This window comes from Flavobacterium sp., assembly GCF_027482425.1.
GTDB lineage: Bacteria > Bacteroidota > Bacteroidia > Flavobacteriales > Flavobacteriaceae > Flavobacterium.
This window is the reverse complement of record NZ_JAIXWA010000022.1, coordinates 1-57,671: the sequence shown is the minus strand read 5'-3', so window position 1 is coordinate 57,671 and position 57,671 is coordinate 1. Positions and strand designations below refer to the sequence as shown.

General features: G+C 42.1%; 52 protein-coding genes (1 of these 52 running past the window's edge). 22 read left to right on the top strand and 30 right to left on the bottom strand.

Annotation, left to right across the window (positions count from 1 at the left end):
• The 5 genes from glyA to Q0037_RS01990 form a co-directional block, all read left to right on the top strand.
• A protein-coding gene (gene glyA / locus Q0037_RS02010) for a serine hydroxymethyltransferase (RefSeq protein ID WP_297514660.1) crosses the window boundary here: on the top strand, nucleotides 1-20 show its 3' portion. It extends 1,255 nt beyond the left edge of the window; 20 of the gene's 1,275 nt are visible here — the last part of the coding sequence; its start codon lies off the left edge, out of view; its stop codon occupies nucleotides 18-20.
• A gap of 134 nt (nucleotides 21-154) precedes the next feature.
• Nucleotides 155-2,593 carry a LysM peptidoglycan-binding domain-containing protein gene (locus Q0037_RS02005; RefSeq protein ID WP_297514657.1) on the top strand — a complete coding sequence of 813 codons (2,439 nt, stop codon included), beginning with the start codon at nucleotides 155-157 and terminating at the stop codon, nucleotides 2,591-2,593.
• 89 nt (nucleotides 2,594-2,682) lie between these two features.
• Nucleotides 2,683-7,320 carry a gliding motility-associated C-terminal domain-containing protein gene (locus tag Q0037_RS02000; RefSeq protein ID WP_297514654.1) on the top strand — a complete coding sequence of 1,546 codons (4,638 nt, stop codon included), beginning with the start codon at nucleotides 2,683-2,685 and terminating at the stop codon, nucleotides 7,318-7,320.
• Nucleotides 7,321-7,329: 9 nt separating this feature from the next.
• Nucleotides 7,330-8,283 carry a type IX secretion system membrane protein PorP/SprF gene (locus Q0037_RS01995; protein WP_297514651.1) on the top strand — a complete coding sequence of 318 codons (954 nt, stop codon included), beginning with the start codon at nucleotides 7,330-7,332 and terminating at the stop codon, nucleotides 8,281-8,283.
• A gap of 10 nt (nucleotides 8,284-8,293) precedes the next feature.
• Nucleotides 8,294-10,162 carry an OmpA family protein gene (locus Q0037_RS01990; RefSeq protein WP_297514648.1) on the top strand — a complete coding sequence of 623 codons (1,869 nt, stop codon included), beginning with the start codon at nucleotides 8,294-8,296 and terminating at the stop codon, nucleotides 10,160-10,162.
• A gap of 42 nt (nucleotides 10,163-10,204) precedes the next feature.
• On the opposite strand, the gene Q0037_RS01985 is transcribed toward Q0037_RS01990, so the two are convergent.
• The 4 genes from Q0037_RS01985 to Q0037_RS01970 form a co-directional block, all read right to left on the bottom strand.
• On the bottom strand, nucleotides 10,205-12,607 hold the full coding sequence (locus Q0037_RS01985) for a thiamine pyrophosphate-dependent enzyme (RefSeq protein WP_297514645.1): 2,403 nt from the start codon (nucleotides 12,605-12,607) through the stop codon (nucleotides 10,205-10,207).
• A gap of 175 nt (nucleotides 12,608-12,782) precedes the next feature.
• Complete coding sequence (locus tag Q0037_RS01980) at nucleotides 12,783-15,596, bottom strand: aminopeptidase (RefSeq protein ID WP_297514642.1); 2,814 nt, start codon at nucleotides 15,594-15,596, stop codon at nucleotides 12,783-12,785.
• A 199-nt stretch (nucleotides 15,597-15,795) separates the two neighbouring features.
• On the bottom strand, nucleotides 15,796-16,521 hold the full coding sequence (locus tag Q0037_RS01975; RefSeq protein WP_297514640.1) for a TIGR00730 family Rossman fold protein: 726 nt from the start codon (nucleotides 16,519-16,521) through the stop codon (nucleotides 15,796-15,798).
• Between the two features lie 186 nt (nucleotides 16,522-16,707).
• Nucleotides 16,708-17,205 (bottom strand): hypothetical protein, encoded by a 498-nt coding sequence (locus tag Q0037_RS01970; protein ID WP_297514637.1) that lies wholly within the window; start codon nucleotides 17,203-17,205, stop codon nucleotides 16,708-16,710.
• Nucleotides 17,206-17,503: 298 nt separating this feature from the next.
• On the opposite strand from Q0037_RS01970, the gene Q0037_RS01965 reads away from it, so the two are divergent.
• Nucleotides 17,504-17,884, top strand: coding sequence for a YegP family protein (locus Q0037_RS01965; RefSeq protein ID WP_297514634.1), 381 nt, complete (start codon nucleotides 17,504-17,506; stop codon nucleotides 17,882-17,884).
• A 4-nt stretch (nucleotides 17,885-17,888) separates the two neighbouring features.
• On the opposite strand, the gene Q0037_RS01960 is transcribed toward Q0037_RS01965, so the two are convergent.
• From Q0037_RS01960 to uvrA, 6 genes are all read right to left on the bottom strand, one after another.
• Nucleotides 17,889-19,109 (bottom strand): chloride channel protein, encoded by a 1,221-nt coding sequence (locus Q0037_RS01960; protein ID WP_297514631.1) that lies wholly within the window; start codon nucleotides 19,107-19,109, stop codon nucleotides 17,889-17,891.
• Between the two features lie 109 nt (nucleotides 19,110-19,218).
• Complete coding sequence (locus tag Q0037_RS01955; protein WP_297514628.1) at nucleotides 19,219-19,575, bottom strand: ABC transporter substrate-binding protein; 357 nt, start codon at nucleotides 19,573-19,575, stop codon at nucleotides 19,219-19,221.
• A 145-nt stretch (nucleotides 19,576-19,720) separates the two neighbouring features.
• A complete protein-coding gene (locus tag Q0037_RS01950) occupies nucleotides 19,721-20,092 on the bottom strand; it encodes a hypothetical protein (RefSeq protein ID WP_297514625.1) in 372 nt (123 codons plus the stop codon).
• A 137-nt stretch (nucleotides 20,093-20,229) separates the two neighbouring features.
• Nucleotides 20,230-21,153, bottom strand: coding sequence for an alpha/beta hydrolase (locus Q0037_RS01945; protein WP_297514623.1), 924 nt, complete (start codon nucleotides 21,151-21,153; stop codon nucleotides 20,230-20,232).
• Nucleotides 21,154-21,177: 24 nt separating this feature from the next.
• The gene (locus Q0037_RS01940) at nucleotides 21,178-21,900 is read right to left on the bottom strand and encodes an alpha/beta hydrolase (protein ID WP_297514731.1); all 723 of its coding nucleotides are present in this window, start codon (nucleotides 21,898-21,900) and stop codon (nucleotides 21,178-21,180) included.
• A 178-nt stretch (nucleotides 21,901-22,078) separates the two neighbouring features.
• Nucleotides 22,079-24,910, bottom strand: a complete 2,832-nt coding sequence (uvrA, locus tag Q0037_RS01935) for an excinuclease ABC subunit UvrA (protein ID WP_297514619.1) — start codon at nucleotides 24,908-24,910, stop codon at nucleotides 22,079-22,081.
• A 371-nt stretch (nucleotides 24,911-25,281) separates the two neighbouring features.
• Here uvrA and Q0037_RS01930 point away from each other — a divergent pair, with 371 nt between their 5' ends.
• The gene (locus tag Q0037_RS01930) at nucleotides 25,282-25,866 is read left to right on the top strand and encodes a hypothetical protein (protein WP_297514616.1); all 585 of its coding nucleotides are present in this window, start codon (nucleotides 25,282-25,284) and stop codon (nucleotides 25,864-25,866) included.
• A 295-nt stretch (nucleotides 25,867-26,161) separates the two neighbouring features.
• Nucleotides 26,162-26,683 carry a hypothetical protein gene (locus tag Q0037_RS01925; RefSeq protein ID WP_297514613.1) on the top strand — a complete coding sequence of 174 codons (522 nt, stop codon included), beginning with the start codon at nucleotides 26,162-26,164 and terminating at the stop codon, nucleotides 26,681-26,683.
• A gap of 162 nt (nucleotides 26,684-26,845) precedes the next feature.
• Here Q0037_RS01925 and Q0037_RS01920 read toward each other — a convergent pair whose 3' ends face one another.
• From Q0037_RS01920 to Q0037_RS01910, 3 genes are all read right to left on the bottom strand, one after another.
• Nucleotides 26,846-28,666, bottom strand: coding sequence for a chloride channel protein (locus Q0037_RS01920; RefSeq protein WP_297514610.1), 1,821 nt, complete (start codon nucleotides 28,664-28,666; stop codon nucleotides 26,846-26,848).
• Between the two features lie 73 nt (nucleotides 28,667-28,739).
• Nucleotides 28,740-29,246, bottom strand: a complete 507-nt coding sequence (locus tag Q0037_RS01915) for a hypothetical protein (protein WP_297514606.1) — start codon at nucleotides 29,244-29,246, stop codon at nucleotides 28,740-28,742.
• 6 nt (nucleotides 29,247-29,252) lie between these two features.
• Nucleotides 29,253-30,272 (bottom strand): SIMPL domain-containing protein, encoded by a 1,020-nt coding sequence (locus tag Q0037_RS01910; protein ID WP_297514603.1) that lies wholly within the window; start codon nucleotides 30,270-30,272, stop codon nucleotides 29,253-29,255.
• A 167-nt stretch (nucleotides 30,273-30,439) separates the two neighbouring features.
• Between Q0037_RS01910 and Q0037_RS01905 the strand changes: the two genes are divergently transcribed.
• Both Q0037_RS01905 and Q0037_RS01900 read left to right on the top strand, forming a co-directional pair.
• On the top strand, nucleotides 30,440-31,363 hold the full coding sequence (locus Q0037_RS01905; RefSeq protein ID WP_297514601.1) for a hypothetical protein: 924 nt from the start codon (nucleotides 30,440-30,442) through the stop codon (nucleotides 31,361-31,363).
• 2 nt (nucleotides 31,364-31,365) lie between these two features.
• The gene (locus Q0037_RS01900) at nucleotides 31,366-31,923 is read left to right on the top strand and encodes a hypothetical protein (protein WP_297514598.1); all 558 of its coding nucleotides are present in this window, start codon (nucleotides 31,366-31,368) and stop codon (nucleotides 31,921-31,923) included.
• On the opposite strand, the gene Q0037_RS01895 is transcribed toward Q0037_RS01900, so the two are convergent.
• From Q0037_RS01895 to Q0037_RS01875, 5 genes are all read right to left on the bottom strand, one after another.
• Nucleotides 31,915-32,583, bottom strand: coding sequence for a DNA alkylation repair protein (locus tag Q0037_RS01895; protein WP_297514595.1), 669 nt, complete (start codon nucleotides 32,581-32,583; stop codon nucleotides 31,915-31,917). The two genes, Q0037_RS01900 and Q0037_RS01895, sit on opposite strands and share 9 nt — an antisense overlap.
• Nucleotides 32,570-33,181, bottom strand: a complete 612-nt coding sequence (locus tag Q0037_RS01890) for an acyl carrier protein phosphodiesterase (RefSeq protein ID WP_297514592.1) — start codon at nucleotides 33,179-33,181, stop codon at nucleotides 32,570-32,572. The genes Q0037_RS01895 and Q0037_RS01890 overlap by 14 nt, the downstream gene beginning before the upstream one ends.
• 61 nt (nucleotides 33,182-33,242) lie before the next feature.
• Nucleotides 33,243-34,184, bottom strand: a complete 942-nt coding sequence (locus Q0037_RS01885) for a hypothetical protein (RefSeq protein ID WP_297514589.1) — start codon at nucleotides 34,182-34,184, stop codon at nucleotides 33,243-33,245.
• 144 nt (nucleotides 34,185-34,328) lie between these two features.
• Nucleotides 34,329-34,709, bottom strand: coding sequence for a hypothetical protein (locus Q0037_RS01880; protein ID WP_297514586.1), 381 nt, complete (start codon nucleotides 34,707-34,709; stop codon nucleotides 34,329-34,331).
• Nucleotides 34,710-34,711: 2 nt separating this feature from the next.
• Entirely contained in the window at nucleotides 34,712-35,083 is a 372-nt protein-coding gene (locus Q0037_RS01875) for a response regulator transcription factor (protein WP_297514583.1), read from the bottom strand.
• A gap of 269 nt (nucleotides 35,084-35,352) precedes the next feature.
• Between Q0037_RS01875 and glmM the strand changes: the two genes are divergently transcribed.
• Nucleotides 35,353-36,741 carry a phosphoglucosamine mutase gene (gene glmM / locus Q0037_RS01870; RefSeq protein WP_297514581.1) on the top strand — a complete coding sequence of 463 codons (1,389 nt, stop codon included), beginning with the start codon at nucleotides 35,353-35,355 and terminating at the stop codon, nucleotides 36,739-36,741.
• 31 nt (nucleotides 36,742-36,772) lie between these two features.
• Here the strand turns inward: glmM and Q0037_RS01865 are convergent, their stop codons facing one another.
• Complete coding sequence (locus Q0037_RS01865) at nucleotides 36,773-37,153, bottom strand: DUF2809 domain-containing protein (protein WP_297514578.1); 381 nt, start codon at nucleotides 37,151-37,153, stop codon at nucleotides 36,773-36,775.
• Nucleotides 37,154-37,248: 95 nt separating this feature from the next.
• Here Q0037_RS01865 and Q0037_RS01860 point away from each other — a divergent pair, with 95 nt between their 5' ends.
• Both Q0037_RS01860 and Q0037_RS01855 read left to right on the top strand, forming a co-directional pair.
• Nucleotides 37,249-38,868, top strand: coding sequence for a S41 family peptidase (locus Q0037_RS01860; RefSeq protein ID WP_297514576.1), 1,620 nt, complete (start codon nucleotides 37,249-37,251; stop codon nucleotides 38,866-38,868).
• Complete coding sequence (locus Q0037_RS01855; RefSeq protein WP_297514734.1) at nucleotides 38,829-39,059, top strand: hypothetical protein; 231 nt, start codon at nucleotides 38,829-38,831, stop codon at nucleotides 39,057-39,059. The genes Q0037_RS01860 and Q0037_RS01855 overlap by 40 nt, the downstream gene beginning before the upstream one ends.
• Nucleotides 39,060-39,092: 33 nt before the next feature.
• Here the strand turns inward: Q0037_RS01855 and Q0037_RS01850 are convergent, their stop codons facing one another.
• Nucleotides 39,093-40,661 carry a YdiU family protein gene (locus tag Q0037_RS01850; RefSeq protein WP_297514573.1) on the bottom strand — a complete coding sequence of 523 codons (1,569 nt, stop codon included), beginning with the start codon at nucleotides 40,659-40,661 and terminating at the stop codon, nucleotides 39,093-39,095.
• A 153-nt stretch (nucleotides 40,662-40,814) separates the two neighbouring features.
• On the opposite strand from Q0037_RS01850, the gene Q0037_RS01845 reads away from it, so the two are divergent.
• On the top strand, nucleotides 40,815-42,299 hold the full coding sequence (locus Q0037_RS01845) for an aminotransferase class V-fold PLP-dependent enzyme (RefSeq protein ID WP_297514570.1): 1,485 nt from the start codon (nucleotides 40,815-40,817) through the stop codon (nucleotides 42,297-42,299).
• 71 nt (nucleotides 42,300-42,370) lie between these two features.
• Here the strand turns inward: Q0037_RS01845 and Q0037_RS01840 are convergent, their stop codons facing one another.
• The 3 genes from Q0037_RS01840 to Q0037_RS01830 form a co-directional block, all read right to left on the bottom strand.
• On the bottom strand, nucleotides 42,371-42,901 hold the full coding sequence (locus tag Q0037_RS01840) for a hypothetical protein (protein ID WP_297514568.1): 531 nt from the start codon (nucleotides 42,899-42,901) through the stop codon (nucleotides 42,371-42,373).
• A 40-nt stretch (nucleotides 42,902-42,941) separates the two neighbouring features.
• Entirely contained in the window at nucleotides 42,942-43,535 is a 594-nt protein-coding gene (locus tag Q0037_RS01835) for a hypothetical protein (RefSeq protein ID WP_297514564.1), read from the bottom strand.
• A gap of 157 nt (nucleotides 43,536-43,692) precedes the next feature.
• Nucleotides 43,693-44,760: a branched-chain amino acid aminotransferase gene (locus Q0037_RS01830; RefSeq protein ID WP_297514561.1), complete on the bottom strand. Its 1,068-nt coding sequence runs from the start codon at nucleotides 44,758-44,760 to the stop codon at nucleotides 43,693-43,695.
• 225 nt (nucleotides 44,761-44,985) lie between these two features.
• Here Q0037_RS01830 and Q0037_RS01825 point away from each other — a divergent pair, with 225 nt between their 5' ends.
• From Q0037_RS01825 to Q0037_RS01810, 4 genes are all read left to right on the top strand, one after another.
• Nucleotides 44,986-45,501 (top strand): DUF4920 domain-containing protein, encoded by a 516-nt coding sequence (locus Q0037_RS01825; protein WP_297514558.1) that lies wholly within the window; start codon nucleotides 44,986-44,988, stop codon nucleotides 45,499-45,501.
• Between the two features lies 1 nt (nucleotide 45,502).
• Complete coding sequence (locus Q0037_RS01820) at nucleotides 45,503-45,979, top strand: hypothetical protein (RefSeq protein WP_297514555.1); 477 nt, start codon at nucleotides 45,503-45,505, stop codon at nucleotides 45,977-45,979.
• A complete protein-coding gene (gene mnmD, locus Q0037_RS01815) occupies nucleotides 45,979-46,641 on the top strand; it encodes a tRNA (5-methylaminomethyl-2-thiouridine)(34)-methyltransferase MnmD (RefSeq protein ID WP_297514553.1) in 663 nt (220 codons plus the stop codon). Before Q0037_RS01820 ends, mnmD begins: the two co-directional genes overlap by 1 nt.
• Before the next feature lie 112 nt (nucleotides 46,642-46,753).
• The gene (locus tag Q0037_RS01810) at nucleotides 46,754-46,951 is read left to right on the top strand and encodes a hypothetical protein (RefSeq protein ID WP_073362501.1); all 198 of its coding nucleotides are present in this window, start codon (nucleotides 46,754-46,756) and stop codon (nucleotides 46,949-46,951) included.
• A gap of 437 nt (nucleotides 46,952-47,388) precedes the next feature.
• Here the strand turns inward: Q0037_RS01810 and Q0037_RS01800 are convergent, their stop codons facing one another.
• Complete coding sequence (locus Q0037_RS01800) at nucleotides 47,389-48,330, bottom strand: LysR substrate-binding domain-containing protein (protein ID WP_297514544.1); 942 nt, start codon at nucleotides 48,328-48,330, stop codon at nucleotides 47,389-47,391.
• A gap of 279 nt (nucleotides 48,331-48,609) precedes the next feature.
• On the opposite strand from Q0037_RS01800, the gene Q0037_RS11875 reads away from it, so the two are divergent.
• From Q0037_RS11875 to can, 4 genes are all read left to right on the top strand, one after another.
• Entirely contained in the window at nucleotides 48,610-48,831 is a 222-nt protein-coding gene (locus Q0037_RS11875) for a hypothetical protein (protein ID WP_367274070.1), read from the top strand.
• Between the two features lie 39 nt (nucleotides 48,832-48,870).
• Nucleotides 48,871-48,945, top strand: coding sequence for a hypothetical protein (locus Q0037_RS11870; RefSeq protein WP_367274071.1), 75 nt, complete (start codon nucleotides 48,871-48,873; stop codon nucleotides 48,943-48,945).
• Between the two features lie 247 nt (nucleotides 48,946-49,192).
• The gene (locus Q0037_RS01790) at nucleotides 49,193-50,836 is read left to right on the top strand and encodes a SulP family inorganic anion transporter (RefSeq protein WP_297514541.1); all 1,644 of its coding nucleotides are present in this window, start codon (nucleotides 49,193-49,195) and stop codon (nucleotides 50,834-50,836) included.
• Nucleotides 50,837-50,865: 29 nt separating this feature from the next.
• Nucleotides 50,866-51,504 (top strand): carbonate dehydratase, encoded by a 639-nt coding sequence (can, locus tag Q0037_RS01785; protein ID WP_297514537.1) that lies wholly within the window; start codon nucleotides 50,866-50,868, stop codon nucleotides 51,502-51,504.
• Here can and Q0037_RS01780 read toward each other — a convergent pair.
• The 6 genes from Q0037_RS01780 to Q0037_RS01755 all read right to left on the bottom strand — a co-directional run.
• A complete protein-coding gene (locus Q0037_RS01780; RefSeq protein ID WP_297514534.1) occupies nucleotides 51,501-52,697 on the bottom strand; it encodes an LETM1-related biofilm-associated protein in 1,197 nt (398 codons plus the stop codon). The genes can and Q0037_RS01780 overlap by 4 nt on opposite strands.
• A 64-nt stretch (nucleotides 52,698-52,761) precedes the next feature.
• Entirely contained in the window at nucleotides 52,762-53,283 is a 522-nt protein-coding gene (locus Q0037_RS01775) for a superoxide dismutase family protein (protein ID WP_297514531.1), read from the bottom strand.
• 115 nt (nucleotides 53,284-53,398) lie between these two features.
• A complete protein-coding gene (locus Q0037_RS01770; RefSeq protein ID WP_297514528.1) occupies nucleotides 53,399-55,189 on the bottom strand; it encodes an acyl-CoA dehydrogenase family protein in 1,791 nt (596 codons plus the stop codon).
• 32 nt (nucleotides 55,190-55,221) lie between these two features.
• On the bottom strand, nucleotides 55,222-55,578 hold the full coding sequence (locus tag Q0037_RS01765; RefSeq protein WP_297514525.1) for a four helix bundle protein: 357 nt from the start codon (nucleotides 55,576-55,578) through the stop codon (nucleotides 55,222-55,224).
• Between the two features lie 50 nt (nucleotides 55,579-55,628).
• Nucleotides 55,629-56,810, bottom strand: a complete 1,182-nt coding sequence (locus Q0037_RS01760) for an acetyl-CoA C-acyltransferase (RefSeq protein WP_297514522.1) — start codon at nucleotides 56,808-56,810, stop codon at nucleotides 55,629-55,631.
• Nucleotides 56,811-56,889: 79 nt separating this feature from the next.
• On the bottom strand, nucleotides 56,890-57,671 hold a 782-nt coding region (locus tag Q0037_RS01755), incomplete at its 5' end, for an enoyl-CoA hydratase/isomerase family protein (RefSeq protein WP_297514520.1).

Genomic DNA, 57,671 nt, shown 5'->3' with positions numbered 1-57,671 from the left:
GCGCTATGTTCGTCTTCTAATTATTAATAACTATCATAAATTTATTAATAACTTTTATTTTAATGTTAATAACGTGTTAATAACTACCGTTGTTGGGGATGTCCGACAGCGGTTTTTTCTTTAATTTTAGGGTGATTTTCACCTATTTTCATTAATGAAAAACCCTAAAAAACACACTCTTCATCGGTTGTTAATAACATTGCTTTTTGCAGGCCAATTGGTGATTGCGCAAGAGAGCCAAAAAACACATGTAGTTGCTGAGGGTGAGACACTTGCCAAAGTAGCGCAGCGGTACAAGGTGACCCCTTATGATATAATCAAATTAAATCCCAATGCAGCGCAAGGAGTGAAGGTTAATGATGTGTTGGTCATCCCTAAATCGGTAGTTGTTGAGAGCTCCAAAGAAGTCAAGAATGTCGAGGAAAGCAAGAATATTCTTTCACAAAAATCAACTACTATTGAGGGGAAGTCACAAAATCTTTCAAGTGAATTCAAAAGTCATATTGTACAGCCTGGAGAAACTAAGTTTGGTTTAGGGAAGTTGTATGGGATTAGTATTTCGACTTTAGAGGAGCAAAATTCGCATATTGTTCAGGGACTCCAAGCGGGGCATGTGTTAAAAGTGAAAGGGACGACTTCGTATCAGCAAGATTTGTCTTCGTACCGACGTCAGGCTCAAAGTAAGAACCTTCGTGATTACACCGTGTTGAAAGGGGAGACGCTGTTTGGCTTATCGAAGCGGTTTGCTATTTCGTTGGCTGACTTGATGGCGATGAATCAGGAGCGGATTGTGGGGGTTTTAAAAGAAGGGCAGTTGCTGTATGTTCCTGCTGACCAAAATACAAATGACAAGCAGATATGGCATGAAGTAGTAGCTGGCGAAACTAAGTTTGGATTGTCGCGTCGTTATAAGGTGACCATAATTGCTCTTGAGTCAACTAATCCGCAAATTGTACGCATGTTACAAACGGGACAGCGCATACGTATTCCGGTTGAATCAGCGACAGGTGTTGCTGAAGCAATAGAAAATACAGTTGTTGAAACTGTACAACAAGATTCAAAAAAGGATGTTATTTCCCCAAAAGTTAAAACAATCGTTGCTGAAAATCCGATTTCTGCTCCCGCGGAAACCAAAATCACCACCGAAACTGTTAAAGCAACTGATGTTGTTCCAATGGAAACTGTGTCCCATCCTGTGGAAACTTCAGGGCGCTTAAATCGTGATGATTTGGAGGATTATACGATTCAACCTAAAGAGACTTTATTTGGTTTGTCGAAACGAGCCAATATGAAGATCATGGATTTTTTAGAGCTGAATCCCTTGCTTGCCAAAGGAGTACAAATTGGTATGGTGATAAAAATGCCTAAAGGCGCTCTTGCAATCGTTCAAGATACCCCAAACACAGTTGCATCCTCAGCGGCTGAAGATGCTCCAGTTTCAGGGGTAGTTTCATCAAAAGAAGTGCCAAGTCCGCCCCAAGAAAGTGTCGGCACAAAAGAGATCTCCGCAATAATTGAGTATAAGGATGTGCTAAAAACAGCTGATCTTACTTTGGTGAAGCGATTTGCTTTTATGGTTTCTTTTTCCGAAGCCGATTGGCAACGTGCGAAGCAAACATTTCCCGATATTCAAATTAGTGATGAAAGTTCCCGACTCGAGATTATGTATAATATGGGGGTTCAAAAAGCACTGGATTCATTAAATACATTAGGATATACGATTTCTTCAAAAATGATTCATGCGGAAGGAGCTAAAAAATCTTTTGATTTAAAGAAAATGACCGCTGATCGCGTTTGGAAAGGAATGGATGCTGCTTTTTTAAGTGGTAATTGTTCTATTGAAAAAATGGCATTTCTGCCAATACCATTGATTACTGAGGTAGAAGTAGAAGGGTTAAAATCCAAAAAAGTTGTAGCCATTCAACCCGAAATGAAAGTGAGAGATCGGGTGCTTGATGTATTAGTGCCCTTAAATGCCAATGTGATTGTGGTGAGCAGTTTTACGGATGAAAATAAAAAACAGCAAGTGCTCAAAAAATTGCCTCTAGCCCAATACGTAATGGTTTCTGAACGAACAGGATTGGATAATGAGGATTTAAAACGGTTGTTGGTGAAAGGCAAAATGAATATAATTATCTTGGAAACCACCAAGAATAGCATGATTATTAGCGCAACCAATACCTTGCTCAATGCCGTAACCGATTACAATATTCAAGTAGCTTTGTTGGAACCAAATTTGATTGATTACTATAAAAACATTTCCCCGCTTCGCATGAATATTTTGCGAACCTTGTATCCAACTTACGCTCCAGTAGATAAAAATCAGTCCTATTTAAATTTTGTAGCGAACTACCGAAAAGTATATCGCGATGATCCCGATTCAGTCTACATGCAAGGATTTGATATTGTATTTGATACCGCTTTACGAATGGCGCAAGCGCAAGGGTTGTCCCATTCATTGCAACACGATAAAACAAAACAAACACTTCTTCAATTTGAGTATGATTCAAAGAGTCTAGATCACTACGAGAATCGTACTATTTTCCTTTTTCAAAGAGAAATTAATGGTGCTATAAAAGAAATCAAACCTTGATAAAAGCGATGATTGTTTTTTTGTATCTTTGATGAACTCGGAATGGGAAAATCAAAAAGAAGTAGTAATACCCTAATTTGATTTCGCCTATGAATCGTTCTTTACAACGTTTTACACTCAAATCTCTCTATAAAGGGTTAGGGATTTTTATATTCATTTTTTCCCAATGGGCATACGCGCAATGTCCTACGGTAAACAATACCTCACAATCTTTTTGTAATACAGAATCGCCCACAATTGCTAATTTAAATGCGATTAATAATGGGGGAGGGGTAGCATGGTTCAGTTCGACCACATCAACAACACCCTTTTCTCCCGGAGCAGGTTTGGTTAATGGCGCAACCTATTATGCCGATAATGCTGCTGGGAATTGTGGCACACGCCAACCTGTCACAGTAACCATTTACGCAGCACCCACGGGACAAAATTTTCAAGGGGTTTGTGTAGATAATCCACTTGAAGCAACTATTGCCAACTTGATTGCCAATGGAAATAATATTCGTTGGTATACAACTCCTTCAGGAGGCACGCCATTGCCAACGACTACCATATTAACAGACAACACCATTTATTATGCGAGTCAAACCAATCCTGATACGGGATGTGAGACTTCACGTTTGGCAGTTTTTGTTAATGTAGGTGTGGTTCCTGTTCCCATAGGTCCTACGATACAATCTTTTTGTCTTTCACCTGGAAATACGCCTACCGTAGCCAATTTACAAGCGAGTGGCATAAACAATTGGTATGCTACGGTTTCTTCGGCGGTTGTTTTAGACCCATCCACACCGCTGATTAATGGAGAAACTTATTACGCAACCACTGTTGACCCACCTTGCGAAAGTGTCAATCGTTTAGAAATAACCGTCCAATTATTATTACCTTCCGATGCCGGAACTGATGGGACATTAGCCTTATGTTCCAACGCATTGACCGTAAATCCCAATCGCAATTTGTTTTCAATATTAGGCGGGAGTCCACAAACGACGGGAACATGGAGCGGACCTCTACCTACCTCCAATGGTCATCTCGGAACGGTGAATATAAGTACATTAACTGCTGCTGGAAGTCCGTATGTTTTTACCTACACTGTTACCAATGCGGCTTGCCCGCCCGATACAGCGACCGTTACCATCACGGTTTCTAACCCTGTAAATGCTGGAAATGATGCGTCGCTAACGGTTTGTTCTAATAACCCTTCTGTTAATTTGTTTCCTTTGCTAGGAACATCTGCACAAGCAGGTGGTGTTTGGTCTCCTCCGTTAGAAAGCGGTACTGGAGTTTTTAATCCAGCACTAGATCCATCGGGAACGTATACCTACACCGTCACAGGTCCCAACCCCTGTGGTAATGACACGGCGATTGTTACGGTTGCCGTAAATACAGCTGCTAATGCTGGTACTTCAACCAATACAACCGTATGTGCTTTAGGTCCTTCCGTTAATCTTTTTACTATTCTTGGTGGAACGCCGCAATCGGGTGGTGTTTGGTCACCTGCATTGGCTAGTGGTACTGGAATTTTTAATCCTTTAGTGGATGCGCCTGGAATCTACACCTATACGGTTACAGGAATACCACCTTGTACTGATGCTTCTGCTAATGTTACAGTAACGTTGACACCTGGTATAACTCCCGTTTTTACGCAAGTTCCCCCAATTTGTCAAGGAGCAACATTAACGGCCTTGCCGACCACCTCCAACAATGGTATTACAGGAACTTGGTCACCGGCGTTAAATAATACGGCTACGACCACCTATACTTTTACGCCAAGCGCAGGACAGTGTGCGACCACGGCAACGATGACCATTACGGTGAATCCGAATATCGTGCCTACCTTCACGCAAGTCCCCCCCATTTGTCAAGGAGCAACACTAACGGCCTTACCGACCACGTCTAACAATGGCATCACAGGAACGTGGTCACCAGCTTTAAACAATACGGCTACGACCACCTATACTTTTACGCCAAGCGCAGGACAGTGTGCGACAACAGCAACGATGACCATTACGGTGAATCCGAATATCGTGCCTGCCTTCACGCAAGTTCCCCCAATTTGTCAGGGAGCAATACTAACGGCCTTGCCGACCACCTCCAACAATGGTATTACAGGAACTTGGTCACCGGCGTTAAATAATACGACTACGACCACCTATACCTTTACCCCAACAGCGGGACAGTGTGCGACCACGGCAACGATGACCATTACGGTGAATCCGAATATCGTTCCGACTTTCACACAAGTGCCCCCGATTTGTCAAGGAGCAACACTAACGGCCTTACCGACCACGTCTAACAATGGCATCACAGGAACGTGGTCACCAGCGTTAAACAATACGGCTACGACCACCTATACCTTTACGCCAAGCGCAGGACAGTGTGCGACCACGGCCACGATGACCATTACGGTAAATCCGAATATCGTGCCTACCTTCACGCAAGTGCCCCCGATTTGTCAGGGAGCAACACTAACGGCCTTACCGACTACCTCCAACAATGGCATCACAGGAACGTGGTCGCCGGCGTTAAACAATACGGCTACGACTACCTATACCTTTACGCCAAGTACAAGTTTGAATTGTGAAGTCGTTACAACAATGACAATTACAATTGTACCGCAACCCAACGCAGGAAATGACGGTACGCTAGTCTTGTGTTCGAATGCCACACCAACCGATTTATTTTTAAGTTTAGGAGGAACGCCTCAAGCAGGAGGAACGTGGACACCCGCTTTAGCTAGTGGCACGGGCTTGTTTAATCCTGCGGTGGATCCAACGGGAACCTATACCTACACCGTAGTAGGCGGCGCACCATGTGGAAGCGATACCGCCACGGTAAGCGTGAGCATTACTCCAGCACCCAATGCGGGAACGGATGGCGTAGCTACTTTTTGTGCGGATAGTGCTGCTGCGGATTTATTTACTTTCTTAGGAGGAACCCCTCAAGCAGGAGGAACTTGGTCTCCGGCTTTGGCCAGTGGGACAGGAGTTTTCAATCCAACGGTGGATTCAGCTGGGGTATATACCTATACTGTCACGGGTAACACGCCTTGTGCCAATGGAACGGCTTCGGCTACGGTAACGGTGAATCCGATTCCCAACGCAGGAAATGACGGTACGCTAGTCTTATGCTCCAATGCCACACCGACCGATTTATTTTTAAGTTTAGGAGGAACGCCTCAAGCAGGAGGAACGTGGACACCCGCTTTAGCTAGTGGCACGGGCTTCTTTAATCCTGCGGTGGATCCAGCGGGAACCTATACCTACACCGTAGTAGGCGGCGCACCATGTGGAAGCGATACCGCCACGGTAGTCATAACATTGACACCTGGGCCTAATGCAGGTGTAGATGCCACAGTGACGCTATGTTCCAATGCAACACCTATTGATTTATTTTTGAGTTTAGGGACTTCTGCGCAGTCTGGAGGAACTTGGTCTCCTCCGTTGGCTAGTGGAACGGGTGTTTTTAATCCAGCTTTTGATCCCGCAGGTTCTTATATTTATACTATAGCTGGAATAGGAACATGTAACCCCGATACAGCTACCCTAACGGTCAACTTAATAGCACCCCCTGATTTTGGTTTAGGAACCATAACAGCACCAAACGTATGTCAAAATTCGGCTATAATTGTTTCTATTAGCGGGGCGACAACCTTAGCTGATGGGAACTATACATTCACTTACTCGGTAACTAATGCGGATCCATCCACAGGGACCACAGCAACTGTAACAATAACGGGTGGAAATGGTCAATTTACCATACCAGCTTCGTATTTTCAAACATCGGGTAATGTGTCGATTTCTTTAACAGCAGTTACCGCATTGAACGGCAATTGTACTTCGACCATTTCAACAACTTCGACCACAATAACGGTACTTCCACAACCTACGTTAAGTAATGCTACTGTATTGGTTGCCTCGCTTTGCTTGGGCGAACAAGCTACGGTAACAATAACTGGTGCATCGGGCTTAACAAATAGCAATTATACTTTAGAATACCAACTTGCAGGAGCCAATACAGGAGTATTTACCAACACGGTAACCTTTAGCAATGGCGCAGCATCGTTTGTCATTCCAGCTAGTGATCTGGTGAATGAAGGAACAGTGAATCTAATTTTAACTTCAATCATCAGTCAAATCACAACTTGTGGTAACAGTACTTTAAATTTTACACCAGTTACTTTTGAAGTACAAAATCCGCAGCCTCCTGTATTGACAGGTTCTACTACATTTTGTAATGATAGCAATGCCACGCTTTCCGATTTGAGTGCTCAATTATCAGGGTCAGGAACTATTGTATGGTATAGTTCGGCTTCAGGAGGAACACCTTTGGATGCTTTGACGGTATTGCAGGATGGAATAACGTATTATGGTGCAGTTCAATCCAATGCAGGATGTGAAAGTACTCGTCTTGAGTTGACCGTTGTACTCGAGTCTTGTACCCCCGACGATATTATTATACCCGACGGATTTTCACCCAATACCGATGGGGTAAACGACGCGTTTATTATTCAGAATCTACTTGAACTGTATCCCAACTTTACAATTGAAATTTTCAATCGTTATGGCAACGTATTGTTTAAGGGGAATCGTTCAAATCCCCATTGGAATGGTCGTTCTGGCGAAGGTTCCGTGGGGGGTGGTTTAGCACCCGCTGGAGTTTATTTCTTTATTTTAGAATTTAATGATGGTGTCCGTGCTCCCCTACAAGGACGTCTTTATTTAAGCAGATAACATTCGCCTATGAAAGCTATTAGAATAAAATATATACTCATTGCGGTTTTACTCTTGTGTTTAACCCGAACGCGCGCGCAACAAGATCCGCAGTATACACAATACATGTACAACATGAGTGTGTTAAATCCTGCCTACGCTACCGATGATGCCGATGCCATTAATTTGGGTGGTTTGTACCGCGCTCAGTGGGTGGGTGCTGTGGGTGGACCTACAACAGGAACGTTTTTTGTGCATACGCCCTTAAAAAAACGGATTGAAGTGGGAATGTCCATCATGCATGATGAAATTGGCGATGTGGTCAAAGAAAGTAATGTCTTTGCCGATGTGGCTTATGTTTTACCTCTTGGTGAAAAACAAAAGTTATCCTTTGGAATTAAAGCGGGGGCTACTTTTTTTAGTACTAACTTCAATGGATTTGTGTTCACCGATAATTTACCCGATCAGGCTTTTGCTAATAACTTGAGTCGCACCTATCCTAACATTGGGGTGGGCACTTTTTATTTTGGTGAAAAATATTATGTAGGACTGTCGGCTCCCAATTTGTTACGCACCAAACATCTTGAAACACGGGATGGCTTAACGCGAACCGGAGTGGAGGAGATACATTACTTTCTTACGGGAGGCTATGTATTTGATTTGAACGATCAATTCAAGTTTAAACCCGCATTTATGACCAAAGCGGTCTCAGGATCACCGATTTCCTTGGATGTTACAGCAAATTTTTTGTACAATAACATGTTAGAAATGGGCGTAGGTTACCGTGTGGGAGATGCTGTAAGTGGGTTAGTAAATTTTCGTGTCACACAAAATCTACGTATTGGATACGCTTACGATTACACCTTATCCAATTTAAGTCGCTTTAATTCAGGTTCACATGAAATCATGGTTTTGTTTAACATCAGTAAATCCGGTAAAAATAGCGCCGGCAATGGCTATGATAAATCACCCCGTTTCTTTTAAAAGGATGGCTATGCGTATATTTTACCTCTTTTTGATATTGGGAACTTTCGGCGTTTCGGCCCAAAAGAAACCCTCCGTTAAGTTTGCCAATAAATTGTTTGCCAATAAAGCTTATGTTCAAGCGGCTTCGGTCTATGAAACACTCAAACCCAATCGTGTGATTTTATCCAACCTTGGCGATTGTTTTTATTACAATGCGCAAATGGATGCCGCGGTAAAAAATTATGGACAGTTGTTTTTTCAGTACAAAGATTCGGTCAAACCCGAGTATTATTTTCGCTATGCCCATGCCTTAAAAGGAATCAAAGACTACGAAAAGGCCGATAAAATTATGGGAGAGTATCTTAAGTATCCCGTTGACACCCAAAAATTCATCAATAATTTGAATACCATAGTTCCCTATGATTATGAGATTCAATTGATGACCAAAACCAATAATACGGGGGATTTCGGGATAGCGTATCGCGGCGATAAGGTAGTTTTTGCCTCGCTGCGAAGTACAGAACAACCCCTATTTAGTTGGAATGACAAGCCCTATTTGGATCTTTTTGAAGCTACGTTAAACGCAGAAAATCAATTGGAAAACATTCAACCCTTTCCAAAATCGATCAATACCAAGACACACGAAAGTAATGCTGTCTTTTCCACGGATGGGAAAATTATGTATTTCAGTAGAACCAATAGTAAACGCGTCAAAGTTGGCGATGAAAAGTTTGCATCCGTGAAGTTATTCCGTGCCGAATGGGTGGACAACGATTGGAAAAACATTACTGAATTGCCTTTTTGTAGCGACACATTTTCTACCCAGCATCCTTATCTATCGCCAAATGGAACTCAACTTTACTTTTCAAGCGACCGTCCAGGTGGTAAAGGCTCCTTCGATTTGTATGTAGTGGAAGTCCGTCCCGATGGCACTTTTGGGGAACCCCAAAATTTAGGCGATGTTATCAATACCGAACATTTAGAGCAATTTCCCTTTATCACCACCGATGGAACCCTATACTTTGCTTCCAACGGCCATGAAGGTATGGGCGGTTTGGATTTGTTTATGACCAAAAAATACCAAGATAACTATGCTAAACCCCTTAATTTGGGTCAAACCATCAACAGCGGATTAGATGATTTTGGTTTTGTGTTGAATGAAAAAACACAAGAAGGATTTTTCTCTTCCAACCGCAAAGGATATGACAATTTGTATAGCTTTAAGCGCAAAGACAACGAGCGTCGTTACTTAGTAGAAGGAGACGTTCGCGATAAGGTAACCAAGCAATTATTGCCAGGTACTCAGGTGAGTTTATATGATGAAAAAGAAGTATTGGTTGGGCAAATGATAGTAGGTTCAAACGCCGATTACTTTTTCAACACCAATCCCAACAAGACCTATCGTTTGGAGGCTATTCGAGACTTATATATTCCCCACAGTGAGCAATTTTCCACCAATGATGAAGGAAATGCGCGGTATTCCATCGAATTGGAAGTTGAATCTTATGACGATGCCGAAGATATTGTCGTGACAAAAAATGACGGGTATGTATATATCGAATTGGAAAACATTTATTTTGATTTGAATAAATGGAATATCAAACCCGAGGCGGCTAAAATACTCGATGTACTGGTTGGATTGTTGAAAAAGTATCCGCGTATGGAAATTCAAATTGGGGCACATACCGATTCCCGGGCATCAGAAACCTATAACTTGATGCTTTCCAATAACCGTGCTTCTTCTACATTAGAGTATATTGTCAACCAAGGAATCGACCGTTCACGTTTGCGTCATAAAGGTTTTGGAGAAAGCACTCCACTAGTCAATTGTGGGGATAAATGTACTGAGGCGGAACATTCTATCAACCGACGTTGTGAATTCAGGATCTTGAGATAAAAAAAATTCGGCTCTGAGCCGAATTTTTTTTGCAATAAACTTTTAGAACAAGGTAGGGTAGCGATTGGGATTGGCTTCGTGCATCATCGCATATACTTTTTCGAAGATATCTTCTACCGAGGGTTTTGAAAAATAATCGCCGTCAGTTCCATACGCAGGGCGGTGCGCTTTGGCGGTTAGGGTTTCAGGGGCACTGTCCAAATAGGTATATGCCTTTTGTACTTCTACAATTTGCTGTAAAATAAAAGCACTGGCTCCACCCGGAACATCCTCGTCAATCACCAAAAGACGGTTGGTTTTGGCAATACTTTTTACAATATCATGCGCCAAATCAAAGGGTAATAACGACTGTATGTCAATAATTTCAGCATTGATGCCCACCGCTTCCAGTTCGTTGGCCGCTTGTTCCACCAAACGCAAGGTTGAACCATAGGAAACCAAAGTAATATCGGATCCCTCTTTTAAGGTTTCCACAACGCCTAGCGGGGTTTTGAAATCACCTAAATTGGTAGGCATTTTTTCTTTCAAACGGTAACCATTTAAACACTCTACCACCAAAGCGGGTTCATCTTTTTCCAATAAAGCATTGTAAAAACCAGCAGCTTTGGTCATGTTTCGTGGGACTAATACATGGATTCCTCGAACCGCATTAATAATCATACCCATTGGAGATCCAGAATGCCAAATGCCTTCCAAACGGTGTCCTCGGGTACGAATAATTACGGGTGCTTTTTGACGTCCTTGGGTTCGGTATTGCAAAGTTGCCAAGTCGTCACTCATTATTTGAATCGCATACAAAAGGTAATCCAAATACTGAATTTCAGCAATGGGACGCAAGCCACGCATCGCCATGCCAATGCCTTGACCCAAAATGGTAGCTTCACGGATCCCCACATCGGCTACACGTTGTTCCCCATATTTAATTTGCATGCCTTCCAATCCTTGGTTGACATCGCCGATATTTCCAGAATCTTCCCCAAAAATCAATGTGTTGGGATGTTTGGTAAATAAGGCATCAAAGTTATCCCGTAACACCAAACGCGCATCCACTAGTTCGGAGGAGACGTCAAATTGAGGTACTACTTCCTGTATCGTTGCGATATTGTTCTCCGATTCAGAAAATAAATGGGAACTGTATTTGGGTTGGATTCTAGCCGTATACGATTGAATCCATTGCGCTAAAGTAGCTTGTCCTGACTCACCGATGAGTAATCGTACTACCTTACGCGCTGTACTTAAAATATCTTTTCGAATCGGCTCTTTAATAGCTGCCAAATCGCTACTGTATTTTTCGATAAAAACTTTTTGATTGCTGCCTTGGGCCAAGTCATTCAAAAGTGAACACAATTCGTTTTGCTCCGCTTTAAAAGGAGCAATAAACGCATTCCATGCCGCTTTTTTTCCTTCCAAAATTTCCTTTTTACATGAAGAATCTAGCGCATCTAAGTCCGTTTCAGTAGCCAGATTGTTGTCAATCAACCACTGTCGCATTTGCGCCAAACAATCGTATTCCGCTTCCCATGCCAAACGGGTTTCGTCTTTGTAGCGTTCGTGACTTCCCGAGGTAGAATGGCCTTGCGGTTGTGTCAATTCACGTACATGGATAAGCACGGGAACATGCGATTCGCGGGCGATAGTCGAGGCTTTTTGATAGGTTTCGACCAAAGCAGGATAGTCCCACCCCATGACAGTGAAAATTTCAAAACCATTTTGATTTTCATCCCTTTGGAAACCAGCCAATAAAGCCGAAATGTTCTCCTTGGTAGTTTGATGACGGGCGTGAACCGAAATCCCGTATTCATCATCCCAGACACTCATGACCATCGGAACTTGAAGTACTCCCGCTGCATTCATCGTTTCAAAAAACAAACCTTCCGAGGTTGAGGCATTACCAATCGTTCCCCAAGCGACTTCCTTTCCTTCTTTGGAAAAAAGTCGGGTATCCATTCCCGATACATGACGGTAAATTTTGGAGGCTTGTGCTAAACCTAACAAACGAGGCATTTGTCCCGCTGTGGGGGAAATATCTGAACTGGAATTCTTTTGTGCTGTCAAATCATTCCACTGCCCTTTTTCATCCAACGAATGGGTAGCAAAATGTCCTCCCATTTGTCGGCCTGCGCTCATCGGATCGTGTTGCAAATCGGTGTGCCCGTATAAACCGGCAAAAAATTGCTCAATGGTAAGCGCACCAATGGCCATCATAAAGGTTTGATCGCGGTAATAGCCCGAACGGAAATCCCCATTTTGAAAGGCTTTGGCCATCGCCAATTGCGGCACTTCTTTTCCATCACCGAAAATGCCAAACTTCGCCTTACCCGTAAGAACTTCTTTGCGTCCCAAAAGACTGCATTCGCGACTGATACGTGCAATCTTATAATCGTTAAGTACTTCTGCTTTGAAATCTTCAAAACTGATGGCAGTATTGGTTTGTGCTGTCGTCATAGCGTTCAAGTAAACATCAAAAAAACAAAATTAACTAAAAAAAAGATTGGTTGGTATTGTGCGATATAATTTAGTTTTGAACAATCTCTAATTTAACCCCGTTTTTTTACGAAATAATTTCATTTTAAACATTAAACAGCATAATTCAGTGCGATAAATAAATAAAAAATAGCAATTAAAACCATTTTCGTGTAAAAAGTCCAACCAAAGAACGCGGATCAATAGTAAACACAAAGCGAATCTGTTCATGGTAATTGGGTCGACCAAAATCCCAACCCATACTGGAGTAGATGGGAAAATAAAATTCCAAATAATCGGTGATCAAATTAAAGCGAATTCCCGAATCCATACGGAATACGGCTTCTTGTCCATGGTCTTTCAATACCCCAAAATCAGCATAAGCCTCAATCCAATTCCAAATACTACCACTTAAATTGGTGCTCACCAACCATTCGTTGGCCAATTGGTTGGCAAACCGCGACTTAAAGCCTCCTTCAGCGGTGATAAATTGTTGACGGAAAATACCCGTGCTTTCTGATCGCCCTAAAAAGGGATAATCAAACAAATAGTCCGTAGGTCGCTCTAAAGCAAAACTAAAGAAGTCTTTGGTGTCATTATTACGCAAAAAGATGCCGCCAAAAAAACGAATGTTCACCTGTCGGTTGTTTTGAAATAAGTGGCGGTACACCACTTCTGCTGAGGTTTTGGAAAACTGGGAGGCAATTTGAAAATTTGCACTGTAGGAAAACGTATGTGTAATGGTCATATCGGTATTAGTATAACGAAAATCCGTTACCGAATACCGGTTTTCTCCAGGAGTTTGCACAAATAAACTGGGTTCCCGATTAACATACACATTGCGAAAATTAATAATCTGAATGTGGTTTTTACGATAGTCTTTTTCGCGAATACGCATCTGAACAAACGGCGTGAGCTTTTGATACGTAGCATCTGGGGCATACCGAAAATGACTACCTCCAACACCGTATTTGATGGAAAACAAATTGGAATTTCGTAAAAACTGGTTAAACGTGATGTTGGCACTCCCCGAAAGCGACGACGAATTGGTCGAGAAAGATGGAATCACATCAAAGTTGATGGGTTTGTCCAAAACGGTTCGGTTGTTTAAACTCAATCCTAAGATCACTCCATCGTAGTAATTAAATCCCATGACGGGTAAGTACATGATTTGGTTGTAATTGGGATCCTCCAAATCTTTCAAAAAACGAAACTTCAACGGTCGATTACTAATAAAAAACGACTTTAAAGATTTCCAATTGTTTCGTTGGTTGAACTCAGGAACGGTATTTTCGTAATTCAAAACCAATTTATCCGCTTCTTTTCGGGGTATGGTAAACACTTGATTTTGATTTTGTGGCTCCAGCCACGTTTTAAACACCACTTCCTTTTTCTTGATGCCGTAAATCGGAATCGGCACTTCGACACCAGTTCGGTTCTTTAATTGAAAGGTAACACTATCTTTGGTTTTGGAGAGCAGGTCTAGTTTGTAATCAATAATCTTTCTGGATTGAATTATATGGTCAAAAAACCAATGGACGTCTTTTTCTGTTTTTTGGGCTACGATTTGTTTAAAATCGGCGGTAGAAGCGGGTTGAACTAGCGCTTGTTTTAAAAACTGGTCCAAGGCTTCCCCAAGTTGGTCTTTACCAATATACTCCGAAAGGTAACGAAAACTCAATCCTGCGCGGTATTTAGAGGCAATTTTTTCATTAAATCTTAACAGCTTATCCTTTGAATCCCCCAAGGGCTGGTCCAAATTCTTTCGCGCCATCAGCATATAGAAATAACTGTATTGCTCATTGAAATCCAAAGAGAGCAAACGATATCCTTTCAATAAATTAATTTTCCCCAAAGCGCCCATCATTTTCATTTCAGGATAATGCTCATCGATGTATTGCATCATGATGTAAATTTGAATCGCATCAAAAAGCCAATTATCTTGGCGAGGATCAATCAATAAGGTCGTCTTTAATCGGTTATATATATAGGTTTTAAGAAACTTTAATTCAAATACAAAGTCATCCGGAAACGGGCGAATAAAATTGGGCAATTGATTCAACCCGTAAAATGGATTCCGATCATAGTCGTCTTGAGTAACGGTTGTTTTTGGGAGTGGATTGTTGCCGAGAAATGCCGTGACGTAATTCTCAATTTTCTCAATCAAGATGGCTTTCTGCACCGAATTAATACGTTTTTCCTGCAAATTTGTGACGATACTGCCGCGTTCGTTGTTGAAACTCTGGAAGTCGTTTATACGGGAGAGGTACAAATGCACCTGAATTCTGTTCTTTCCTACAAAGCGATAGGCTGTATCGGTTTGCGCTACCAAAGTCAAGTCGCTGACAACCTGAAATCCAGCGGGACGGATGAGCAGTTCTACTTCCATCGGGGCATTGGTAGCATCATCAATATTTAAATTGCTATACTTCAAAAAATCGCCATTTTCCCAACGTGCCGGGGTCAGTATCCATTGGTCCAATATGACTTCGTTGTCCGAATTAAAGCCAATACCCGTAAATCGCTGGTCAGGAAGTTTTAAATGATAAGAGAGCGTTAAAGTGGTAGTGGCAAGGGGTGCCAAAGGTTCACGCAAAGGAATGGCAATCAAATCGGGATGATTCGGCAAACGCGACCAATCCAACAGCGTTTTTTGGTCATCGATCACCGAAAGTCCATGGGTAGCTCCACGCTCTTTGGCCGTAGCAACGTGAAAACTACGTACAAATTCATCGGCAAAACGTTCGGCCAACGGTGTATTTCGGTCCGAATACGCATGAATCCAATCGTTGAGTACCAACACCGACAAGGTTGTTCCTGTTGTATTGTGAAAAGTGAGTTCTTGATAAACATTTAAGGTTTGTTTCTCAGGAAGGTAATCCACGGTGAGTTTCGTTTGGTGTTGCGCCAAAACGCTTGCAGAAAATCCGCAGAAAAAAAGGCCTAACCACCAAAAAAAAACGTTATTCATACGAGGCAATTTGGGAAATACGAGTATCAATTCACGATTGGGTACCCTACCAACCAAAGATATAGAATTCGTTGCAATACCATGTAAAAGGTTGCTTTTTTGTATGTAAAACGCATCAACTTAGTACTTCATTTCATTTTTCAAATAAAAAACGCCCACGATACTATTCATCTGGGCATGAGAAGGAAACCGAATGGAATTAGAAATTTGGACTTAAATTGTATTTTTTGTAGAATGTATCCAAGGCCTCGACGACTTCATCTTCATTGTCAACCACCTGAATCAATTTCATATCTTCGGGGTTGGCATTGTGGTATTTTTCAATAATCACCGTTTTAATCCAATCCAAAAGTCCCGACCAGAATTCAGAACCCACCAAAATGATAGGGAATTTCCCAATTTTCTTCGTCTGAATTAAGGTCAATGCTTCAAAAAGTTCGTCCAACGTTCCAAATCCACCAGGCATGACCACAAAACCTTGCGAATATTTTACAAACATTACTTTGCGCACAAAGAAATAATCAAAGTTTAGGTTTTTGTCTTTATCAATATACGGATTAAAATGCTGCTCAAACGGTAACTCAATATTCAATCCTACCGAGGTACCTCCGCCTTGGTGTGCCCCCTTATTTCCGGCCTCCATAATTCCAGGACCACCACCCGTAATTACTCCATAGCCGGCTTTACTTATTTTGTAAGCAATACGCTCAGCAAGTTGGTAGTATTTATGATCGGGTTTGGTTCGCGCGGATCCAAAAATAGAAACACAAGGACCAATTCGAGCCATCGTTTCATAGCCGTTTACAAATTCGGACATGATTTTAAAAATTGCCCAAGAATCGTTGGTGCGAATCTCGTTCCAGGTTTTTTGCTTCAATTTATCCTGGATACGCTCTTCTTCGTTTTGATAATCTTCAAATGCCATAACACATCAATTTTTACTGTTTTTTAGGGAGCTATTTCCGGCTTTCGCCAGTCGCTTCCCTCCGGGCGAGCTCCAACAATGGCTCTATCCGGGCTAGAAAAGCGTGCTAAGATACAATATATTTTACATGGGAATCGATAAGAAAAACATAAAAAAAGCCGGTTTTCAAACCGGCTTGCTTTTGCTTTAAAAGATTAGAATCTCATAAATTTTCTTTCGAATCTGATAATCATCCAACGGATCATGTTCCGAAACTTGGTTTTGTAACGTCGAGAATACAGTTTGAAATTGTTCCAACTGATTCATGTATAATCCCTCATTGGCTGTAAAATCTAGTTGCCACCAAAGGAATTCCAACAAATCAGTAGTACACCCAAACGTCTCTATAGCCGTTGCGATAGATTTAAAAATCTCAAGAAAATAGTTCGCATCATTTTCCTCAAAAGGGTCTAAAACGATGAATAACACGTAGCGATTTAAATTTTTGTAATCGCCGGCTTTCAGGTCATGAATCAATTCGCGGAAATAGGTTTTCTTAATTTTCTCCCGATTTTGACTGAACATGTTGTACAAATGTACATTCATTTCGGGGAAAGGGGTGTAGTGCACCGGATCCATTTTCTCCAGGAAATCCTGGGCTTTCACAATGAAATTTTGGTTAATTTCAAAATCCTTGTAAGTCATACGCTATTAAATTGGGGCTTAATAATATCAAAGTTAAGAAATGTTTTACAATTGTAAAACACTTTACAGTACATATTTTTCCTACTTTTAATAAGTTTTTTTCCTTTGGTGTAAAGGAAAAATCCTATTTACATCTTGGAAAAACTCCCAATCATCTGCGAGTAGGTCTTTACATATTGATATTCAATCACTTACATTTTTTATTTTATTTTGGTAACTTCTTTATAACTTTTTGATTGGCGCTTTTCTACCATGAAAGCACGTTATATTTTTGAAAAAAGAAAAAAAACGTGAAATAATGGGTGCATTTGTCATTAGTAAACGGGTAAACGGTGCCTATAAATTTATCTTCGCTTCTCGTAAAGGTAAGCCCATTTTTACGAGTCTAACTTGTAAACAAAAAAGCGATTGCGAAGAAATGATTCAGGCTTTTCAAACGCAATGGGAGCGATTTACCCTTACCCAAAGCAAAGCCTCAGGCGGAAAATTCATTTTTAGACTCACCAAAGACGGTCTGGTACTGGCTACCAGCCGGAAATATACCACGGAACGCTTGTTGCAAAAAGGAATAGAAGAAATCACGCGCTCTATTGCCATAGCCGAAGTATTGGATTTTTCAGATCAAGAAACGATTTTCCCTGATCCAGCAATGGTATTTGCCGAAGAGGAAAACTCATAAAGTGCTATTCGGCATACACTGATTTTTTCCCCGAAACGCTATAGGCCACTGCACAAGCTATCGCAGCCCCGGGAAGGACTTCGGGACCAAAAAGTTCGGCCGCCATAATGATACAAGCCACGGGTGTGTGCGTGGCACCTGCAAATACGGCTACCCAACCTACTGCGGCCCATAATCCTGGGGGATAGGGAAAAACTTGCGTTAAAGCACTGCCCATCGTAGCTCCTATGAAAAAAAATGGGGTAACTTCCCCTCCTTTAAAACCTACCCCAAGCAACAAAGCGGTAAGCACCAATTTCCAAAACGCATCCTCCCAAGAGAGGGTTTTTAAAAATGCTTCTTCGATAACAGGTAAACCCAATCCTAAATAGCGATCGGTGTGAAGCAAACTGACCGTAATCACGAAAAGAACTCCTCCCCAAAACAAACGTAAGGGCGGTAAAGGAATACATGTGGTGGCTACTTTTCGAACGCCCAATTGCAGCAGCACAAAACTTCGAGCAAGGAGTCCAAACAATACTCCCGACACCAACATCCAACCGATATAGGCTACAGTGAATTTAGGGATTTGGAGCGTTGGAAACGTACCGTGTGAAATTCCCCAAGCAGTGCAAACCGTATCTGACAAAAGTGCCGTAATACAAGCCGTGACGATTGCTTCCCAGCAAAATGGTTGTTTCCGATTCCATTCCAAGGCAAAAACCAACCCCGCCCAAGGCGTTCCAAAAACAGCTCCAAATCCTCCCGCGATTGCCGCGGTCAATGCGATACGATACTGTTTATCAGTAAAATTGAAAGAACGAGTGATTGGCCGTACCATCGCCGCAGCCATTTGCAACGCAGTACCCTCCCGCCCGACAGAAGCCCCAAATAAATGGGCGACAAGCGTACTTCCCAAAACCATGGGACCCATGCGCATCGGAATAGGAGTTTGGGCATCCACTAGCGACGAACGAATCACGGAATTACCCAAGTTGGCTTGTTTTCCCCAACGGTGGTAGAGATACCCCATTCCCAAGCCCGCAAAGGGCAACCCGAATATTAGATTGAAATGGGCCATTCGCATATGGGTCACTTCCTCCAAAGCCCAAAGAAAAAAAGCAGCACTACTCCCAATAGGGATACTCAACAGCACACCGATTCCGATTACAAAGCCTAGGAATTGTAGCGCTGAAAAAAGTGAAGGGTTAAAGTGTCGTGTTGTTTTTCGTTTGGAGAATCTCATTGGAATCGAACAGCTTATCTCGTCGTAAAAACTATAATTGATTTAATTACGAAAAATAGTCTATCCACAAAAGTAAGGATTTCTATCCTCAAGAACTCAAATTCCAATTTTATGGAATGGGAATCAAGCTCCCGCGGTAAATGCAATCGGCTTGGTGTTGATCGCCCAAGACAAATCGAAAGGTGCCGTTGTCAGCGCCCGTGAGATTAAACGATGGGGTGTACCCTTTCAGCATTTCGCTCTCCAAAGCCGTAGGTTCGGCAGGTTGGGTGTAGCCAATAATGATAAAAGAATCGGCATCAATCCACTTCAACAGATAGGTATGGGTTTGGTAATCATCTTCTTGTGGGTTGAGGAATGAAACCGTTACTCCCAATTCTTGATAAAATCCTTTTTCTTTGGCGATAAAAAAGCCAAGGTGATTGACGTTGGGCGTCCAGTCTAAGGCAATTTTTAATGTATCCATGCTGTGTAAGTGAGAAATTTTATGGTTTGCACCCAAAGATACAAGGGAAAGAATAACGTGCGGCGACTTTAACGAATGTTTAAAAATTAAGGTAATTACAATTCGTTGCAGCGGTCTATTTTATAAAAAAAGAAATTCTTAGCTGCTATTCACGAACTAGTTGTGCCCATTCGTAAAGGCCCAACATAATTACCCACAATGCCATAAATAAGGTCATAAAAGGGTTGCGAACATGTTGCAAAAAGATAAGCAACAACAACGCCAGTCCAGAGACCACAGACAAGGTACCTGTGATGAGGCGAATTACCGTATTGGGAGGAATACTGCGAATGTCGGCATAGCCACTGTAGCCCAATAATAAACCGTAGAGTACCAAAAGACCATTGGCCATCAAGGTAAAATGATCCCGAAAAATTCCCAACGACCACATACTAATGAATCCGCCAATACCCGCAATGGCCAACATAAATTTGGAAAGAATCCAGAATAAATGGGTTTTTAGAAAGAAGTGCTTCATGGCAGAAATTTAAATTACAATCTAGAAATACAAAAATTTTAATCCTCCGCAAAAATAGAAGGAATATTGCAAACATCAAAAAAACCACACAAAGTAGTAGCTTTCTTCTTAATTTTTTTTAAAATTAATTCTGAACGTTAAGGCAACTGACGCAGCGCTTCTACAAATAGTGCCTGTTGATCGATAAACACCGCATGGCCACAGCGCTCCCAGGTTTTAAAATGCCCTTGCGGAAGCAGTGCTTCTAGGGTTTGCCGTTGGGTTTTGGGGTACAATCGGTCATTTTCGCCATAAAACCCGAAAACGGGTACTTTTTTTTGAAGTACTTGCTCAATTAAATCATATAATTTCAATTGGGTATAGGCATCATTTTGGTGAAATCCCAACGGGGCTTGTTCGGTCATGGTATTGCCCCAACGTTTGAATTCGGGATGTTCCAACAGGGCAGCATACCGTTGTTGGGCTTCGGGAGTGGGGTTGGGCGTTGTATAGAATCCGTTGCGCATCGCATGTAGGAAACAATAGGAGGCAAACAGCATCGAATGCGGGTCCATTTCTTGTAAAAGTCCTACATACTTTAAGTTGACCAAATCTACTTTGGTTTCATATATCGTTTTGCATTGCGCAATAATGTGTTGAAAGGATTCCTGTAAATCGAGGGGAGCGCTGATTAAAACTACGGAGTGTACCTTTTCGGGATGGGTGCGGGCGAACTTCAGGGCGAGGATTCCTCCGAAGCTGTGCCCTAGTAAATGCACTTTAGTAATGGCATATTTTTCGAGCACCCCTTGGATATCGGCAGCGGCTTCGGCCAAGGAGAATTCAGCATTGGGATCCACACTTCGTCCTTCGCCACGTCGGTCATACACAATAACATAGTATCCTTGTTCGGCTAAGATGGGCGCTGTCGATAGTTCAAAACTCGCGGCATTGTACCCAGGGCCACCATGCAGAAAAAGTAACGCCGGGTGCTGCGGATTCCCAAAGGCTTTGGAGTAAAGGGTTTGGGCATCCAATTTAGGTGTTATACACAATAACAATAAAAGAAAGCGTATGTTCATGCGATTCAATAAGTAAATATACACCTAAGGTAAAGATTGTTGCAAAAAAACCACTACTTTTTTAATAACCTCCTCCGGCACATCCTTATGGGGGTTGTGTTGCACGCCCGGAATCAGCCACGCTTGGGCAGGTCCTGAACAACCGGCCACTACAGCTTCGACTTGCGCTGGTGTCCCAAATTCGTCGTCTTCACCTTGAATAATGAGGGCGGGACAAGTGATTTGAGGTAAAAAAGCGGTAAGGTTCCAATCCCGAAAGGCTGGAGATAGCCACGTTTCGGTCCACGCCTTAACCAGGGCATCTGTGTTGGCACCGTGGTATTTGGCTAAGCGTTGGGGTAAGTCGGTGGTAGTATAGGCTTCTTGTGCCGCCCGGATGCCTTCCAGCGTCACTTCCTCTACAAAAACATGGGCCCCCTCGGTAATGAGGGCTTGAATGCGCTCGGGGAATAGGGCTGCCGTCAATAGGGCAATCGAACCCCCATCACTGTGTCCGAAGAGAATGACTTTCTCGAGGTTGTGTTCGACTAAAAGTTGGTGTAAAATAGCTGCCTCAGCCTCCAAATACTGTTTGTCGCGGGTTGGATTTTTAAACGGTCCCGATTTTCCATACCCCAACCGATCGTATACCAAATAATTGCATTGGTTGGCCGCCGCCAACCGCTCCGGAAAATCACGCCAGAGTTCGATACACCCCAACGAATCGTGCAAGAATACGATAGTGGGACGGTTGGGGAAGGGGGATATGTGGGTGGTGTGAATTATGAGTTATGAATTATGAGTGACTAGTCCCGAAACTTCGGGGGTGACTAGTGACTAGACTTCGGACGTTAGACTTTCGTTAGGTACTATAATTTAGTTTTACTAACACTAAACACTGAACACTGATCCCGACCCTTCGGGGCTGAACACTGAACACTGAACTTTACTTTAGTTCTTTCGCTAAAAAACGTGCAGTATAACTTTTTTTGTGTTTACTGACTTCTTCAGGGGTGCCGACACATAGTATTTGTCCACCGCCTTTTCCGCCTTCGGGTCCGACATCAATAATATGATCCGCTAATTTGATGACATCCAAATTATGTTCGATAATCAATACCGTATTGCCTTTATCCACTAATTTTTGAATCACTTCCATCAATACCCGAATGTCTTCAAAATGCAAGCCCGTAGTGGGTTCGTCCATAATGTAAAACGTATTACCCGTATCTTTTTTGGACAATTCGGTGGCCAGTTTAATCCGTTGGGCTTCTCCACCGGAAAGGGTTGTACTCTGTTGTCCTAATGTAATATACCCTAATCCTACATCTTGGATGGTTTTGATTTTACGGTAAATCTTCGGAATGTTTTCAAAAAAGTCCACCGCTTCATCGACCGTCATGTTCAATACATCGGAAATGGATTTGCCTTTGTAGCGAATTTCCAAGGTTTCGCGGTTAAAGCGTTTGCCCTGACAGGTTTCACATCCCACATACACATCGGGTAAAAAACTCATTTCAATGGTGCGCACGCCCGACCCTTCGCAGGTTTCACAACGGCCGCCCGACACGTTAAAACTGAAGCGTCCTGCCTTATACCCACGAATCATTGCTTCAGGAGTTTGGGTAAATAGGGAACGTATTTCTGAAAATACGTCGGTATACGTGGCTGGATTGGAACGCGGGGTGCGGCCAATCGGACTTTGGTCGATGTCGATGACTTTGTCTACATGTTCGAGTCCTTCAATCTTTTTATACGGCATCGGTCGCTTCACGCCATCGTAAATATGGGCATTTAAAATGGGGTAGAGCGTTTCGTTGATTAAGGTCGATTTGCCACTGCCTGAAACTCCGGTTACGCAAATTAATTTCCCCAACGGGAATTCCGCGGTCACATTTTTCAAGTTATTTCCAGAAGCGCCCACCAATTTTATCGATTTACCGTTGCCTTCCCGACGTTTTTTGGGCACTGGAATTGCCATTTTTCCACTTAAATACTGTGCGGTAATGGTGGTTTCGTTCAATAACGCTTTGGGGGTTCCTTTGCTAATGATTTCTCCGCCAAACCGCCCTGCTTTGGGTCCGATGTCAATTACATAATCGGCTTCTACAATCATGTCTTTGTCGTGTTCGACCACCAAGACCGAGTTGCCAATGTCGCGCAAACTTTTTAACGAATTGATCAACCGCTCGTTATCGCGCTGGTGCAATCCAATACTGGGTTCGTCCAAAATATAGAGCACACCAACCAATTGCGACCCGATTTGGGTTGCCAAGCGAATGCGTTGCGCTTCACCGCCAGAGAGTGACTTCGAGCTGCGGTGTAGGGATAGGTAATTGAGGCCAACGTCCATGAGGAATTTCAATCGGTCATTGATTTCTTTTAGGATTTCAGTAGCAATCACCTTTTGTTTTTCCGAGAGGGTTTGAGGTAATGTCTGAAACCATGCGGTCAATTCGGCGATGTCCATGGTGGAGAGCTCGGCAATGTTTTTATCATTGATTTTAAAATACAACGATTCTTTTTTCAAGCGGGCCCCATGGCATTCGGGGCAACCCACTTCATCCATAAAGTCTTTGGCCCAGCGTCTTAACGATGCCGAGGCGTTGTCGTCATATTGGTTTTTGATAAAGGCGGCAATGCCTTCAAATTCAATTTTATACTCTTTGGTGACGCCCGCAGCTTTGGCTTTTACGGTAAAACGTTCGTTGCCGCCATTGAGCATCATGTCCATGGCCTCTTCGGGAATTTTTTCGATGGGGTCGGTGAGTTTGAACCCAAATTTTTCACCAATGGCTTCCAACTGTTTGAACATCCACGAGTTTTTGAGTTCGCCCAGTGGGGCCAATCCGCCTTTGGCAATCGAAATTCGAGGGTCTGGAATGATTTTTTTTTTTTTTTTTTCATGTATGGTTCCGAGACCGTTGCATTTTTCGCAGGCTCCTTTGGGGGAGTTGAACGAGAACAGATTGGGTTCAGGATTTTGGTAGGAGATGCCCGTGGTGGGACACATGAGCGTGCGGCTAAAAAAGCGTACGTCTTGTTGTTCCTGTTCGATAACCATCATAACATTTTCGCCGTGGTACATGGCGGTTTTAATACTCTCGGCGAGGCGTTTGTGGGTGTCCTCGTCGTGGGAGGGTACCATTCGGTCGATGACGATTTCGATATCATGGGTTTTGTAGCGGTCGAGTTTCATGCCAGGAGTAATGTCTTTGATTTCCCCGTTGACGCGAACCTTGACAAAACCTTGTTTGGCGATTTGTTGAAACAGTTCAGCATAATGTCCTTTCCGTGCCCGAATGACTGGCGCGAGGATGTTGATGCGTTTCTCTAAAAACTGTTCAATAATGAGGTTTTTGATTTGTTCGTCGGAGTAGGATACCATTTTCTCTCCGGTGTTGTAACTGTAGGCTTCTCCCGCTCGGGCAAAGAGTAAGCGCAAGAAATCGTAAATCTCGGTAATGGTTCCCACGGTGGAGCGGGGCGATTTGCTCGTTGTTTTTTGTTCGATCGCAATAACAGGGGAGAGTCCGTCGATTTTATCGACATCGGGACGTTCGAGTCCCCCGAGAAACTGCCGGGCATAAGCCGAAAAGGTTTCGATATAGCGGCGTTGTCCTTCCGCATAAATGGTGTCAAAGGCCAAGGACGATTTTCCCGAACCCGAGAGTCCGGTAATGACCACGAGTTGCTCCCGCGGAATAGTCAGGTCAATGTTTTTGAGATTATGGGCGCGGGCACCAATGATTTCAATGGATTCGAGTTGTTCGCTCATGATTTTTAGGGAAAGTGCAAAGGTAAGGAATTTGGTTGGCCCCCTAGCCCCCAAAGGGGGAATTAGTTGTTGGTTGTTAGAATTTGAGATTTGAGATTTGAGATTAGAGTGATTAGTGACTAGTGACTAGTAACTAGTGATTAGTCTTTAGATTTTAGAGTGACAAGTGATGAGTGACTAGCCTTGAAACTAAGGGGAAAGCGAGGTTTTTTAGTGGTAGTTCAAAATCGTAAAATTTGGATTGTTTATCAGGACGTTTTTTAAGTCAAAAAAGAGGGTTTTATCATCGTTACGTGTTTCTCCTGTTAAAGGAAAACAATTTGAGGGTGTTGCAGTAGTACTATTCCTTATCAACATTTTCATATATTTGTTTGGCAGGCTGTGCTGTTTTTTCACAGGGTGATGTTGGTATCAATATTATGACGAAAACCGCAAAACTACTTTTTCTTCTTTTTTTTGTAATTATTAGTTGCAATAAAAAACAATCCGAAACAGAAACTGAACAGCAGGTTTTTGATGAAGTTTTTTTGCAGGTTGTAAACAAAACCTATATTGATAAAAGACTTTACACACATATTCCTAGAAAAGGTGAAGAAAATGATTCTGCCTTTTTAGCTGTAGAAAGGGAATTGAAAAAAGACACAGCGGAATTGGTTGTCGCCGTAGAGAAAACAAGAAAAATTGATTTAAATAAGTTCACCAACCCAAAGTTCATTTTTAAAGACTTTGCTGAACTTCCAAAGAAAATTGAACTAGAAAACTGGTCAGAAAAATATAAAAAGTTTATTGGTGTAATGTCATTTTCTAAAATCAAGTTTGACGCTAAAAAAGAAAATGGAACACTAAATGTTTCATATGATTGTGGCGGAAAATGTGGGCTTGGTTACAAAGTTTATTTGAAAAAGGAAAAAGGAAAATGGAAAGTTGTAAAGATAGAAAAAACGTGGATATCGTAAATACTGCTGGTAACAGCCATACGTGTCACACAACCCCTCCCAACCCCCAATCATAAAACTCATAAAAAACACCCTCGTTTAAACTCCCGAAACTACGGGGTTAGTGCGGTTGTTTTTTTTGGGGTGATTCCAAATTATAAAATTTGGATGGCCTACAAAAAACGGTTGTGCTGTTCTAAAAGGGTGGTGTTTTTATGTGAATTCCTGAAGTGAGGGGATGAAAATTAAAAAAAATGGGATTTCCAAACTGTACGCTTTTCGCTATATTTGACTTGTACTTTTAAAACAAAACACCATGAAATTATTAGGTATCGGTTCCCGTATCAAGCATCCCGAGCACGGTTTGGGCGTAGTCACCAATGTCACGACCAAACATTATTGGGTAACGTTTATCGAGAGCGGCTTGGAAACCATCGACTTAGATTCGACCGTAGAAGTGATTGAAGCGATTGATGGTGAAGTGGATACGGTGAGTTTTTATGAGGTGGAGAAAGTGATGAAGAATTTGTTGCAACGTTGGAGCGACTTGACACCGGCGGTTGCGATTGCCGACAAATGGAAAGGTGGGAAGCTAATCATGGAACCCGGAACGCCCACTCAAAATAAAGAGGTGCCTATCGATACCTTTTTTCATAAAATTGTCATGGTACGCGATCGCCTGCGGGTCATGGAACAAAAAATTAATGCGAGTACCCTCGACGATGCTGAAAAAGTAGAATTGCAACAATACATCACCCGCATTTATGGCAGTTTGACTACGTTTAATGTATTATTCAAAAGTCAGAGTGATTATTTTGTAGGGGAGAAGACGAAGTAGTAAGCCCCCTAGCCCCCAAAGGGGGAATTAGTGATCAGCAGTGCTAACTATTTGAAGAAACGTGTGAGATTTAGAATTTGCTAATTGTCAATTCTAAATAGTCTGATTAGAGTTCATTATTTCCCTTCTCATAATTCATAACTCATAATTCATAACTCCTAACTACTCAATCACCAGTCCTTTCAACGTACTGCGGTAGGTTTCCAGTAAGGCGCATTTGTCGACTAAGCCGTAGTATTTTCCTGATTTCAAAACGATTAGCGTAGGGCATTGGGATTGATCAAATTTTTCCATAATCAACTCCATACCGTCATCATGATTGACCACATATTCTAGGGGTTGCATCCATTCTTCGATGCTGCCAAATTTCACGCGGTAGGGATTAAATACCATCGTTTTTAAATGGTTGAGGTCAAGTACACCGATAACTTTCTTCTTATCGTCCAATACAGCAAATACAGGTTGTGAGGACGTTTGGAGGGCTTCGATAACTGCTTCTACAGAATCGGTCAATTGAAAGGTTTTGGTGTGGGTTTGGATATGGGATAAAAAGTCAATACTCAACAGTACGTTTTTGTCTTTATCGCCCGTAAACACTTCGCCTTTGTCGGCTAAGGCTTTGACATCCATCGAATGCTTTTCAAATTTTCGGGACACGGCAAAACTGATTGACGACACCATCATCAAGGGAACCATTAAATCATAACCGCCCGTAATTTCGCCAATCAAAAAGATGGCTGTTAAAGGCGCATGAAAGAGACCGCTCAAGATTCCTGCCATTCCCACCATGGTAAAGTTGGCAATCGGTAAGTGGTGGTTGATGCCTGTAAGGGCCATGGTTTTGGCCACCACAAAGCCCAAATACGACCCAACGAAAAGCGATGGGGCAAAGTTTCCACCATTACCTCCCGAACCCAGCGTAAGTCCCGTTGCGGTTGATTTTAAAAAAACGATGAGTCCGACGAACCCGAGTACAATCCATTCGCTGAATTTGAATTGTTCCAATAAGGTATTGTCCAGCAATACTTCGGGATGGGCAGAAGATAAGGATTTGATGCTTTCGTATCCTTCTCCAAACAATGTTGGGAAAAAGAAAATCAAAACCGCCAAAAGAAAAGCTCCTACTAATGCACGGCGGTACGAATTGAGGTTATAGCGGTTGAAAAAATGTTCGACCCGTCTAAAATTACGCGCGTGATACACGGACACAAATCCGGCAGCTAATCCGAGTAGAATGTAATAAGGAATGTTATGGTAATCAAAAGGTTTGATGTCTTTAAAACTCAGCAAAATATCCTGACTCAATAAGATATTGGATACCAAAGCTCCTGTGGCGGCTGAAATCATAATCGGGATAAAAGCCGATATACTCACGTCGGTCAATACCACTTCGATGGCAAACAATACCCCAGCAATGGGAGCATTGAAGGCAGCACCAATTCCGGCAGCTACACCACAAGCCAACAATAGGATGCGGTCTTTTTGCGAGAGTTTGTACTTTTGGGCGTAATTGGACCCAAAGGCGGCACCGGTAATGGTAATAGGACTCTCTAAACCGGCTGAACCACCCAGACCTACGGTCAATGAACTCGTAATGATTTGAGCATACATTTGTTTTTTGGGTAAAATGCCCCCTTTTTTGGCCACGGCGTAGAGAATTTGTGAGCTTCCTTTTTCGAGTGAACCGTCCAAGAATTTACGAATCACAATAACGGTCAGCAGGATTCCGATAATCGGGAAGATACTGTTGGCGTAAGGGAGTTTGAGGTATTGGTTAACGTAATTGGCAAATAAGAATACATTGTGGGCAAAGTTTTTCAAAACAATCACCGCCAAGGCACAAGAAATCGCTACGGCCACACTCGAAAGGTAGATGAAATTCCCTTCGGATAATACGGCTTTGGCCATAAAGAAAACCGTCTCGAATTGACGCATTCTTTTTCGTATCCAAAGCAATACCTTGGCTGTTTTCCGATTGCTCATAGTTTTTGTTGAACTGCAAAGGTATTCTTTTTCGTTGGGAACAAAAAAAAAGGGAACCGTAGCTCCCTTTTGTTTAGTTTAATCGTACCATTTCTGTTGAAATATGGACACTTGACATGGGGAGAAATTGCAAATCGTCATGTTTGAGGATTTCTGTTTGAAATGATTCGCCTTTCAGTCTTCTTTTGACTTCGATAATTTTATTTTTATCTGAAAAAAACAAAGGTTCCTCAAGCGAAAGTGATTCCATGCCGTTGGTGATGAGGTAAAATAGTGTGTTTTTTTCTAGAACCGTATCGCTACGATAAACCACCCCTTCATAAACGCATACCAAGGAGGGAAATTTAACCCCTACAATGTAATGGTTTCCACCTGTAACGGTGATGGAATTGGTTTCTTTATCCGTCATACAATGGACATTTTCGATGTAATTACCATTTTTCTCATACACATACATTTTGATCTTTTCTACGGGAAATTTCCAATCAAACAATAGGGTAAAGGAAAATGCGCTTGAACCCGATGCCTGGCTCCAACTCTGGAGGGAGAAAAGAATACATGCAAAAAATACTTTCATCATTACTTCTTATAAATTCAATAATTTAATATCACCCGCTGGTGTCACAATGTAATAGCGGTTGTTGCGAATAATGGTGTTTTTCGGTAGTTGGTCTTCTTTGAGTTTGATACGAACGGTCAAATCGTAAAAAGCCTGAATAGAAGGTTCGGCAATATCGCCATTGATCACAAAACTGTGGTCTTTCATGAGTGCGGGATTGTAGTATTCGGTGCTGTTTTTCTTAATATCGTTTACTGAACTTTTTGGGTCAAAATTGGCCGAAGCTTGGGCATAAGCCGTGTATTTGCGGTAACTTTCCATGGGGTATGACACGTTGAAACCTTCTTGCAATATTTTTTCTTTTTTACTCAAGTCCATGTTCATCAATAATGAATAGTTGGCCGTCATTTCTTTGAATTGTTCCAAGGCTTTGCGCTGCATTTGGGCGCGAATTTGATCAAAATTGACCGTGACATAATCGACTTTGGCCAAATCGTAAATTTCATTTTTACCGCAAATAGAAATGATTTTATCCATATCGCGACTGGTGCGAAAGCGAATGATGAGGTTCTTTTTCAACTCAAAGCCCGAGGGTTTCTCATTGTAGGTTTTGGGATTGAAGATTTTTTTCTCTACCGCATATTCATACGTGGGGACAAACGAAATCATGTCGGTCATCACTACAATATCTTTACTATACGCATCCAATTCTTTGATGACATTGTTGATGCGTTCATCCATTAAATTGGTGGCTTCTTCGGCCGATTTTCCCAATTGTAATACGCTAAAGGTGGCGACTTGTGTGGTCGCTTTTTCGTTGTAAATTCCTTTAATGACTATTACCATCTCATTTTCGGTACTCGACGTGGTTTGTAAGGTATTGACCCTATTGACCGAATACGAATTATTGCCGTAATTGACATTACCTTTTTGAAGTTCGTAGTTGGCATTGCCCGATGCTTCGTTATAATTCGCATTGCCTGAATGTTGTGCGGTGGCCCATAAAGTGGTGCATAGGGCTGCTGCTAAAATTACTTTTGTGTTCATGTGATTTGATTTTTAAAATTTGATGACCCAAAAGTAGTGGGCCGGATTTCCAACCTTTAGCAAATCGACTTTCTCTTTACTGTAAAGTTATTTGGTTATTTTTACAGTGAATTTACAGTGAAATTTCTACAGCAATTTTCATTGTTCTCCTACCTTTGAACCGCGGCATGAATGAAATGCAACATTTTCAGGAATTGAAACGACGAGTGCTTGAGCGCTACCGTCAGGATTATCCGTATTTTCAAGGGGACTGGAAAACCTTTTCATCGCAGGATATTTTGAATCTGATTGCTTTATTGGAAAAGGAATGCAAGGAAACGGTGAGCGAAAAGTGGATTTATACTCATTTGAAACCCGAGACAAATACGAAGTTGCCCCGAAAAAACATGCTCCATGTGTTGTGTCGTTTTGTGGGCGTGTCGAGTTGGGATGAATTTATTTTTGAACCCCTCGCAACGAACACAACAGTAGTTTCAAAAGAAGTAACGAATCGTTCAAAACGAGGATATTTCTGGGGAATAGGGATAGGATTCTTGCTGTTGGCGGTAGCCTATTATCTTTGGCCAGAAAAAAAAGTAACGAAAATGCCTCCTGTAAAATTGCAAAATCAATATACCCAAGAAACCGTGGACAGTACAGAAGTTCAAGTCTTTGATGCGACCAATACCACTGCGGTCAAACCGATGACTCCACAACAATTTGAGGCAAAAGTGAGAGAAAAGCCTCTAAAGGTGTTAGTGAAAAGTCCATTTTATAAAGATACCATCGTGCAAATTCCCCCAAGTTCCTCGGTTCAAACACCGCCCGTAATAACGTTGCAACCCGACGATTACGCCATGATGGTGAAAGCCTTTTTGAAAGCCGATATTACCGATTGGCAAAAACGAAAGATACAATTGCAACACATTCTTTCCGATGAGTTGCAAGTGATGGTGATGTTGAAAGACGGATTGGGGACGGAGTTTTACAATAAACCCCAATTTGTTCAAAAGCTTACTATTCCCACGCCCGTACTAAAACGGTGGGAGATTGTAGATATAAAAAATGAACCCGACGGAAGGCTCAAAGCAATCCGTATCAAACAAGAATAACTATGCGCAGATGGTTAGTAGGTATCGTTTTTCTATGGAGTGCTTCGGTGTGGAGTCAGGCCGCTACAGAATCTATGAAAACCACCAACGAACAATCGTTGCAACAGGTTTTTGCAGCGCCGGTTTTGCAAGCCTATCAAGAGAATTCGGATGTAAAAATCCAAGAATTGTTTTTTTACCTGCAGCAGCTCACACAACCTGGACTCGACCCATCGTTGCGCAACGAAATGGAAACCGCCTGTTTGGCTTTATTTGTAAATGAAGAAACCTTGGTAGTAGACCTTACTTCACCTACGCCAACACTTATTCCAATTGCGAAATTGCTTCAAAAATTGGCACAATCCGATCCAATACAAATAACAGTATCAGCACTTGTGAAATACAAAACGGTAACCTACCGCAGTTGGAAGAGTGGCTTCACGATTAATTGTATACAAAACGAACGTACTTGGGAATGTGTGCTTACGCAGGTGGTCTATTTTCAATTACTCCCCCAACAGTTTGGCGCCAACCAACAACAAACCTATCAGTACCGTTTGGGTGCGATGGAGTTACGGTAAGTTTCGTAAGGCTTCGCGTTTGCTTAAGGGTTTTAAATCGGTATTTTCTACAAAATCACTTACGCCGTTTGGATTGAAACGACTGTAATCACGCAGTGCCCAACCAATCGCTTTTTGGATAAAGAATTCTTTGGAATCTTTGTGTTTGAAACATTCGGCTTTTAGCAGGTCAAAATCCGTTTGGGTTTTGTATCCCAATTGAAAAAGGAGGCCACTGCGGTTTAACCAAAGCGATGGAGCCGCCGATATCCGTTCGATTACCGACGGTATGACTTCGGGAAATTGTTTTAAATACCCACCCAACAAATATTTGGCGATAAAGTCAACTGTATCCCACCAAGAATGGGTCACAATCAAATGTTCAATAAGGTATATGTCTTCGGGGAGGTACTTTTTTTTCACCGCTTTATAAAAAAGTTCCATCCCACAATAGTGCAATTCCCGATAGGGTTGCTCAAAAAGTGCTACTGTATAGCTGCGGAAATTATTTTGAATGGATTCTTTGTTTTTTTCATACCATCGGTTAAACAAGTCTCTGCGTGGGGTGGCTTTGATCCCTAAGAATTCAAAATGGTCTTTCATATACGCCTTCATAGATAGGGCGTTTTCTGGGTTTTGGTACTGTTTAAATAGGTGCACCAATTCGTCAAGCGGAGGCATGGTTAAATTGTTGGTTTAAGGTTTCTCGTTTTTCCCGACAGGCGAGTTCCAATTCGTCGAAAAAAGCAAAAAATTCGTTTTCAAACTCGGTATAAAACTGTTTCAATTCGATTATAGCTTCATGCATTTGCACACGTTGTAGGGTGCGGCGGTCCATTTGAAATAAAATTTTCTCTAAGCCTTCTAATGAAGCATAACTTACCAACCAGTTTCGAGCTATCATGTAAGGCACCATATGTTGTGCTTTTTCGGTGAGCCAACTGTGTTTTTCTTTAAGTAAGACATAGAAATCGGCAGCATATTCTTCGAGTGAAGTGGCCGAGTAACGTTCCCAGTTTTTTGCTAAAAAATGATCGTAAAAAATATCCATAATTACCCCCGAATAGTGTCCGTACTTTGCATGTAGTCGATGCTTGCTTTGGCGGTACAACGGATGTGTATCGGTAAAACTATCTATGAAGCGGTGCAAAAGAATTCCTTTTTGCAACTCTTGGGGAAGATTTTTGTATTGTGATCCCCGCACACTGTCGGCCATAAAATTTCCAATCCGCAATAAATCGGAGGCGCCAGAAAGGTAAATGTGGGCGAGGAAATTCATAAAAAAAAGTTGCTCTCAGGTAAAGATAGCAACTTTTCAAAGAATTGATAGTATAGATTTGTTAATTGATTGCTTGTTGAAACGAATTTTCATTCGCAGTGGGAGCTTCGGGCAAGGGTTGTTCTAAGACCATTTTTTTTCGGTATTGTTGCAAAGCACCTGTTGTAGATTCGGGTTGCAAATATCCATCCAATAAACGGATCGCAATGGCCCCAAGAGACTTGTGTGTGTGAAATGCCAATTGTTGCAAGGTACGCATCTCTACCGGAAGCTTATACTCTTGCGCCAAGGCCAAACAAAACCATAAAAACTGAGGTTCTGTAGCCTCAAGCCAAGTCGGTAATTGCTCGGCGACCCATTGGGTTTGATTGCCATATAAGGCTACCAATTTTTGCACATCCTCTTCGGTTAAAGCGTGAGGGTAAATGCGTAACGTTTCGGGTTGGTAATTACACAACTCAATCAAAGTGACCAAAGCGGGGATGCGCATCGCCGCTGTGCTATAGAAGGCAAGTTGTGTTACAGTATCTTTTAATTGAAGGCTGGGAATCGCTTTGGCATATTCCAACGTTTCCAGCTTCAATGATTCGTTGGTGCTTGATAATTCTTTCACGACAAAGGCATCTAAATTCCACTCTTTGACAAGTGCCGTCAATTTGGGTTGATTGGCTTTGTTACGGTAGGGTGAAGCCGGTGCTAAAAGTTTGTGCAAAACCACGCGACAAGCATCGGGTTGGTCTAAAAACGTATGTTTAAAATGGTCGAATTCTATTTGTGATTCCACCGCATCCCATTCTCCAGCAAAATAGGCAGAAAGGAAATTGCTTAGTGCCACATTCAATTCGGGCCGATCAGGAAGGGCCTCCGCCGTTGATTTTGGGCGAAAGAAAAACGCATACACCATATACAATACCGCCAAACCTGCACAAATAGGCAAGATTATAGCGCCCCAATCGGTGGCTGTAATTTGTTGGTAAAAAGAAAGTAGCGTGTAGGCGCGCATGGGTTTTATTTTAACAAATCAAATGTATTGTAATAGGAATCAGTAATAAAATTTTATCGGTATAACGACAAAAAACTCGATAACGGTCGAAAAAAGTACGGTGAAGGTCTTTTACTGTGCAAAAAACAACTGAAAACGAGTAGCTTATCTATTTGGAAAGGTCAGGTTGTGTTGCATACGAAGAAGTAACTCGGGCTCTAAAATTAACCCGCCCAAAGCCACTATAAATAGTAGGGTAAGTAAGATCCAAAGGGCTCGTTGCAAAAGACCCTCTATAGGATTAATCAATACGAGCGTAGTACGTTGAGAAAGGAGTAGTAGAAATCCAATAAGAAACGAAAGGAGTAACGTTTGGAAAGTATAAAAAAGTAGGGGTGACCAAGCATAATACTGTGTTCCATAGCACACCCAATATATTGGCCCAACTGAAACAGAGAGTATTCCTAAAGGAAATGACCAACAGAGCAATACAAACGCAAACGTAGGAAAATGTAAGGAGGGAAGGGCTGTTGGTGATTGTGCCATAGTTATACCGCTTCTAAAAGTAATACGTTTCTAATTTTTTCAGCGATATCTTCAAAAGCGATGGGCTTTGTCAATACTTCGTTGGCGCCTTGTGCAAGGGCTTCCTCCACAATTTCAGCTTCACTTCCCAAAGAGGAAACCACAAAAACAGGTCGGTTGGGGTTCAATTTTTTACTCAACGTCACCAACGTTATTCCGGAGACATGCGGCAATTGAATATCGGTGATTACAACATCGGGGTTGGTGTGGAGTAATTTTCGGGCACCCTCTTCGCCATCCATGGCAAAATCAATCAGGTATCCTTCTTTACCCAGTAAGTGGTTGAGAATGGTTTTGATCATTTTATCATCCTCAATTACGAGTACTTTTTTCATTTCAATGATAAACAACAGACCTGTTGTTGGGGTTTTTAACTAGGGTTTAACGGTACAAAAGTACTGGGGATGCTGGGCGAACTCAAAAAAAATCGCTGTAGGGTATAAAAACTCGATTAATTTTACTTTTTGATAAATCCAATGTAAATCAGCGATTTATTCGGTTGTTTATCCAAGTGTTCTATGAAGAAATCATTACTTTTTTTACCTTCGTACCGCTTATACGCCTTAAACTGTATTTTTGTTCAACTCTAAAAAAATTAAAAAGCATGACACTTATTAAATCCATTTCAGGTATTCGCGGCACTATAGGAGGCGCCGTGGGTGAAAATTTAACACCTATTGATGCTGTAAAATTTGCTGCTGCCTATGGAACTTTTTTAAAACAACATACGATAAAGTCCACGTTAAAAGTCGTCATTGGTCGTGATGCCCGAATTTCGGGGCCGATGATTCATCAATTGGTCGTCAACACGCTTGTTGGTTTGGGGATTGACGTTATCGATCTTGGACTGTCGACTACCCCAACAGTAGAAATTGCCGTGCCTTTAGAACAAGCCGACGGAGGAATCATTCTTACCGCTTCACACAATCCAAAGCAGTGGAATGCATTGAAACTCTTGAATGCAAAAGGAGAGTTTTTGAGTGGAGCCGACGGTGCCATGATTTTAGAAATTGCCGAAACTGCGGCCTTTGATTTTGCCGATGTAGATACGCTTGGCACAGTAACGGAGAACGATGCCTACATGGATATTCACATTGATGAGGTACTCAATTTACCATTGGTCGATGCAGAAGCCGTAGCGAAACGCAAATTTAAAGTCGTTGTCGATGGGGTAAATTCTTCGGGTGGTATCATTATTCCGAAATTACTCGAACAAATGGGTGTTGAGGTGGTCAAATTATATTGTACGCCCAACGGTCATTTTCCACACAACCCTGAACCTTTGAAGGAACATTTGGGCGATATATGTCAAAAAGTAGTCGAAGAACAGGCCGATTTTGGAATTGTAGTCGATCCTGATGTCGATCGTTTGGCGTTTATCACCAATGAAGGAGAAATGTTTGGCGAAGAGTATACCTTGGTTGCTGTAGCCGATTATGTATTGAGTAAAACCCCTGGAAATACCGTATCCAATATGAGTTCCTCTCGTGCCTTGCGCGATGTGACCGAGTTTCATAACGGATCGTATCAAGCCAGCGCGGTAGGGGAGGTTAATGTCGTGGAATTGATGAAAGCCACCCAGGCGATTATTGGTGGCGAAGGCAATGGCGGAATCATTTATCCAGAATTGCACTATGGTCGTGATGCCTTGGTTGGTGTGGCCTTGTTTCTAACTCATTTGGCGGGCTTAGAGCAAACTGTAGCCGAACTTCGGGCAGGTTTACCTGAGTATTTTATGAGTAAGAATAAAATTGAACTCACCCCGCAAATTGATGTTGATGGGGTTATGACCGAAATTGCAAAGCGTTATGCCCATGAACCCTTGTCGACGATTGATGGGGTAAAAATTGATTTCCCGACCGAATGGGTGCATTTGCGCAAGTCCAATACCGAACCCATCATACGCATCTATACCGAAGCACCTTCTCAAGCGGCTGCCGATGCGTTGGCCAGTCGTTTTGTGAGCGAATTAAAAAGTATAGCGGGTGTGTAAAAACCTATAATTTTCTAATTACCAAGCCACTTCATTTGGAGTGGCTTTGTTTTTTTCGTAAATGTTCAAGGGGAAAAAGAGCCAAAAATCCGAGGCCATAACAAAGCAAGTCGTGGACCGAAAAGGAGCTGCCAAGCATGGTTTGGGCGATGTGGTTGTGGGATAATCCCAACCATTCAATGGCTTTTACGTACTGTAAATATTCAATTAGGAACGCAAAAAAGAGGACCGCTGTCGCGATGACAGGGGTTGTTTGTTGCAGTATACTTTTTAGGGCATAGAAAAGCAAAAAAATCACCAATACATCACCGAGATAAGGCCGTACAAAACGATCACGTACCCACAACGCAATGGCAATTTCAACAGCCAAGAAGTATAAAAAAAGGCGAAAAGCAGAACGGTTGAAGTACATGGCGTAAAGGTATCCGTTTTTCGTTTTTTGGCAAGAGATTGTTAAGAATTTTGAACGCTTCCAATGAAATGTGTATCATTGCGAAAAATTCAGGTATGACCCAAACGTTTAGATTGTTGCTTGTTTTTATAGGAATCCTGGGGATAAGTGTTTCTTGTACCTCGGTGGAACGATACAATAAGCGAATTGCCCAACCCATTCCCGTAGCGCAATTGCAGGAAGATATTGATTTTATCCAAAAAAAGTTGAAGCGATTGTATCCGCATTTGCATGGGTACATCGCGGAACAAACGCTACATCATAAATTTGACAGCATTCGTCGTGTGATCCAACAGCCAATGACGCCTAAGGATTTTTATTTTGTTATTGCTCCCGTTATCGCATCGGTTCGGCAAGGGCATATGAGTACCAGTTTTCCACAACTGTCTCTGACCCGCGCACAACGAAAACACCTCAAAGGTTTTGGCGAGGGACCCTTGTCACAGGTTACTTCGGAGTGGATTGGGGGTGAAATGGTGGTACTCAAAAACAAATCCGAACACAAAAACATCCGTCCAGGTGCTTCCATCGTATCCATTAATGGCATTACACCACAAACGTTGTATGCGCAATACCGCCCGACGCTAACCTCGGATGGATTCAATGAAACGTATATCCGCAAGGGTTTTGGTCGTCGATTGCCTACCTATTTTACGGCTGAATTTGGGGTTCGCGACAGTTTACAGTATGTATTTAAGCAAAATGATTCGCTATATCAATTGTGGGTGAAACGCAAACCCAAACCTAAACCGACGAAAAAAACCGTTCAAAAAGCAGCCAAAGAAATACCCACCGATAGCGCAGTGGCCGCCAAGAAGCCAGAGAAATCAGCGCTAAAAATGCGAACCCTTACACGCAAAGAACGTCGCATTTTTGGGTACGACCCGACAACTAAAGAGTGTGCGGTGAGTTTAAAACGTTCGGAGTTGGATTCAACGCTTTACGTGTTACGGATTAAAAATTTCTCAGCGAGTAGTCACCGCAAAGCGTATCCTATTCTTTTTGACTCCATTCGTAAAATGGAACTCAACACTTTGGTGCTGGATTTGCGTGACAACCCAGGGGGACGAGTAGCGGATGCGGTCAATTTATACCGTTATTTTATCGATCAACCCTTTACCCTTTTGCAACCCGCAGAGGTCACGTCCAAAACGAGTTTGTGGAAGCTTGGAGCGATATCTTCTATGTCGCCCGTGGCTTATCCTTTTTTCTTTGTTGGGTATCCGTTTTACATGGCGTTTACCTATCTCCGTACCACCCAAAGCTCCAAAGGGGATTATCAATACAAACTCACAGGAAGTCGACCTGTAACGCCTGCAAGTCAAGCTTATACAGGTAAGTTGTATGTATTGATTAATGGTGGCAGTTTTTCGGCAGCCTGTATTGAGTCGGCGGGCTTAAAACAACGTCCAAATACCCATTTTGTAGGCGAAGAAACGGGCGGGGCCTTCAACGGAACTGTGGCGGGGATCATGCCGGTGGTTCGTTTGCCCCACTCTAAAATTTCGGTTCGCTTGGGGTTGATGCATATCCAACCCGTAGCGCAGTCGGAATCGATGGGGCGTGGGGTTTTCCCTGATACAACGATTATCCCTACCCGCGAAGATCGGGTCAAAGCCCGTGATGTTGAGATGGAGTGGGTGGTGAAAGATGCAGCACGGAAGTACCGCCTTTAGATACCCGTACTTGGAAAATCAATCCCACCGTTGGATTCGGTTTGCGATTTTCCATACAAAATGTTCCCGCCCCTTTTTGTAGTCTTCCAACACAAGGCGCAGCTTTTAGTATTTCAGGACGCGACGTGTTTTTGCCTTGCCTCGCCGATCGATTGCTCCAATGGGCCTTGCAATCGGTCATCAACCTGTAACTTTTGAGGATAGAATTTAAGTAATTTAGAGACTTACGAGCTACAGGACAACATAGAGCATCCCACTTTAGTGCGGGCCCAATCCGGACGTTTGGCAAACCATTTATCTTGTTCAGGTTGTTCGTCGTAGGGGTGTTTTAGGAGTTCATGTAATTCCTGCACCAAACTAAAATCATCTTGATTGGCAGCCTCAATGGCCAATTGCGTCATATAATTTCGCAGCACATATTTGGGATTTACACGGTTCATCGCTTCGGCACGTTCAGCATCCGATTGTGATTCGATGGAAAGTCGTTGAAGATAGTGTTGAAGCATTTCCAACCAAGCGGTTTCCACAGCACCCGTACATTGACTAGGTGAATATAATGCGTCTTTTACTTTAGTCAAAGCCGCTTCAGGGCTATCGTTTTTCTTTAAGTGGGACAACAAACGGAAGAAAATCGTGTAATCGGTTTCGATGCGTTCCAAAACGGTCATGACTTCATGAACGAGTGCTTCATCGGAATCTTGTTCCAATTCAAGTCCGAGTTTATTGCGGTTCATACGTAAAAATGCGGCATCAAATAGACGCCCATAAGCATTCAACACTGCTTCCAAGGGTTCGACCGCTCCAATCAAGGGATAAAGTGCATTGGCCAACTGAATTAAATTCCACAACGCCACATCGGGTTGGTTCCCATAAGCATAACGATGGTGCTGACTGTCGGTGGTGTTGGGCGTCCAATTCAGATTAAAATCCTCGAGCCATCCGTACGGTCCGTAATCGATGGTAATGCCGTGAATCGACATGTTATCGGTATTCATGACTCCGTGTACAAATCCCACTCGTTGCCATTCCACCATCAACTGCAAGGTTTGCTCACAGACAGTTTTGAAAAAGGCGGTATACTTTTCTGGCCCTTCCAAAGTTATTTCAGGATGGTATTCTTTGATCACAAAATCGGCCAACTGTTGCAGTTGTTCGAACTCTTGCCGAGCGGCGTGGACTTCAAAGCTACCAAATCGGATAAATGTGGGCGCTACCCGACATACCACAGCACCTTTTTCATAGTCGGCATTGCCATCATACAGCATATCGCGGAGGACTTCATCACCAGTACCTATCAAGGACAACGAACGCGAGGTAGGTATACCTAAATGATGCATGGCTTCGGCACACAAATATTCGCGAATGGAGGAGCGCAAGACGGCCAATCCATCGCCACGACGGGAATAAGGCGTTTGCCCCGCACCTTTAAGTTGGAGCGTCCAAATTTGATTTTTGTGTTCCACTTCTCCCAAAACTATCGCACGTCCATCGCCCAACTGTCCCGCCCAATTGCCAAACTGATGGCCCGCATAATTCATCGCAAAGGGTTGGGTGTCGCGATAGATTTCTTTTCCTGAAAAATAGTGTAGGAAGTCCGATGTATTAACATCATCTCGCTCTAGCCCAAGAAACGCTACCACCTCAGGAACCGCATGGATCAAATAGGGTTGTGAGGGAACACTAGGTCGAACGAAGGAATAATGGGCTTGGGGAACTTGCCGCACAAAATTGGCGGTTTCGGGATCAGGAGTAAGTGCTTTTTGAAAACGAGGGATGAAATGGAGCTTTTTCATGGTGCAAAGATAGGTTTTTTTGAGCTTCTGAGAAGCTGAGCTGCTGAGCTGCTGAGCTTTTGGGAGTGTGTAAAAATTAAATGATAGTCAAAACTTCTTTGAATAATTCAGACATTAATTTTAATTATCTTTGTGCCACAAACCAACAAACTCATGATTACCACGGCTGTAAAAACCGAATTAGAAGCGTATTTTGCGTCTTTTCGCAACGGAATTATTGGCATTGACCAAGAATTTGAAACGCCTTTTGGGACAAAACCTTTGATTTATACCGATTGGACAGCGAGCGGTCGTTTGTACCGTCCGATTGAGGAAAAATTGATGGATACCTTCGGACCTTTTGTAGCCAATACGCATACCGAAACAACGGTTTCTGGAACCGCTATGACGTTAGCCTATCATGAGGCAAAACAAATCATCAAGCGTCATGTCAATGCGAGTCCCAACGATGTGTTAATTAACACGGGTACAGGAATGACGGGAGTGGTCAATAAGTTTCAACGCATTTTAGGATTGAAAGTTCCTGAAAATTTGAAGGACTATCTGAGCTTGCCGACTGAAATCAAACCCGTAGTCTTTGTATCGCACATGGAACATCATTCCAACCAAACCTCATGGATTGAAACCATTGCGGATGTGGTGATTATTCCCGCGAATGACGAAGGTTTGTTTTGTTTGGAGCAATTCAAAAAAATGGTGGCCAAGTATGCCGACCGAAGTTTTAAAATCGCTTCGATCACCTCGTGTTCTAATGTAACAGGAATTCGTACACCGTATCACGAAGTGGCAAAAATCATGCACCAAAATAACGGGGTTTGTTTTGTCGATTTTGCCTGTTCGGGTCCGTATGTTCACATCGATATGCATCCCGCCGATCCCGAAGCGTATTTGGATGCTATTTTCTTCTCGCCGCATAAGTTTTTAGGGGGACCTGGGACTTCTGGCGTGTTGATTTTTAATAAAAACTTATACAAAAATAATGTTCCTGACTGCCCAGGAGGCGGCACCGTGAGTTGGACCAATCCGTGGGGGGAACACAAATACATCGATGATATCGAAGACCGTGAAGATGGAGGAACGCCCGGTTTTTTACAAGTAATCAAGACGGCCTTAGCCATTCAGTTGAAAGAAACGATGGGGGTGGAGAATATCATGAAGCGGGAGCATGAGTTGGTTGATTATATTTTTGATCACTTAGCGCCCGTTGAAAATCTTACCCTATTGGCGGGACAGCATCGCGATCGTTTGGGCGTGATTTCGTTTTATATCCATGATTTGCATTACAATTTGGGGGTGAAAATATTGAACGACCGATTTGGGATTCAAACCCGGGGCGGATGCAGTTGCGCAGGAACGTACGGTCATTATTTACTGCATGTGGATCAAGAAACCTCGCATCATTTGACCTGCTCGATTGACGAAGGCGATTTAACCCAAAAACCGGGATGGATTCGCATGTCGATTCACCCCACCACCACTTCAGCAGAGATTGAATATGTATGTCAGAGCATTATTGCCTTGGCGGCACATCACCAGGAATGGGCTTCGGATTATCAGTACAACCCAAAGAAAAACGACTTTACGCACAAGAAAGCAGTAGCCGTGGAAAAGGCGATGGTGCAAAGTTGGTTTGTTTGAAATTATAAATTTTAAATTATAAATGTTGAATGAAAGAGGCTCAGGAGCTCAGCAGCTCAGAATCTCAGAAGCTATTGCAACAACTTCTTCAACGCCTCATATTCTCCCGATTGTCCAAAATCGGCATCGTTGTAGCGTTGTCCCACCATTTGATGGCGTTGGCATTCAAAATTCAGTTTGACTGATCCCATGAATTTTCCCTTTTTTCGAAAAACTAAAATGTCGGTGTAACCCGTTTTACAGGAGGGTTGTATTGGTTGAGTAGGTTCGCGTTTGGAGAATAGTTTTTCTAATGCCTCGTATTTTTTGGGATCGATAACTTGTTTTTCAAAGCCAAGAATATCCATATTGCTAATGAATAATGAATCTTGCGTCGAAACCGGAATATTTCCCGTTACTATTTGCAGCAAGCCCAATTCTTTTCTGGATTTTTCAGATTTTCCAATGATGCTATCCAGTTCGCTTTTGGAAACAGGTACGGAATAATGAATGACTTCATCGAAGGTGTAAAAAGGTAAATTGCCTGTGGCTTCGGCTTTTTTGTTTTGCTCACAAGCCGTGGCAAAACTGATAAGGGTGACTACTAAAAGGATACGTTTCATAAGCGATGCATTAATTTTCAAATTCTAAATTTACAATAATCTACCAAAACTTCCACCAAGGTTTGGTTTCGGGTTCGAGAAAGCCCATCGGATTTTCGTTGTTTTCAGGAGCAATTCCTTTATGGAAGTTGACTATGGTTTGAAAAAGCGAAAAATATTCTTGGGTTTTGGGGTAAACATTGTAAAGGTAAAACCCCGTTAGATTGAGTTGTTCACTTGAAAATGTAGTATAATGATCCACCACAAAATCAATGACTTGCGGTCGAAGCGATTCATGATAACTCCCCAAGCGAAGGTAGTAGTCTAAAGCGTGTATGCCTTGACCTGTTTTTTCGGTTTGCGCTCGTTCTTCTAAAAAATGGAGATGCTCTTTTTTATAATTTGCCCCGATAATAGAAGTAATAGCATGCAATAAAGTGTCTTTTAAGCCTTTTATGTTCGGATTTTCTTCCGCGTTTGCTAGGATATAAACCAAACTGATTGCATTGAAGTGATATTCCTCTTCCGACAATTTACCGAAGATCTCCAACCCGTCGACGATACTTCCGTCATGCGTTTGTTCATGTTTCCAAAAAGCGGCTGCTCCTTGCCATAATTGTTCTCCAATTGGGTTAGTCGTCATTGTATTTTCCATGGCAATGCGATTAAGGAAGTACAATTCTTTCTTTGGGGTTATTATTGAGTGTAGTCATTCGTCAGTAAGCAATTAACAGAAATCAGTTTTTCAATTATTCGTAAAACACCATCAACCAAACAATCATCCACTAAAAAAGCAGCCGAAGCTGCCTATTTTATACTTTAACCGTCCATCCAAACGGATCGTCTTCTAGTTTGTATTGAATATTCGTGAGTTTGTCTTTCAAGAATAAAGCCATCGGTTGCTCTTGCGGGGGGAGTTCGTGATAGTACTCTTGGTATTGAAAGCCTTTAATCGGACTCACTACGGCGGCGGTTCCTGCTCCGAAGATTTCTTTCAAACAGCCGTCTTGGGCTGCCTGAATGAGTTCTTGCACCGTCAGCGATCGCACGTCAACGGCAATACCTTCTTTTTGTGCCAAATCGATTAGTGATTTACGGGTAACGCCGTCCAAAATACGTTCGCTAGTGGGAGCCGTGATTAACGTATCATTAATTCGGAAGAACACATTCATGGTTCCCGCTTCTTCCAATTTGGTATGGGTTGCATCATCGGTCCAAATAATCTGTTGGAACCCTTGTTCGTTCGCCAATTTGGTGGGATAAAACTGTGCCGAATAGTTTCCTGCGGCTTTGGCGGCACCGATTCCACCATTGGCGGCACGGCTGTAATGTTCGGCAATAATCACTTTCACTTCGCCCGAATAGTATGACTTCGCAGGTGAAAGAATAATCATAAATCGGTATTGCGTCGAAGGTTGAGCAATAACACCCGAACCAATCGCAATCATAAACGGACGGATGTACAGGGAATTTCCTTTGCCGTCTTTCACCCAAGCCTCTTCCAAAGCCACGAGTTGTTTGAGTCCGCCAATAAAAATGGACTCGGGAACTTCTGGCATCGCCAAGCGTATAGCCGATTTATTAAAGCGATCCATATTTTGATCGGGTCGGAATAACCAAACCTGATCGTCAGAATCGCGATAGGCTTTCATCCCTTCAAAAATCGCTTGTCCGTAGTGAAAAACTTTGGCTGAGGGATCAATTAGAAAAGGCTCATAAGGTTTGATTACCGGGGTTTGCCATTGTCCATCTTTGAAGTCACAAACCAGCATGTGGTCGGTAAAAATATTGCCAAACGTAAGATTTTCAAAATCTACTGTATCAATTTTGGAAGTTGACGCCTTTAAAAGGGTAATTTCAGGGGTGTTTGCTGCATCCATTATTGTCATAAAGCCCGCATCAATGCTGGGATAAAAGAAGTTGGTGTGATGTTTTGGTTTTTGGCTAAACTACTAAAAAAAAATATAGGTTGAACGGCTTTTGAATGAAAACATCACGCATTTTCATTATACGTTTGATTTTGTTTGATTTGTTGAAAAAAAAGCGTTGAAATACCGCCCATTACTGAGAAGATTATAACTTTGTATCCAATTAAATTCTCAAAAATGAAGAAAATAGGATTCTTATTCGTTGTTGTCTTACTTATTGTAGGCGTGTCTATTGAAGCCCAAGAGCAAAAAAAGCAAGTAAAAAAAGCAACCGCTGCCTACAACGCCAATGATTATAAATTATTTGGTGAAAAATTTGAAATCAAAAAGGTTTTGACTGAAAAGCAAATGTTGAAAAAATACAAAGGCTTGAAAAAAGGCGATACGTTAACAGTCATTTTTAAGTCCAAAATCAATTCCGTTTGTAAAAAGAAAGGGTGTTGGATGCGTTTGGATCTTGGCGGTTCGGAAGAATCCTTTGTGCGTTTTCAAGATTATGGTTTTTTTGTTCCTTTGAATGCCGATAATGCCGAAGCAATTGTTCGTGGAAAAGCCTTTGTCGATGTGGTTTCTGTTGATGAGTTGAAGCATTACGCCAAAGACGGTGGGAAATCGAAAGAAGAAATCGCAAAAATTACTAAGCCTGAAATCACCTATGCGTTCACGGCTACTGGCGTTTATTTGAAAAAATAGTATGAAACGATTTGTATTCGGAGTAGTCTTTTCTCTAGCGATAGTTTCCTGTCAACAAAAAGAAACTCCTCCAGTAGCTAAAAAGGAATCGACTCCAAAAGAAGCCTGTGAGAAACCCAAAACCGTCAAGGATGCGGATGGTTTTGAAATGTATCAGATGACCGAAATGGCTGCTTTGATGGAACAGATGTATGTCGACAACAAACGATTACGCGAACGAATCATTAAAAGAGAAGCGGTAGGGAGTTTTCCAGAGCATTACCTGAAAATCCATACGGCTGAAATGACTGATCCCTCCGAAAACGATGCCTTTTTTAAAGCGCGTGCCAAAGCCTACATCGAAGCGCAAAAGCAATTGTATGCCGACCCAAAGAATGCCAAAGTGCATTTCAATGCTGGGATTGATGCTTGTGTGCAATGCCATGAGCAAAAATGTGGAGGGCCTCTGGTGCGTATCAAAAAGTTGTACATTCCCTAGTGAAACGTCAAATTATATATACCGCTGACGGTTCGACAACCCTCCATATTCCCGAGTGGGAGGAGAGCTACCATTCGAAACACGGCGCGATACAAGAAGCGTATCATGTTTTTATCCACAGCGGACTTTCTCTTTTTGAGAGGAAGTCCGTTGCTGTTTTAGAAATGGGCTTTGGCACGGGACTCAATGCGTTTATTACTTGGTTGGAGCACGAAAAGCGCGGACAGTCGATTGATTATGTGGGACTCGAAGCCTATCCGGTGGCGCAAGAGGAAGTGGCGCAAATGAATTATCCTTCGGCATTAAATGTTGTACAGCATCAATCCATTTTCGATACGATGCATCAACTTCCATGGAACCAACCCACGGCAATCAGCGTTCATTTTACACTCACCAAACGACAACAATTTTTTCAAGACCTAAACGAAAACGATCGCTATGATTTGGTCTATTTTGATGCGTTTGGATTTCGTGTACAGCCTGAGTTGTGGGACAATGCGATGTTTCAAAAATTATATGCCGCCATGCGAAAGGGTGGGGTACTCGTAACGTATGCCTGCCGAACCAGTATTAAGAAAGCCATGTTGGAAGCGGGATTTACTGTGGAAAAACTTCCAGGAGCTCCTGGCAAACGGGAAATGTTAAGGGCTTTTAAAAACTAAGTTAAAATTGGTAATCCTGACAAAAATTTAATAAATTTGATATACGAATTTCTGATTTGTACACGTTCTTACCCCAACGCTATCTGAAGTCTAACCCATAAATTGTCAGACTATGCCAAGAGCTATTTATGAATTTACAAAATCGGTGCTCGAGCGTGTCAGCTTTGATGCAACCCTTTTTTGTAAAGAATTAGAAAAAGCGGTTCGGGTTTTATTGCCTTACGAACTCGAAGAACTCACCGAATGGGTCCTTCGATTTACGGAAGGTAAACCGGAATTACGCCAATGTATACGGAGTATTAACGGATAAAACTAAAGGGAGTTTAAACGGCTCCCTTTTTTTATAACCAATTATTTATTTGTAAGAAAAATATATAATATTTGCTCGTAAATGCTTTTTAACGACAAAAAAAGTATTTCAACGATATTTTTTTTGAAAAATGTTTGGTCAATTCAAAAGAACAAGTTACTTTTACTATCCCAATCTATCAGTAACTTAACCTTTTAAACCCTAAATGCTATGCCCAGATTGATTTACGATTACACGAAATCAGAATTGGAGCGTGTAAGCCTCAGTCCCGAACGTTTCAAAAGAAAGTTAAAAAAGGCCGCAAGTAATTTATTGCCTTACGAAATTGAATTGCTGCACAAGTGGCTGCAATTTTATACCGATAACCGACCAGAACTCAGGCAATGTCTGACCGAGGTTCCCTTTGATCAAAAAGGTGTCTGTTGAGACACCTTTTTTTATTTTGTGGGTTTGGGACTTACGATTTGTACATTTTGAAAGGCAATAGCGCCGCGAACAACCCCCGAAATCGAAGTGCGAAGGGCATCGATAAGGTGAATTTTCAATTCGTTTTTGGGGTAAATTAGACTCACCTCACGCGCCGGTTTGGGTTCGACAAAGTGCCTCAATTTAGCTTGATCACTTTCCTTTAGGTCCAAAGTGTGCAAATACGGGAGTAAGGTTGTACCTAAACCTTCGTCTGCCAGTTTGATCAACGTTTCAAAGCTGCCGCTCTCCAATTGAAAATGCGCCCGTTTATCGTCAGCATTTCGTTTGCACAAATTCAACACACTATCCCGAAAACAATGTCCATCTTGCAACAAGAGTAACTCATCCACATCCAAGTCCTCAATTTGAATCTCTTTTTTGGCAAAATGGTTATGATGTTCAGGTATGTACGCCACAAAGGGTTCAAAATACAATACGATTTCTTTGATTTTTTCTTCGTGTAATGGGGTAGCTGCAATAGCCGCATCCAAGTGACCGTTATTGAGTTTGAAAATGATATCTTCCGTATTCAATTCCTCAATAATCAGCTGCACTTTGGGGTATTTTTTGATAAAATTGGTCAAAAACATAGGCAATAGTGTTGGCATGATGGTTGGAATGATTCCTAAACGGAATTCGCCCCCTACGAAACCTTTTTGCTGGTCTACGATATCTTGAATTCGATCGGCTTCATTGACGATATTTTTAGCTTGATGCACAATTTTCTGTCCAATTTCGGTGAGTTGAATCGGTTTTTTACTGCGGTCAAAAATCAGTACGCCCAATTCTTCTTCAATCTTTTGAATCTGCATACTCAACGTCGGTTGGGTTACAAAACATTTTTCGGCCGCCAACGTAAAGTTTCGGTATTCCGCTACTGCGAGCACATAGTGCAATTGTGTGATGGTCATTTATAATGAAATTTGATGCAAATATAAAAACTATCAATTTAACTTATATTTATTCGCCTATAAAAGGAGATACTTTTAACAAACAAAACAGCACATCTTTTTTTACACAAATTCTATTCTTACATAAATACCCCTTTATAAAACAAAACAGCTTGGGTTTGCCCCACAAAGAAACCGAAATCATTGCGTCTAAGCTGAATTGCTTACTCACTAATTTTAAGTGTATTATCAAAAAATAAGCGGCTTACATTGGAACATTCTTGGGTAACTTTTTTTGATATGTATCTAACATTTGAAGCACCCTCCAACGATAGCCGGTTGAAAATTGATTTGATTTCCGAACGAGTACTCACTTTAGGAAGTACGCCTTTGCATACCTTTGAGGACTATACGTTACAAAATCAATTGCCTGTGGGGCGTAATATTTCGAGTGATGAAGCGGCCATTGCGTTACTATTGGAGAGTTTACCTCAATTATTGGTAATGGAACGGGTGATTTAAAAACTGGCCGATGCTATCAGTGACGTGGGTACAAGCAGTATGATGAGTGATTTTATCGTTGAACAGGAAAAAACCATTTGGATGTTGAGCGCTTGGTTGGAGCGAGAAATTTAAGTCATGTTTAATTTTTCAAAATAGTCTTTCGTATTCTTTCGGAATGGCTATTTTTGTTTAGTGATTCGCTTTGACTTTGCTTTTAGACTTTTTCAGTTAATGCAGTTGGGATTTCCCACAGCGTTGGTGCGCTGCATTCACAACATGCGCATGAAAATATACTGGTTCAATCAAGCCCTTTCGTTTTTCATGAAACGGTTAACAACGATTCTATATTCCTCAACCCTTTCGCTTGTTAATCGTGCATATGTCTAAAACCACTTCACTATTCGCCCATTTAAAGTCCGATTTTGCCGCAGGTTTGGTGGTGTTCTTGGTTGCTTTACCGTTGTGTTTAGGTATTGCCTTAGCTAGTGGAGCACCCTTATTTTCAGGCATAATTTCAGGCGTAGTAGGCGGCATTGTGGTGGCTACTATTAGCAATTCCCATTTAAGTGTTTCGGGGCCAGCGGCGGGTCTCACCGCCATCGTTTTTGCTGCGATTCACGATTTGGGGTCCTTGCCCTTATTTTTTGCAGCGGTCGTTATAGCCGGTATTTTTCAAGTTATTTTAGGATATCTAAAAGCGGGAACCCTTTCCAACTATTTCCCTAACAATGTTATTGAAGGGATGTTAGCAGGTATCGGTGTTATTATTTTTCTCAAACAATTGCCACACGCTTTTGGTTACGATCCTGATTTTGAAGGGGATGAAGCTTTTTTGCAAAACGACGGGCAAAATACATTGAGCGAACTTTGGGCATTAAATCAGCATATTGAACCCGGAGCGCTATGGATTACATTGTTATCCCTAGTGATTTTAATCGCTTGGCCTAAAATTAAGGCTGTACAAAAAATATCCTTCGTACCACCCGCTCTGATTGCCGTATTGATGGGAATACTTCTTAACAGCTACTGGAATAACATCCACCATCCTTGGGCCTTACAAATGGATCATTTGGTACAACTTCCTGTTCCCGATTCTTTTGACGCATGGAAAAAGACGTTTATTTTTCCTGATTTTACCCAATTGAGTCACCCCAAATTATGGATGATTGCCTTTACGATAACCATTGTCGCTTCGATCGAAACCTTGTTGTGTATTGAAGCGGCAGATCGAATGGATACCGAAAAACGATTTACCAATACCAATTTGGAATTAAAAGCGCAAGGCGTTGGAAATATCGTAAGTGGTTTACTAGGTGGTTTACCTATGACATCGGTAGTGGTGCGAACTTCGGCCAATCAAGCAGCTGGTGCTAAAACCAAAATGGCTGCCATCATTCATGGGTTGTTGTTATTACTTTGCGCGGTGACCATTCCTCATATCTTGAACTGGATTCCCAAAGCGACGCTCGCGGCGGTATTGTTGTTGGTCGGTTACAAATTGGCCAATCCCAAGATGTTTTTGCATTTTTACCACCGTGGAAAATTTCAATACATTCCCTTTGTAGCGACTTTTATCGGAGTGGTTTTTACCGATTTGTTAAAAGGAGTTGCGCTGGGATTGCTCATCAATGTTCTTTTTATCATTTGGGGCAATATGAAACGGTCGTATGTTTTTCGTGCCACCGATTACCAACCGGGCGATATTATTCATATTGATTTGGCACAGGAAGTTTCTTTTCTCAACAAAACATCAATCAAAACGACGTTGCGCCAACTTCCCGAGGGCGCTCATGTGGTAATTGATGCGTCGCAAACGGTATACATTGCCCACGATGTGCAGGATTTGATAAAAGAGTTTCGGGATGTCATTGCACCCAGTCGCCACATTAAATTAAAATTAATAGGATTTAAAGAACATTACGATATTGAGAATTTTGAAGACCAGAATTTTGTGACTATCGAACAACGCTACAATGTATTACGACGTCGAATGGAACCTGTCATCAAGAAAAAAGAATCGTAACAACGCAACCAAACTAACCAACCTTACTCATGAGTCAAGATTTTTATAAAAAGATTTTAGATAACAACAAAAAGTGGGTAGAAACCCAGTTAGCCTTAGATCCCGATTACTTCAAGGATTTATCCAAAGGACAACAGCCGCCTTTACTTTGGATCGGTTGTTCGGATAGTCGGGTGCCTGCCAATGAAATTATTGGGGCAAAACCGGGTGAAGTATTTGTTCATCGTAATATCGCCAATATGGTGGTGCATACCGATATGAATATGTTGAGTGTTTTGGATTATGCCGTCAATGTGTTGAAAGTGAAACATATTTTGGTCTGTGGACATTACGGTTGCGGAGGAATAAAAGCGTCTATGGGCAACCAATCGATTGGAATTATAGACAATTGGATTCGCCACATTAAAGATGTTTATCGCATGCATGAGGACTATCTCAATGCCATTGTCGATGAGGAAGAACGGTTTAATCGTTTTGTGGAAATCAATGTGCAAGAGCAGGTTTTTGATTTGGCCAAAACGTCTATTGTACAAGCCGCTTGGCGAAACGGGCAGGATTTGACCCTTCATGGTTGGGTCTATGGACTTAATTCAGGATATGTAACCGATTTGGATGTTAATTTGACATCCAACGTCGATTTGGATGAAGTCTACCGTTTGAAGTTTTAATCCTCCAAGTTTTCATTAAAAGCCGAGGGAAGGAGCTGCGGAATAAATTTTATCAACAACGGGAGCAGCAAACTACCGCCGGGCAACAAAAAAATTGTTAACGAAGGGATGGTTTTACACACATCCAAGAGTTGTTTTTTGATTTTCTTTTTTTCTTCGGCATCCAAATCGCGTTGCGTAGATTGGGCCAACAATTGCATAAGTTCCTTGCTTTCCCGAATTTCTTTCGTCAGCCGTTTCTTGTTCCGTTTAATCAAAAAAATGACGCTTTGTGCCGTTTGATCATAGAAGTGCTTCACCGGATGCGAATAGTTAAAATAATGCATTTCCGAACGATGCGTACTGATAAATTGATGGGTAAAAGCCAAGGCCGTTTCGGTAAAGGAATCCTCTACTTGTAAATACTGTCCCAAGGCATACACAAAATACTTTTCTTCATTTTCAATCTTTCCATCATTCCACAAGGCTAAAGAAACCATATCGAGAAAATAATAGGATTCAAGCGGGTCTTTAAATTCTTCAAAAGGTAGTTGATGAATTCCTGTGATGTTGATTTTTGAAAATTTGGTATACCGCACCGAGGCGTCAAAAAGTTTGATCAACAAATCATCATGCACTGTTTTTTCCCCCTTAACGCGTAACGCCAACGAAACAAGTCCCATTAAAGTTTCCTCGATGCGCTTCAAATACTTATCGGGGATACTTCCTTTGAGGAGGAAATGCCGAAACGCAAGGACATCGACAAATAGTAGCGCATTGGTTACGATATGGGAAAAGTTTTTACGAAAAATATCTTTATTCGTTTGTACTCGACCATCGATAAAACTTTCGAGCTTTTGTGAAGGTGAAGCGGGGAGTAGATTTTTCCATAATTGACCAATTCCAGCAGGTGACATTTCTTGGTAAAACGCACTGGCCCTTTGGGTAAAATCGATTTGATCTTGTTGTTTTGTGGTAAATTGATACACGGCAAGCAAGGCGTACAGAAGCGCAATTTTGGAACGTTCCTCTGTCGACCAAAGAATATTGGTCTCTGTGGGAATACCTGGCAATTGTAGGGTGTGTCCGTAAATGAAACCCGTTTCTCGCAGTTCCTCGTACCAATCTTCCGCAGTGAGGTTTTCGCTCAAGTGTGGTGGGGACACTTCAGTGAAATACTTTTCAATCCAACCGTGTACCGAAGGGTTAATCATTTGGCCATTGCATTTGGGAAAGCATTTGAAATAGGCGAATTATATAGCAGTCGATTTTTGAGACTTATTTTATTATTCCTGCACAAGCCACGCGACCACCCGCATTTCCGGTAGGTTGCGATACAAAATCGTCGGCTTTTTCATGAACAATTAAGCCTTTGTTGAGGATATCTTTATTCGGGTCTCCACAGCCAATACACCATTGATCGGTGGCAAATTCAACGGTAGCATTCCCTTGGATATCCGCGGTAAAATTGCCAATATCTCCTTTATGATAGTCGCCTTCACCCCATTTCCCGTGTTTGGAAAACGTTGGATTCCAATGGCCTCCCGCCGAAGTGGCATCTGCCGACGAACAATCGGCTTTTTCATGGATATGAATAGCATGCACCCCCGGTTGGAGTCCGCTGAGGGTCACTTTCAACAGAACGGTTCCTTTTTTTTCGGTAAAAAGAGCTGATCCCGCAACTGTACTTTTACTTTTGGGTTGCAAAGCTATTGTTACGGTTTTGTCGGGTTCGGTTGATGACTTACATGAAAATAGTAAGCTTATTAATACCAACGAGCGAAGTATCGTGATTTTCATCTTTTTTTATTTCAAAGATATTAATTCCCTCCATGTTCTTCGTTAAAAAAAAAAAAAAAAAAACCGCCTCTCCAAAGAAAGACGGTTTTCAAACAATTTAACGTAACTAATTATATTAAAAACAATAGCCGTTGGCGGCAATTAATTTTTCGGCAATAGTTTCTCGTAACGCCACTACATTGGGCATGTTGGTGTATTTGGTGAAACGACGTAAGCCCATTAACATCATGCGTTGTTCATCGCCTTCAGCAAAAGAAATGATTCCTTCTTTTCCTTTGGTATACACTGTATCAACAGCATTGTACAAATACAATTGCGCCATTGCAATCTGTTCTTTACACGTGTCAGCTCCGTTTTTCTTTGCCATTTTCTCTACGCGCAATACGGTACTTTCAGCCATATAGATTTCAATCAACATATCGGAAGCGGCCATCAATAGTTGCTGGTGTTTCTCTAAATCGGGACCGTATTTTTGAACGGCTGCCCCCGCCACCATCAAAAAGGCTTTTTTCAATTTGCCAATGATTTCTTTTTCTTCGCTAAACAATTCTGAATAATCAGGCGTGTCAAAGGATGGAATGCCCATTAATTCTTCTTGCACTTTCATGGCAGGCGTAATCAAATCCACATGACCTTTCATCGCTTTTTTGATCAACATTCCTACCGAAAGCATGCGGTTGATTTCGTTGGTTCCTTCATAGATACGGGCAATACGGGCATCACGCCACGCACTTTCCATGGGCGTATCTTCCGAGAATCCCATACCACCATAAACTTGGATTCCTTCGTCAGCACAGTTTTGAGCATCTTCAGAAACGGCAACTTTTAGAATCGAACATTCGATAGCAAATTCTTCAACGCCTTTCAATTCGGCTTCTTGATGAGAAGCGCCTTCGCTTTCACGAATGGCAATACGGTTTTGAATATCGTATGCGGCACGATAAGTCGCACTTTCTCCAGCAAAAGCTGAAGTGGCCATGTTGGCTAATTTTTGACGAATCGCACCAAATGAAGCAATCGGAACGTTAAATTGGAAACGCTCGTTGGCATAGCCTACCGCATTGTTGGCCAAACGACGTTGCGCATCAAGACAAGCCGCGGCCAATTTGATACGACCTACATTCAAGGCATTCATGGCGATTTTGAAGCCTTCACCACGACCGGCCAACATATTTTCAACGGGCACCAAGGTTTCATTAAAGAAAACTTGACGGGTAGAGGAGGAGCGAATCCCTAATTTATGCTCTTCTTCCCCTAATGAAATCCCGTTATTAGGGTCATTTTCGACAATAAATCCAGTGATGTTCTTATCGTCTTCAATACGGGCAAAAACAATGAACAGCGAACAGAATCCCGCATTGGAAATCCACATTTTCTGTCCCGTAATTTTGTAATGTTTCCCGTCAGCCGTTAATTCCGCTTTCGTTTTTCCTGAATTGGCATCCGAACCCGCTCCAGGCTCTGTTAAGCAATACGCACCAAACCATTCGCCAGAAGCCAATTTAGGAACATATTTTTTCTTTTGCTCATCCGTTCCATACAAGGTAATGGGCATCGTCCCGATTCCGGTATGTGCGCCAAAAGCGGTAGAAAACGAACCTGTAGCTCCCGAAATATAGTCACACACCAAACAGGTATCGACAAATCCCATACCCATGCCTCCGTATTCGGCAGGAACGGCTACGCTTAAAAAGCCCATTTCTCCGGCTTTGCGCATTACCTCTTCGGTAAAGGCATAGTCTTTTTGCTCGAAGCGCACTTTATTCGCCCAAATTTCTTTGTCCACGAATTCCTTTACAGCATCGCGCATCATGATTTGTTCTTCTGAAAAATCTTCAGGAGTGAAGATATTCTCACACGGGGTTTCTTTTACGAGGAATTGACCACCTCTAGTGATATCTGCCATGATTTTATATTTTAAATTCTATATTTTAAATTTTAAATTTTGGACTCCGATTGCTGACTTGTTTTGACAATCTTCGTCAGGATATTTATAATGTGTTCTATTTCTTCCAGTGGTTTGATTACATCTAGGTTTGAAATTTTAGATTCCTGAACTAAACGTAACCAATACTTAGTTTCTCTCGCTTCTTTTGCTGCAATACTAATTTTACTAATAAAATCTCTTTTAGATTGAGCCGCAATAGCTTCTTCTACATTTGCACCAATGCTTGTCCCTGATCGAATAATTTGTTTAGAAAGAATAAATTCATTTTCTCTTTTTAATTCCAAATACAAATCAATCATTGTCAAAGCAAAAACAAAGGTCTTTTTGGCAATTATATTTTCTTTCATGGCTTGTTCTCATTATTTATGGCTTACATTCAAAATTTCTAATTTCTAATTTATAATAATTCATAGATTCCCGCAGCTCCTTGTCCCGTGCCCACACACATCGACACGATGCCGTACTTGCTGCCGCGTTGTTTCATTTCGTCAAAGAGTTGGACCGAAAGTTTGGCACCGGTACAACCTAGGGGGTGACCCAAAGCAATCGCGCCTCCGTTGACATTGACGATTTCTGGATTAATATCCAATTCGCGAATCACAGCCAACGACTGGGAAGCAAAAGCTTCGTTCAGTTCAATTAAGTCGATATCTTTCAAATGCAATCCGGCTTGTTGCAAGGCTTTCGGAATCGCTTTCACCGGACCGATACCCATAATTCGGGGTTCAACACCCGCCGCGGCATAACTCACCATGCGTGCGATGGGTTCTAAATTGAGTTCTTTAACCAAGGCTTCGCTCATAATCATTACAAAAGCGGCACCATCACTCATTTGCGAGGCATTTCCTGCGGTTACACTACCATCAGCGGCAAAAACGGGGCGTAATTTGGCAAGGGCTTCCAAATTAGTGTCGGCTCTTGGCCCTTCGTCTTGAGTTACCGTATAGTTTTTGGTTTCTTTTTTACCCCCTTCGTTAATGAAGGTATGTTCAACGGTTATGGGTACAATTTGATTCGTAAACCGGCCTTTTTGCTGGGCTTTGATCGCTTTTTGGTGCGAAGCAAAGGCAAAAGCATCTTGGTCTTCGCGTGAAACATTGAACTGTTTTGCTACGGCTTCAGCCGTGAGTCCCATGCCCCAATAATAATCTTCATGACCTGCGGCTGCGACTTTGTAATCGGGGGTAGGTTTGTAGCCCCCCATTGGTATGTAGCTCATACTTTCGGCTCCACCCGCGATGATACAGTCGGCCATGCCACTCTGAATTTTCGCTACCGCCATACTGATGGTTTCTACGCCCGAAGCACAGTACCGATTGACGGTTACCCCAGGAACATCGGTAACTTTTAATCCCATTAAGGAGATTAATCGTCCCATATTGAGACCTTGTTCGGCCTCTGGCATGGCGTTACCCACCATCACATCATCGATGCGCGCACGATCGAAATCGGGTAGTTGTTGCATTAAATATTCTATGGTTTCCGCCGCCAATTCATCCGGACGTTTGAATCGGAATAATCCTTTCGGGGCTTTCCCTACTGCGGTGCGGTATCCTTTTACGATATAGGCTGTCTTCATTGTTATTATGAATTTTGAATGGTAAATTATAAATGATTTGTTACGGTCATTTAAAATTTATAATTCAACATTTAGATTATTAATTACGTAGTGGTTTCCCTTTGGTCAACATAAACTGAATACGCTCCAACGTTTTGCGTTCGGTACACAAACTCAAAAACGCTTCCCGTTCGATATCCAACAAATACTGTTCAGAGACCAAAGTTGGTTCAGACAAATCCCCACCAGCCATCACATAGGCCAGTTTATTCGCAATTTTGCGGTCGTGTTCCGAGATGTATTGCCCAGCTACCATTTGATCGGTTCCCACCAAGAACATTCCAAGCGCTTGTTTTCCAAGCACTTTAATGTCTTTGCGTTGCACGGGTTGTGTATATCCTTGTTCGGCCATTTGCAAGGCAATTTGTTTCGCAGTGGCAATTTGACGATCACGGTTTACTACCACAATATCTTTACCTTTTTGTAAGAGTCCAAGGTCAAACGCTTCATACGCAGAAGTAGCCACTTTGGCCATTCCAATAGTCAAGAAATATTCCTGCAACACATTCAATTCCACATCGTTTTTATGGAATAGGTCGGCTGCACGTAACGTCATTTCTTTTGAACCGCCACCTCCAGGGATTACTCCAACACCAAATTCCACCAAACCAATATAGGTTTCTGCAGCAGCTACTACCCGGTCGGCATGTAAGGTCATTTCACATCCACCACCCAATGTCATACCATGCGGCGCAACAATAACGGGTATCGAAGAGTAACGGCAACGCATCATGGTGTTTTGGAACAGTTTGATGGCCATATTCAATTCGTCGTATTCTTGTTCGACCGCCATCATGAAAATCATTCCGATATTGGCGCCTA

What these genes read in the sequence shown, in the direction of transcription:
- Q0037_RS01765 (WP_297514525.1), bottom strand. Translation starts at nt 55,578, where the DNA reads ATGAAAGAAAATATAATTGCCAAAAAGACCTTTGTTTTTGCTTTGACA.
- Q0037_RS01995 (WP_297514651.1), top strand. Translation starts at nt 7,330, where the DNA reads ATGAAAGCTATTAGAATAAAATATATACTCATTGCGGTTTTACTCTTG.
- Q0037_RS01835 (WP_297514564.1), bottom strand. Translation starts at nt 43,535, where the DNA reads ATGGAAAATACAATGACGACTAACCCAATTGGAGAACAATTATGGCAA.
- Q0037_RS01910 (WP_297514603.1), bottom strand. Translation starts at nt 30,272, where the DNA reads ATGAACACAAAAGTAATTTTAGCAGCAGCCCTATGCACCACTTTATGG.
- Q0037_RS01900 (WP_297514598.1), top strand. Translation starts at nt 31,366, where the DNA reads ATGCGCAGATGGTTAGTAGGTATCGTTTTTCTATGGAGTGCTTCGGTG.
- Q0037_RS01820 (WP_297514555.1), top strand. Translation starts at nt 45,503, where the DNA reads ATGAAACGATTTGTATTCGGAGTAGTCTTTTCTCTAGCGATAGTTTCC.
- Q0037_RS01875 (WP_297514583.1), bottom strand. Translation starts at nt 35,083, where the DNA reads ATGAAAAAAGTACTCGTAATTGAGGATGATAAAATGATCAAAACCATT.
- Q0037_RS01980 (WP_297514642.1), bottom strand. Translation starts at nt 15,596, where the DNA reads ATGAATAACGTTTTTTTTTGGTGGTTAGGCCTTTTTTTCTGCGGATTT.
- Q0037_RS01955 (WP_297514628.1), bottom strand. Translation starts at nt 19,575, where the DNA reads ATGGATACATTAAAAATTGCCTTAGACTGGACGCCCAACGTCAATCAC.
- Q0037_RS01825 (WP_297514558.1), top strand. Translation starts at nt 44,986, where the DNA reads ATGAAGAAAATAGGATTCTTATTCGTTGTTGTCTTACTTATTGTAGGC.
- Q0037_RS11875 (WP_367274070.1), top strand. Translation starts at nt 48,610, where the DNA reads ATGTATCTAACATTTGAAGCACCCTCCAACGATAGCCGGTTGAAAATT.
- uvrA (WP_297514619.1), bottom strand. Translation starts at nt 24,910, where the DNA reads ATGAGCGAACAACTCGAATCCATTGAAATCATTGGTGCCCGCGCCCAT.
- Q0037_RS01830 (WP_297514561.1), bottom strand. Translation starts at nt 44,760, where the DNA reads ATGGATGCAGCAAACACCCCTGAAATTACCCTTTTAAAGGCGTCAACT.
- Q0037_RS01845 (WP_297514570.1), top strand. Translation starts at nt 40,815, where the DNA reads ATGATTACCACGGCTGTAAAAACCGAATTAGAAGCGTATTTTGCGTCT.
- Q0037_RS01790 (WP_297514541.1), top strand. Translation starts at nt 49,193, where the DNA reads ATGTCTAAAACCACTTCACTATTCGCCCATTTAAAGTCCGATTTTGCC.
- Q0037_RS02005 (WP_297514657.1), top strand. Translation starts at nt 155, where the DNA reads ATGAAAAACCCTAAAAAACACACTCTTCATCGGTTGTTAATAACATTG.
- Q0037_RS01950 (WP_297514625.1), bottom strand. Translation starts at nt 20,092, where the DNA reads ATGAAGCACTTCTTTCTAAAAACCCATTTATTCTGGATTCTTTCCAAA.
- glmM (WP_297514581.1), top strand. Translation starts at nt 35,353, where the DNA reads ATGACACTTATTAAATCCATTTCAGGTATTCGCGGCACTATAGGAGGC.
- Q0037_RS01865 (WP_297514578.1), bottom strand. Translation starts at nt 37,153, where the DNA reads ATGTACTTCAACCGTTCTGCTTTTCGCCTTTTTTTATACTTCTTGGCT.
- Q0037_RS01985 (WP_297514645.1), bottom strand. Translation starts at nt 12,607, where the DNA reads ATGACGACAGCACAAACCAATACTGCCATCAGTTTTGAAGATTTCAAA.
- Q0037_RS01945 (WP_297514623.1), bottom strand. Translation starts at nt 21,153, where the DNA reads ATGAACATACGCTTTCTTTTATTGTTATTGTGTATAACACCTAAATTG.
- Q0037_RS01810 (WP_073362501.1), top strand. Translation starts at nt 46,754, where the DNA reads ATGCCAAGAGCTATTTATGAATTTACAAAATCGGTGCTCGAGCGTGTC.
- Q0037_RS01880 (WP_297514586.1), bottom strand. Translation starts at nt 34,709, where the DNA reads ATGGCACAATCACCAACAGCCCTTCCCTCCTTACATTTTCCTACGTTT.
- Q0037_RS01915 (WP_297514606.1), bottom strand. Translation starts at nt 29,246, where the DNA reads ATGATGAAAGTATTTTTTGCATGTATTCTTTTCTCCCTCCAGAGTTGG.
- Q0037_RS01800 (WP_297514544.1), bottom strand. Translation starts at nt 48,330, where the DNA reads ATGACCATCACACAATTGCACTATGTGCTCGCAGTAGCGGAATACCGA.
- Q0037_RS01905 (WP_297514601.1), top strand. Translation starts at nt 30,440, where the DNA reads ATGAATGAAATGCAACATTTTCAGGAATTGAAACGACGAGTGCTTGAG.
- Q0037_RS01895 (WP_297514595.1), bottom strand. Translation starts at nt 32,583, where the DNA reads ATGCCTCCGCTTGACGAATTGGTGCACCTATTTAAACAGTACCAAAAC.
- Q0037_RS01840 (WP_297514568.1), bottom strand. Translation starts at nt 42,901, where the DNA reads ATGAAACGTATCCTTTTAGTAGTCACCCTTATCAGTTTTGCCACGGCT.
- Q0037_RS01860 (WP_297514576.1), top strand. Translation starts at nt 37,249, where the DNA reads ATGACCCAAACGTTTAGATTGTTGCTTGTTTTTATAGGAATCCTGGGG.
- Q0037_RS01990 (WP_297514648.1), top strand. Translation starts at nt 8,294, where the DNA reads ATGCGTATATTTTACCTCTTTTTGATATTGGGAACTTTCGGCGTTTCG.
- Q0037_RS01770 (WP_297514528.1), bottom strand. Translation starts at nt 55,189, where the DNA reads ATGGCAGATATCACTAGAGGTGGTCAATTCCTCGTAAAAGAAACCCCG.
- Q0037_RS01760 (WP_297514522.1), bottom strand. Translation starts at nt 56,810, where the DNA reads ATGAAGACAGCCTATATCGTAAAAGGATACCGCACCGCAGTAGGGAAA.
- Q0037_RS01970 (WP_297514637.1), bottom strand. Translation starts at nt 17,205, where the DNA reads ATGACTTACAAGGATTTTGAAATTAACCAAAATTTCATTGTGAAAGCC.
- Q0037_RS01850 (WP_297514573.1), bottom strand. Translation starts at nt 40,661, where the DNA reads ATGAAAAAGCTCCATTTCATCCCTCGTTTTCAAAAAGCACTTACTCCT.
- Q0037_RS01885 (WP_297514589.1), bottom strand. Translation starts at nt 34,184, where the DNA reads ATGCGCGCCTACACGCTACTTTCTTTTTACCAACAAATTACAGCCACC.
- can (WP_297514537.1), top strand. Translation starts at nt 50,866, where the DNA reads ATGAGTCAAGATTTTTATAAAAAGATTTTAGATAACAACAAAAAGTGG.
- Q0037_RS01975 (WP_297514640.1), bottom strand. Translation starts at nt 16,521, where the DNA reads ATGGCATTTGAAGATTATCAAAACGAAGAAGAGCGTATCCAGGATAAA.
- Q0037_RS01925 (WP_297514613.1), top strand. Translation starts at nt 26,162, where the DNA reads ATGAAATTATTAGGTATCGGTTCCCGTATCAAGCATCCCGAGCACGGT.
- Q0037_RS01920 (WP_297514610.1), bottom strand. Translation starts at nt 28,666, where the DNA reads ATGAGCAATCGGAAAACAGCCAAGGTATTGCTTTGGATACGAAAAAGA.
- Q0037_RS01960 (WP_297514631.1), bottom strand. Translation starts at nt 19,109, where the DNA reads ATGAGATTCTCCAAACGAAAAACAACACGACACTTTAACCCTTCACTT.
- Q0037_RS01890 (WP_297514592.1), bottom strand. Translation starts at nt 33,181, where the DNA reads ATGAATTTCCTCGCCCACATTTACCTTTCTGGCGCCTCCGATTTATTG.
- Q0037_RS01775 (WP_297514531.1), bottom strand. Translation starts at nt 53,283, where the DNA reads ATGAAAATCACGATACTTCGCTCGTTGGTATTAATAAGCTTACTATTT.
- Q0037_RS01780 (WP_297514534.1), bottom strand. Translation starts at nt 52,697, where the DNA reads ATGATTAACCCTTCGGTACACGGTTGGATTGAAAAGTATTTCACTGAA.
- Q0037_RS01965 (WP_297514634.1), top strand. Translation starts at nt 17,504, where the DNA reads ATGGGTGCATTTGTCATTAGTAAACGGGTAAACGGTGCCTATAAATTT.
- Q0037_RS02000 (WP_297514654.1), top strand. Translation starts at nt 2,683, where the DNA reads ATGAATCGTTCTTTACAACGTTTTACACTCAAATCTCTCTATAAAGGG.